Annotated in this window: 62 protein-coding genes (2 of these 62 only partly in view); 33 read left to right on the forward strand and 29 right to left on the reverse strand. The window is 61.1% G+C overall.

The window, feature by feature from the left end:
* From WH87_RS18255 to WH87_RS18265, 3 genes are all read right to left on the reverse strand, one after another.
* Window positions 1–161 carry the 5' portion of an EF-hand domain-containing protein gene (locus WH87_RS18255; protein ID WP_052726500.1) on the reverse strand. Its footprint begins 127 nt before the window's first position, so the window shows 161 of its 288 coding nt (coding positions 1–161); it begins with the start codon at window positions 159–161; its stop codon lies beyond the left edge, outside the window.
* Window positions 162–267: 106 nt separating this feature from the next.
* Window positions 268–507, reverse strand: coding sequence for an EF-hand domain-containing protein (locus WH87_RS18260; RefSeq protein ID WP_046139610.1), 240 nt, complete (start codon window positions 505–507; stop codon window positions 268–270).
* 385 nt (window positions 508–892) lie between these two features.
* Window positions 893–1,534: a carbonic anhydrase gene (locus WH87_RS18265; RefSeq protein ID WP_046139609.1), complete on the reverse strand. Its 642-nt coding sequence runs from the start codon at window positions 1,532–1,534 to the stop codon at window positions 893–895.
* A gap of 73 nt (window positions 1,535–1,607) precedes the next feature.
* Here WH87_RS18265 and WH87_RS18270 point away from each other — a divergent pair, with 73 nt between their 5' ends.
* Both WH87_RS18270 and WH87_RS18275 read left to right on the forward strand, forming a co-directional pair.
* Complete coding sequence (locus WH87_RS18270; protein ID WP_046139608.1) at window positions 1,608–1,814, forward strand: DUF1737 domain-containing protein; 207 nt, start codon at window positions 1,608–1,610, stop codon at window positions 1,812–1,814.
* 159 nt (window positions 1,815–1,973) lie between these two features.
* A complete protein-coding gene (locus WH87_RS18275) occupies window positions 1,974–2,378 on the forward strand; it encodes a DUF1761 domain-containing protein (RefSeq protein ID WP_046139607.1) in 405 nt (134 codons plus the stop codon).
* Window positions 2,379–2,458: 80 nt separating this feature from the next.
* On the opposite strand, the gene WH87_RS18280 is transcribed toward WH87_RS18275, so the two are convergent.
* From WH87_RS18280 to dapF, 4 genes are all read right to left on the reverse strand, one after another.
* Window positions 2,459–3,076 (reverse strand): septation protein A, encoded by a 618-nt coding sequence (locus tag WH87_RS18280; RefSeq protein WP_046139606.1) that lies wholly within the window; start codon window positions 3,074–3,076, stop codon window positions 2,459–2,461.
* 95 nt (window positions 3,077–3,171) lie between these two features.
* Entirely contained in the window at window positions 3,172–4,398 is a 1,227-nt protein-coding gene (gene ftsY / locus WH87_RS18285) for a signal recognition particle-docking protein FtsY (RefSeq protein ID WP_046139605.1), read from the reverse strand.
* 67 nt (window positions 4,399–4,465) lie between these two features.
* Complete coding sequence (gene mtaB, locus WH87_RS18290; RefSeq protein ID WP_046139604.1) at window positions 4,466–5,731, reverse strand: tRNA (N(6)-L-threonylcarbamoyladenosine(37)-C(2))-methylthiotransferase MtaB; 1,266 nt, start codon at window positions 5,729–5,731, stop codon at window positions 4,466–4,468.
* Complete coding sequence (dapF, locus tag WH87_RS18295; RefSeq protein ID WP_082092793.1) at window positions 5,731–6,582, reverse strand: diaminopimelate epimerase; 852 nt, start codon at window positions 6,580–6,582, stop codon at window positions 5,731–5,733. Before dapF ends, mtaB begins: the two co-directional genes overlap by 1 nt.
* A 215-nt stretch (window positions 6,583–6,797) precedes the next feature.
* Here dapF and WH87_RS18300 point away from each other — a divergent pair, with 215 nt between their 5' ends.
* Both WH87_RS18300 and WH87_RS18305 read left to right on the forward strand, forming a co-directional pair.
* Window positions 6,798–7,976, forward strand: a complete 1,179-nt coding sequence (locus WH87_RS18300) for a GNAT family N-acetyltransferase (protein ID WP_082092794.1) — start codon at window positions 6,798–6,800, stop codon at window positions 7,974–7,976.
* On the forward strand, window positions 7,973–8,926 hold the full coding sequence (locus tag WH87_RS18305; protein ID WP_046139601.1) for a cupin-like domain-containing protein: 954 nt from the start codon (window positions 7,973–7,975) through the stop codon (window positions 8,924–8,926). The genes WH87_RS18300 and WH87_RS18305 overlap by 4 nt, the downstream gene beginning before the upstream one ends.
* Before the next feature lie 69 nt (window positions 8,927–8,995).
* On the opposite strand, the gene WH87_RS18310 is transcribed toward WH87_RS18305, so the two are convergent.
* Entirely contained in the window at window positions 8,996–10,198 is a 1,203-nt protein-coding gene (locus WH87_RS18310) for a GNAT family N-acetyltransferase (RefSeq protein WP_046139600.1), read from the reverse strand.
* A gap of 327 nt (window positions 10,199–10,525) precedes the next feature.
* On the opposite strand from WH87_RS18310, the gene ffh reads away from it, so the two are divergent.
* Window positions 10,526–12,106 carry a signal recognition particle protein gene (gene ffh, locus WH87_RS18315; protein ID WP_046139599.1) on the forward strand — a complete coding sequence of 527 codons (1,581 nt, stop codon included), beginning with the start codon at window positions 10,526–10,528 and terminating at the stop codon, window positions 12,104–12,106.
* Window positions 12,107–12,136: 30 nt separating this feature from the next.
* Window positions 12,137–12,532, forward strand: a complete 396-nt coding sequence (gene rpsP, locus WH87_RS18320) for a 30S ribosomal protein S16 (protein WP_046139598.1) — start codon at window positions 12,137–12,139, stop codon at window positions 12,530–12,532.
* A 215-nt stretch (window positions 12,533–12,747) separates the two neighbouring features.
* On the opposite strand, the gene leuB is transcribed toward rpsP, so the two are convergent.
* Both leuB and WH87_RS18330 read right to left on the reverse strand, forming a co-directional pair.
* The gene (leuB, locus tag WH87_RS18325; RefSeq protein WP_046139597.1) at window positions 12,748–13,848 is read right to left on the reverse strand and encodes a 3-isopropylmalate dehydrogenase; all 1,101 of its coding nucleotides are present in this window, start codon (window positions 13,846–13,848) and stop codon (window positions 12,748–12,750) included.
* A 146-nt stretch (window positions 13,849–13,994) separates the two neighbouring features.
* Entirely contained in the window at window positions 13,995–15,260 is a 1,266-nt protein-coding gene (locus WH87_RS18330; RefSeq protein ID WP_046139596.1) for a Glu/Leu/Phe/Val family dehydrogenase, read from the reverse strand.
* Window positions 15,261–15,444: 184 nt separating this feature from the next.
* On the opposite strand from WH87_RS18330, the gene WH87_RS18335 reads away from it, so the two are divergent.
* Window positions 15,445–15,828: a hypothetical protein gene (locus WH87_RS18335; protein ID WP_052726499.1), complete on the forward strand. Its 384-nt coding sequence runs from the start codon at window positions 15,445–15,447 to the stop codon at window positions 15,826–15,828.
* On the opposite strand, the gene WH87_RS18340 is transcribed toward WH87_RS18335, so the two are convergent.
* The 5 genes from WH87_RS18340 to argC form a co-directional block, all read right to left on the reverse strand.
* Window positions 15,829–16,470: a CPBP family glutamic-type intramembrane protease gene (locus WH87_RS18340; protein WP_046139594.1), complete on the reverse strand. Its 642-nt coding sequence runs from the start codon at window positions 16,468–16,470 to the stop codon at window positions 15,829–15,831. It abuts the gene before it with no gap.
* A gap of 17 nt (window positions 16,471–16,487) precedes the next feature.
* The gene (locus WH87_RS18345) at window positions 16,488–16,877 is read right to left on the reverse strand and encodes a RidA family protein (protein ID WP_046139867.1); all 390 of its coding nucleotides are present in this window, start codon (window positions 16,875–16,877) and stop codon (window positions 16,488–16,490) included.
* Window positions 16,878–16,882: 5 nt separating this feature from the next.
* The gene (locus WH87_RS18350) at window positions 16,883–17,308 is read right to left on the reverse strand and encodes a GNAT family N-acetyltransferase (RefSeq protein WP_046139593.1); all 426 of its coding nucleotides are present in this window, start codon (window positions 17,306–17,308) and stop codon (window positions 16,883–16,885) included.
* 5 nt (window positions 17,309–17,313) lie between these two features.
* On the reverse strand, window positions 17,314–17,919 hold the full coding sequence (gene leuD / locus WH87_RS18355) for a 3-isopropylmalate dehydratase small subunit (RefSeq protein WP_046139592.1): 606 nt from the start codon (window positions 17,917–17,919) through the stop codon (window positions 17,314–17,316).
* Window positions 17,920–18,039: 120 nt separating this feature from the next.
* Window positions 18,040–18,990: an N-acetyl-gamma-glutamyl-phosphate reductase gene (gene argC / locus WH87_RS18360; protein WP_046139591.1), complete on the reverse strand. Its 951-nt coding sequence runs from the start codon at window positions 18,988–18,990 to the stop codon at window positions 18,040–18,042.
* A gap of 161 nt (window positions 18,991–19,151) precedes the next feature.
* Here argC and deoD point away from each other — a divergent pair, with 161 nt between their 5' ends.
* Window positions 19,152–19,862, forward strand: a complete 711-nt coding sequence (deoD, locus tag WH87_RS18365) for a purine-nucleoside phosphorylase (RefSeq protein ID WP_046139590.1) — start codon at window positions 19,152–19,154, stop codon at window positions 19,860–19,862.
* 63 nt (window positions 19,863–19,925) lie between these two features.
* Window positions 19,926–20,549, forward strand: a complete 624-nt coding sequence (locus WH87_RS18370; RefSeq protein WP_052726498.1) for a hypothetical protein — start codon at window positions 19,926–19,928, stop codon at window positions 20,547–20,549.
* Window positions 20,550–20,683: 134 nt separating this feature from the next.
* Here the strand turns inward: WH87_RS18370 and rlmN are convergent, their stop codons facing one another.
* The 4 genes from rlmN to thpR all read right to left on the reverse strand — a co-directional run bounded on the left by rlmN (window position 20,684) and on the right by thpR (window position 23,887).
* Window positions 20,684–21,889, reverse strand: a complete 1,206-nt coding sequence (gene rlmN / locus WH87_RS18375) for a 23S rRNA (adenine(2503)-C(2))-methyltransferase RlmN (protein WP_052726497.1) — start codon at window positions 21,887–21,889, stop codon at window positions 20,684–20,686.
* 117 nt (window positions 21,890–22,006) lie between these two features.
* A complete protein-coding gene (locus WH87_RS18380) occupies window positions 22,007–22,510 on the reverse strand; it encodes an invasion associated locus B family protein (RefSeq protein WP_046139589.1) in 504 nt (167 codons plus the stop codon).
* A gap of 93 nt (window positions 22,511–22,603) precedes the next feature.
* Window positions 22,604–23,125: an invasion associated locus B family protein gene (locus tag WH87_RS18385; protein WP_046139588.1), complete on the reverse strand. Its 522-nt coding sequence runs from the start codon at window positions 23,123–23,125 to the stop codon at window positions 22,604–22,606.
* 222 nt (window positions 23,126–23,347) lie between these two features.
* Window positions 23,348–23,887, reverse strand: coding sequence for an RNA 2',3'-cyclic phosphodiesterase (gene thpR, locus WH87_RS18390; protein ID WP_046139587.1), 540 nt, complete (start codon window positions 23,885–23,887; stop codon window positions 23,348–23,350).
* 196 nt (window positions 23,888–24,083) lie between these two features.
* Here thpR and WH87_RS18395 point away from each other — a divergent pair, with 196 nt between their 5' ends.
* Both WH87_RS18395 and WH87_RS18400 read left to right on the forward strand, forming a co-directional pair.
* Complete coding sequence (locus tag WH87_RS18395; protein WP_046139586.1) at window positions 24,084–24,854, forward strand: Bax inhibitor-1/YccA family protein; 771 nt, start codon at window positions 24,084–24,086, stop codon at window positions 24,852–24,854.
* 104 nt (window positions 24,855–24,958) lie between these two features.
* Window positions 24,959–25,456 (forward strand): GNAT family N-acetyltransferase, encoded by a 498-nt coding sequence (locus WH87_RS18400; RefSeq protein ID WP_046139585.1) that lies wholly within the window; start codon window positions 24,959–24,961, stop codon window positions 25,454–25,456.
* Here the strand turns inward: WH87_RS18400 and WH87_RS18405 are convergent.
* The 4 genes from WH87_RS18405 to acnA all read right to left on the reverse strand — a co-directional run bounded on the left by WH87_RS18405 (window position 25,453) and on the right by acnA (window position 30,237).
* A complete protein-coding gene (locus tag WH87_RS18405) occupies window positions 25,453–25,926 on the reverse strand; it encodes a GNAT family N-acetyltransferase (protein WP_046139584.1) in 474 nt (157 codons plus the stop codon). The genes WH87_RS18400 and WH87_RS18405 overlap by 4 nt on opposite strands.
* A 19-nt stretch (window positions 25,927–25,945) precedes the next feature.
* Window positions 25,946–26,296 carry a DUF2794 domain-containing protein gene (locus WH87_RS18410; RefSeq protein WP_046139864.1) on the reverse strand — a complete coding sequence of 117 codons (351 nt, stop codon included), beginning with the start codon at window positions 26,294–26,296 and terminating at the stop codon, window positions 25,946–25,948.
* 316 nt (window positions 26,297–26,612) lie between these two features.
* On the reverse strand, window positions 26,613–27,350 hold the full coding sequence (locus WH87_RS18415; RefSeq protein ID WP_052726496.1) for a DUF1223 domain-containing protein: 738 nt from the start codon (window positions 27,348–27,350) through the stop codon (window positions 26,613–26,615).
* 214 nt (window positions 27,351–27,564) lie between these two features.
* Window positions 27,565–30,237: an aconitate hydratase AcnA gene (acnA, locus tag WH87_RS18420; protein ID WP_046139583.1), complete on the reverse strand. Its 2,673-nt coding sequence runs from the start codon at window positions 30,235–30,237 to the stop codon at window positions 27,565–27,567.
* Window positions 30,238–30,410: 173 nt separating this feature from the next.
* Between acnA and ccmA the strand changes: the two genes are divergently transcribed.
* From ccmA to WH87_RS19710, 6 genes are all read left to right on the forward strand, one after another.
* Complete coding sequence (gene ccmA, locus WH87_RS18425; protein ID WP_046139582.1) at window positions 30,411–31,046, forward strand: heme ABC exporter ATP-binding protein CcmA; 636 nt, start codon at window positions 30,411–30,413, stop codon at window positions 31,044–31,046.
* Window positions 31,043–31,696: a heme exporter protein CcmB gene (ccmB, locus tag WH87_RS18430; RefSeq protein ID WP_046139581.1), complete on the forward strand. Its 654-nt coding sequence runs from the start codon at window positions 31,043–31,045 to the stop codon at window positions 31,694–31,696. The genes ccmA and ccmB overlap by 4 nt, the downstream gene beginning before the upstream one ends.
* 12 nt (window positions 31,697–31,708) lie before the next feature.
* Window positions 31,709–32,473, forward strand: a complete 765-nt coding sequence (gene ccmC / locus WH87_RS18435) for a heme ABC transporter permease CcmC (protein WP_046139580.1) — start codon at window positions 31,709–31,711, stop codon at window positions 32,471–32,473.
* Window positions 32,470–32,643: a heme exporter protein CcmD gene (gene ccmD / locus WH87_RS19450; protein WP_082092796.1), complete on the forward strand. Its 174-nt coding sequence runs from the start codon at window positions 32,470–32,472 to the stop codon at window positions 32,641–32,643. The genes ccmC and ccmD overlap by 4 nt, the downstream gene beginning before the upstream one ends.
* A complete protein-coding gene (locus WH87_RS18440) occupies window positions 32,643–33,176 on the forward strand; it encodes a DsbE family thiol:disulfide interchange protein (protein ID WP_046139579.1) in 534 nt (177 codons plus the stop codon). Before ccmD ends, WH87_RS18440 begins: the two co-directional genes overlap by 1 nt.
* Window positions 33,177–33,251: 75 nt before the next feature.
* Window positions 33,252–33,395, forward strand: coding sequence for a Flp family type IVb pilin (locus WH87_RS19710; RefSeq protein WP_197410855.1), 144 nt, complete (start codon window positions 33,252–33,254; stop codon window positions 33,393–33,395).
* 14 nt (window positions 33,396–33,409) lie between these two features.
* Here the strand turns inward: WH87_RS19710 and WH87_RS18445 are convergent, their stop codons facing one another.
* Entirely contained in the window at window positions 33,410–33,613 is a 204-nt protein-coding gene (locus WH87_RS18445) for a DUF1674 domain-containing protein (protein WP_046139578.1), read from the reverse strand.
* 93 nt (window positions 33,614–33,706) lie between these two features.
* On the opposite strand from WH87_RS18445, the gene htpX reads away from it, so the two are divergent.
* From htpX to WH87_RS18490, 9 genes are all read left to right on the forward strand, one after another.
* The gene (gene htpX, locus WH87_RS18450; protein ID WP_046139577.1) at window positions 33,707–34,690 is read left to right on the forward strand and encodes a zinc metalloprotease HtpX; all 984 of its coding nucleotides are present in this window, start codon (window positions 33,707–33,709) and stop codon (window positions 34,688–34,690) included.
* A gap of 8 nt (window positions 34,691–34,698) precedes the next feature.
* Entirely contained in the window at window positions 34,699–35,997 is a 1,299-nt protein-coding gene (locus tag WH87_RS18455) for an RsmB/NOP family class I SAM-dependent RNA methyltransferase (RefSeq protein WP_052726495.1), read from the forward strand.
* A gap of 119 nt (window positions 35,998–36,116) precedes the next feature.
* Window positions 36,117–37,721 carry a heparinase II/III family protein gene (locus WH87_RS18460; protein WP_046139576.1) on the forward strand — a complete coding sequence of 535 codons (1,605 nt, stop codon included), beginning with the start codon at window positions 36,117–36,119 and terminating at the stop codon, window positions 37,719–37,721.
* A gap of 79 nt (window positions 37,722–37,800) precedes the next feature.
* A complete protein-coding gene (gene purH / locus WH87_RS18465) occupies window positions 37,801–39,384 on the forward strand; it encodes a bifunctional phosphoribosylaminoimidazolecarboxamide formyltransferase/IMP cyclohydrolase (protein ID WP_046139575.1) in 1,584 nt (527 codons plus the stop codon).
* Window positions 39,385–39,468: 84 nt separating this feature from the next.
* Window positions 39,469–40,845, forward strand: coding sequence for a lipopolysaccharide biosynthesis protein (locus tag WH87_RS18470; RefSeq protein WP_046139574.1), 1,377 nt, complete (start codon window positions 39,469–39,471; stop codon window positions 40,843–40,845).
* 56 nt (window positions 40,846–40,901) lie between these two features.
* Window positions 40,902–42,137: a carboxylate--amine ligase gene (locus tag WH87_RS18475; protein WP_245622489.1), complete on the forward strand. Its 1,236-nt coding sequence runs from the start codon at window positions 40,902–40,904 to the stop codon at window positions 42,135–42,137.
* Between the two features lie 94 nt (window positions 42,138–42,231).
* Complete coding sequence (gene leuC, locus WH87_RS18480; protein WP_046139573.1) at window positions 42,232–43,638, forward strand: 3-isopropylmalate dehydratase large subunit; 1,407 nt, start codon at window positions 42,232–42,234, stop codon at window positions 43,636–43,638.
* Window positions 43,635–44,057, forward strand: coding sequence for a metallopeptidase family protein (locus WH87_RS18485; RefSeq protein ID WP_082092803.1), 423 nt, complete (start codon window positions 43,635–43,637; stop codon window positions 44,055–44,057). Before leuC ends, WH87_RS18485 begins: the two co-directional genes overlap by 4 nt.
* Window positions 44,058–44,306: 249 nt before the next feature.
* On the forward strand, window positions 44,307–44,546 hold the full coding sequence (locus tag WH87_RS18490) for a hypothetical protein (protein ID WP_156458294.1): 240 nt from the start codon (window positions 44,307–44,309) through the stop codon (window positions 44,544–44,546).
* A 29-nt stretch (window positions 44,547–44,575) separates the two neighbouring features.
* On the opposite strand, the gene WH87_RS18495 is transcribed toward WH87_RS18490, so the two are convergent.
* Window positions 44,576–44,875 carry a hypothetical protein gene (locus WH87_RS18495; protein ID WP_046139570.1) on the reverse strand — a complete coding sequence of 100 codons (300 nt, stop codon included), beginning with the start codon at window positions 44,873–44,875 and terminating at the stop codon, window positions 44,576–44,578.
* Window positions 44,876–45,001: 126 nt separating this feature from the next.
* Between WH87_RS18495 and rimM the strand changes: the two genes are divergently transcribed.
* From rimM to WH87_RS18515, 4 genes are all read left to right on the forward strand, one after another.
* The gene (gene rimM, locus WH87_RS18500; protein WP_046139569.1) at window positions 45,002–45,538 is read left to right on the forward strand and encodes a ribosome maturation factor RimM; all 537 of its coding nucleotides are present in this window, start codon (window positions 45,002–45,004) and stop codon (window positions 45,536–45,538) included.
* Window positions 45,535–46,245 carry a tRNA (guanosine(37)-N1)-methyltransferase TrmD gene (gene trmD / locus WH87_RS18505; protein WP_046139568.1) on the forward strand — a complete coding sequence of 237 codons (711 nt, stop codon included), beginning with the start codon at window positions 45,535–45,537 and terminating at the stop codon, window positions 46,243–46,245. The genes rimM and trmD overlap by 4 nt, the downstream gene beginning before the upstream one ends.
* A 176-nt stretch (window positions 46,246–46,421) precedes the next feature.
* Window positions 46,422–46,973, forward strand: a complete 552-nt coding sequence (gene rplS, locus WH87_RS18510) for a 50S ribosomal protein L19 (RefSeq protein ID WP_046139567.1) — start codon at window positions 46,422–46,424, stop codon at window positions 46,971–46,973.
* Between the two features lie 322 nt (window positions 46,974–47,295).
* Window positions 47,296–48,108, forward strand: a complete 813-nt coding sequence (locus WH87_RS18515) for an exodeoxyribonuclease III (RefSeq protein ID WP_046139566.1) — start codon at window positions 47,296–47,298, stop codon at window positions 48,106–48,108.
* A gap of 114 nt (window positions 48,109–48,222) precedes the next feature.
* Here WH87_RS18515 and WH87_RS18520 read toward each other — a convergent pair whose 3' ends face one another.
* The 3 genes from WH87_RS18520 to WH87_RS18530 all read right to left on the reverse strand — a co-directional run bounded on the left by WH87_RS18520 (window position 48,223) and on the right by WH87_RS18530 (window position 50,310).
* Window positions 48,223–48,672, reverse strand: a complete 450-nt coding sequence (locus tag WH87_RS18520) for a Crp/Fnr family transcriptional regulator (protein ID WP_046139565.1) — start codon at window positions 48,670–48,672, stop codon at window positions 48,223–48,225.
* A gap of 124 nt (window positions 48,673–48,796) precedes the next feature.
* Window positions 48,797–49,480, reverse strand: a complete 684-nt coding sequence (locus tag WH87_RS18525; protein ID WP_046139564.1) for a response regulator transcription factor — start codon at window positions 49,478–49,480, stop codon at window positions 48,797–48,799.
* Between the two features lie 149 nt (window positions 49,481–49,629).
* Window positions 49,630–50,310 (reverse strand): YggS family pyridoxal phosphate-dependent enzyme, encoded by a 681-nt coding sequence (locus tag WH87_RS18530; RefSeq protein WP_407060058.1) that lies wholly within the window; start codon window positions 50,308–50,310, stop codon window positions 49,630–49,632.
* A gap of 144 nt (window positions 50,311–50,454) precedes the next feature.
* Here WH87_RS18530 and leuS point away from each other — a divergent pair, with 144 nt between their 5' ends.
* Genes leuS through holA form a run of 3 tightly spaced genes read left to right on the forward strand, consistent with a single transcriptional unit; the run spans window position 50,455 to window position 54,588 of the window.
* A complete protein-coding gene (leuS, locus tag WH87_RS18535) occupies window positions 50,455–53,073 on the forward strand; it encodes a leucine--tRNA ligase (protein ID WP_046139860.1) in 2,619 nt (872 codons plus the stop codon).
* Window positions 53,060–53,566: a hypothetical protein gene (locus WH87_RS18540; RefSeq protein ID WP_197410856.1), complete on the forward strand. Its 507-nt coding sequence runs from the start codon at window positions 53,060–53,062 to the stop codon at window positions 53,564–53,566. Before leuS ends, WH87_RS18540 begins: the two co-directional genes overlap by 14 nt.
* On the forward strand, window positions 53,566–54,588 hold the full coding sequence (holA, locus tag WH87_RS18545; protein ID WP_046139561.1) for a DNA polymerase III subunit delta: 1,023 nt from the start codon (window positions 53,566–53,568) through the stop codon (window positions 54,586–54,588). The genes WH87_RS18540 and holA overlap by 1 nt, the downstream gene beginning before the upstream one ends.
* Before the next feature lie 24 nt (window positions 54,589–54,612).
* Here holA and WH87_RS18550 read toward each other — a convergent pair whose 3' ends face one another.
* A protein-coding gene (locus WH87_RS18550; RefSeq protein ID WP_046139560.1) for a ParB/RepB/Spo0J family partition protein crosses the window boundary here: on the reverse strand, window positions 54,613–55,242 show its 3' portion. 246 nt of this gene lie beyond the right edge of the window; only the last 630 of its 876 coding nucleotides appear in the window; the start codon falls outside the window, past its right edge — the gene reads right to left on this strand; it ends in the stop codon at window positions 54,613–54,615.

Genomic DNA, 55,242 nt, shown 5'->3' on the forward strand with positions numbered 1-55,242 from the left:
AACTCGTCTTGCGTCAGGTCCGGCCACACAGCCTGCAGTTCGGCAAAGCTCAACTCGCCATTCCCGTCCGTATCGACATCAGCAAAATTGGTTGGGGTCTGGGCAAAGGCAACGCCAGCAGACAAGCCGAGGACGGCAAGGCCTAGAGCAATCTTACGCATATGAAAAACTCCGCAATATGGGGCCGCATCTTGCGGCCGAAAAATAGGGAAGCCACCCCAGGAGGCGTGGGGTGGCTTCAAGTTCACCCTATGGGTGCGTGTGGCTTTAGCCGGCAGGCGTCGCAGTCAGGGCAGCGTACTCTTCGGCAGACAGCTCACCATTGCCGTCAGTGTCGGCAGCGGTAAACGCCTCCTGGGTCAGGTCGGGCCAGGCAGCCTGGGCTTCGGAGAAGGACACGCCGCCGCTGGCATCGGCATCAACCGTTGCAAAATCGGTGGCAGCCTGTGCAAAAGCGGCCGACGACAGGCCAAGCACGACGAGGGAGGACAAAAGGATCTTCTTCATGGGAGTTGAGCTCCAATGTTGGGGAGATACAAGCGGCGACCGGTTAGCCGATCCCCGACGGATCGCTCTCCTGCGGTCCGTGATTTGATAATGAAAGGGCAATGTGTCTCCCGGGGGCCCGAAATTTGGCTCGTAGCGGGACATTATCAGGCGAAAACGGGGCAATAAAACTCGCAGGTCCGGCGACAAAAATTGGCGCGCCGCAACGATATAGTACGAACCTGCTATCGTGTATTGATTTGGAAATTCATTCCAGGCCGTATCAATATCAAGATGAACTGGCCATTATGCTTGCGCCCGCAACGAAGATTTTCAGTCACGGCACCGTGAACGGGCATGCGGCGACCCAAAAGGGTCGCCGTGCCAAGTTCAAAGGTTTGTGAAGTCAGATGAGTGGGCGGACGAAATCGCCGCTCGCATTGTCCATAACCCACAATTCGCCGGTCGAAATGTCGAACCAGGCGCCATGTACCGCCAATTTGCCTGCTGCTTCGAGCTCGGCGACATAAGGGAAGGTGCGCAGATTGTGGATGGAGTTGCGAATCGAGATGCGTTCAAGCGCAGTCTGGCGTTCGGCAGCGGTCATCAGCGTGTTCTGGCCAAGCTGGTTGGGCAGGTCACCCAGCATGCTCATCCATTTGCCGATGAAATCGCCGGCGTCGAGCGGGTTGGATTCAGGGGCCAAGGCGGCCTTGATGCCACCGCAGCGGCCATGACCCATCACCACGATATTGGCAATGCCCAGCGCCTTGACGGCAAACTCGATGCCCGCCGAGGTGCCGTGCTGGCCGCCGTCGGGCTGATAGGTGGGGACGAGATTGGCGACGTTGCGCAGCACGAACAACTCGCCCGGCCCAGCGTCGAAAATCATCTCAGGCGCGGCGCGACTGTCGCAACACGCAATAATCATGGTGGACGGGGTTTGCCCCTCGGAAGCCAGATCGCGAATGCGATCCTTTTCCCTCATATATCGGCCCGCCATGAAGTTGGCGTGGCCCTTCAGCAGATGATCAGGAAATCCATGCATGGCATCTCGATTAGCGCTATGAAACGAGAATATCAACTGAGGTTGCGTTGCAGCCCCCGCTTTGAGGCTCTCTATGCTTATCTATCGCTTTCTGACTGGCGACGACGATTCCGCTTTTTGCCATAAGGTTACCAAGGCGCTCAGCGAAGGCTGGGCCCTACATGGTACGCCCACCTACGCCTATGATGGTTTCACCAAGAAAATGAAGTGCGGCCAGGCCGTCACCCGTATTGCCAAGGATCAACCCTACGATCCCGAAAAGAAGCTGGTGGATTTCTAAGCCTGTTTGCCGTTCACCGGACCGCTCTCGGGCGGTCCCTGCCGTCGCGACAATGATATTGCAGTCGCACGATATGCGGTGGAGCTCGCCGGCCCACCGCTTCTCAGCCCCAACATCTGTCGCTAAGCTCGCCCCGCGTACACTTTTTGGGGCTCCATCATGATTTCGCATTTCGCCGTCAACTGGCTGGCCGTCGTGCTGGCCACCGTCGCCAGCTTCGCCTTTGGCGCTGTCTGGTACATGAGCCTGTCGCGGCAATGGCTCGCGGCCCTTGGCAAGACGCGCGAGCAGCTCAATGTCGGCTATACGCCGTTCATCTGGTCTGTCGTTGTTGAACTGGTCATGGCCTATTTCCTGGCCCTGCTGACACCCGCACTGCTTGGGGAAATGAGTGTCATCAACGGCCTTATCGTGGCCGCCCATATGTGGTTCGGCTTCGTGCTCACATCGCTGATCATGAACCACCGCTATGAAGGCCTGAAATGGTCCCTCACCCTGATCGACGGCCTGCACCTGCTCGGGGTATTGCTGATTCAAGGCATCGTGCTCGGGCTGCTTGGCTAGCTCTTCGCCGGACCCACAAAACAAAATCCCCGCTTTCGCGGGGATTAACTCAGCTCAAGTTAGACATCAGAGCGACGTCATCAGCTCTCCACCACGATGGGTGGCACATGCTTGGGCTCAGCGGCGGGGGCGTATTTGTTGAGCAGGCTCACCTGGCTGATCGAGAACAGCACGGTCAGCGGCATCACGCCCCAAACCTTGAAGGCGACCCAGATATCGGTCGAAAAATTGCGCCACAGGATTTCGTTGATGATGGCGAGCACCACAAAGAACAGGCCCCAGTTCAGCGTCAGCTTGCTCCAACCCTCGGGCCGCAACTTATAGACATCGCCGAAGACATATTTCAGCAGCGACTGACCAAATAGCAGCCCGCCCAGCAGCACGGCGGCAAACAGGCCATTGGTGATGGTCGGCTTGATTTTGATGAACATGTCATCCTGCAGCCACAGCGTCAGCCCGCCGAACACCAGCACCACCGCGCCCGTCACCAGCGGCATCACGGCGATCTTTTTGAGGAGCAGCCAGCTTAGCAGTAGCGACACGACCATGGCGCCCATGAACCAGGCGGTGGCGGTGAAAATATCGGCGCGGGCATTGGCGATAAAGAAAATCACCAGCGGGCCCAACTCGAGTGCCATCTTGATCAGTTGCGGACGCAACTCATCCCAGTTGACTTCGGGTTCAGCTTTCTCGGTCATGGGCGGATATCTCGCTTCGGCATATTGTGCAATGTGAGCGCAGACGCCCCCACTTGCAAGGCAAGCGTTACGCGCCAAGCATGGTTAGATTTGGGCTAGTCGCGCCCGGCAATGGCCTTGGCAAAGTCCGAGGCGGTAAAAGCTTCGAGATCGCCAACGCTTTCACCAACGCCGATAAAGTGCACCGGCAGGCCAAACTTCCGGGCGATTGCAACAAGAATGCCGCCGCGCGCCGTGCCATCGAGCTTGGTCATGACCAGACCGGTCACGCCCGCCCGCTTGCCGAAAATCTCGACCTGGCGGAGCGCATTTTGCCCTGTCGTGGCGTCGAGCGTCAAAAGCGTGGCGTGCGGCGCGGATGGATCGACCTTCTTGATGACGCGGATGATCTTTTCGAGCTCGTTCATCAGCTCGTCGCGGTTCTGCAAGCGCCCTGCCGTGTCGATAATCAGCACATCGCGCCCTTCGGCGCGCGCCTGCGTCACCGCATCGAAGGCCAGACCGGACGCATCAGCCCCTGCCGGCCGCGAAACGACGGGCGCATTGGTGCGCTGGCCCCAGACCTGCAGCTGCTCGATGGCGGCGGCGCGGAACGTATCGCCCGCTGCCAGCATCACCGACTTGCCCTCCTGGGCGAATTTCTGCGCCAGCTTGCCGATGGTCGTGGTCTTGCCCGAGCCGTTCACGCCGATCATCAGGATGATGAAGGGCTTGTGCGACGGGTCGATCACCAGCGGCCGCGCCACGGGACCCAGCACCTTTTCGACTTCAGCGGCCAGAACGGCGCGGACGTCTTCGCCCGACACATCCTTGTCGAAGCGGTCGCGGCGTAGCGTTTCGGTGATGGCCGTCGCCGTCTCGATGCCGAGGTCGGCCTGGATCAGCACATCTTCCAGCTCATCGAGCGTTGCCCCATCGAGCTTGCGCTTGGTGAAGACCGAGGTGATCGAACCGCTGAGCTGGTCTGACGACCGCTTGAGGCCCGATGCCAGCCGCGCAAACCAGCCCTGACGGGGCGCCTCAACGGCAACCTCGACAACTGCAGCGGGCTCGACGGGCACCAGGAGAACGGGTTCTGGTTCAGGCTCGGCAACGCGATGGGCTGCGGCCTCAATCTCTTCGACATAATCAGGCGTGGTTTCCGGTGGGCCGGGCAGCGGCACCTCTTCGGGCTCCGGCGCAGGCGGCGGAATCGGGGTCGGTTCGACCGGCTGCGGCGCTGGAACGGGCTCGACCGGCAGCGTCTCGGGGGGCGCAGGGGGCGGCACTGGCGCCTCGCCACCGAACAGGCGCTTGAAAAATCCCGGCTTCTTGTCGGTCATAGATCGTCTTTCCGTTCCGGCGCTGTCGCGCTCTTATTGTAGGACGCGGTGGGGGTCCAACGCCAGATCACGCCGCTGCGCGCAGCGGTTCGCCAACGAGCCCATCGGCAGATATCTTGGTCACCTTAACGCTGAGCAATTCGCCGGGCTCCGTGCCCGCCACCGCAATCGGCACGAACTGCTCGGTGCGGCCCAGACCATCGCGCTCGATCAGCACGTTCTCGATCTGGCCCAGCCGTGTGGCGCAAAGCTTGGCAAATTGCTTGTCGCCCTCGGCCCGGAGGATGGCAGCACGATCGCGTGCAACGCGCTTGTTGACCTGCGGCATGCGCGCGGCCGGTGTGCCTTCACGCGGCGAATAGGGAAAAACGTGCAGATAGGTGAGATCGGCCTCCGCGACGATGGCGCGGGTATTCTCGAACATCGCATCATCTTCAGTGGGGAAACCGGCAATGATATCGGCGCCAAACACCATTCCTGGGCGGAGGCTGCGCAGCTTTCCGACAATCGCCAGCGCATCATCGCGGCTGTGGCGCCGCTTCATGCGCTTAAGGATCATGTCATCGCCCGACTGGAGCGACAGATGCAGGTGCGGCATCAGGCGGCGCTCGCTGGCAATGGCGTCATAGAGCGCCTCATCGGCCTCGATGGAATCGATCGATGAAATGCGCAGCCGCGGTAGATCCGGCACGTGGCGCAGGATCGATTGCGTCAGCTTGCCCAAGGTCGGGGTGCCCGGCAGATCGGGGCCGTAGGAGGTGATATCCACCCCGGTCAGCACCACTTCGCTATAGCCATTGGCCACGAGCTTTTTGATTTGGTCGACCACCAGCCCCATCGGCACCGAGCGCGAGGGACCACGACCAAACGGGATGATGCAGAAGGTGCAGCGATGATCGCAGCCATTCTGCACCTGAACGAAAGCCCGCGCCCGACCATCCATGCCCTCGATCAGATGACCGGCGGTTTCCCGCACGCTCATGATGTCGTTGACCTGTACCTTGTCGTTAAGCGGGGAGCCGAACACCATCGGGGTGTAGCTCTCGGCCTTCATCTTGTCGTTGTTGCCAATCACCAGATCGACTTCGGGCATATCACCAAAACTGCGCGCCTCGGTCTGCGCCGCACAACCCGTCACGATGATCCGCGCCGCCGGATTGTCACGCCGCGCCTTGCGCACGGCCTGCTTGGCCTGACGGACGGCCTCAGCCGTTACCGCGCAGGTATTGACGATGATGGCATTGTCGAGCCCGGCCTTTTCGGCCTCGGACTTCATCACCTCGGCTTCATAGGCGTTGAGGCGGCAACCAAATGTCAGCGTTTCGACCGCCATCAGGCCGCAACCTCATCGCGCGTCCATACGCCCGTGGCGGGATCAAGCGTGCCTGTCCATTCGAGCTCGGCAGGCCCCGTCAGCACGACATGGTCATCCTCGCGCCATTCGATTAAAAGGTCGCCACCGGGCAGGGTCACGGTCACCTTGCGATCGGTGCGACGCGTGCGCGCGCCATTGACCACAGCAGCGCAGGCCGCTGTGCCACAGGCCTCCGTCAGGCCCGCACCGCGCTCCCACGTGCGCAGGATCATCTTGTCGCGACCGATCACTTGGGCAATCGAGATATTGGCGCGCTCGGGGAAAATCGGATGGTTCTCAAGCATGGGCCCGAACCGGTCGAGCGCATAGCTCCACACATCCTGATTGACCCAGAATGTGGCATGCGGATTGCCCATCGAGGCAACGGATGGCGAATGCAGAACTGGCGCGTCAATCGGCCCGATCTGCAGCTCGATCTGGCGCGTATCCATGAACTCTTCGGCCAGCGGGATATCGTACCAGGCCAGCTTTGGCGTGCCCATATCCACGGTGACCATGCCGTCTTCAAGCTCTTCGCCAAACAGAATTCCGGCGACGGTCTCGAAGGTGAACGCCTGGCGCCCCTGCTCGGCTGTCAGAAACTGCACCACGCAGCGCATGCCATTGCCGCAGGCCTGCGCCCGCGTGCCGTCCGAATTGATGATCTCGATGTAATTGGCCGTGCCCGGCGTGCGCGGATCATGGATGGCCATGATCTGGTCGAATTTGGTCCCCGGCGTGTCATTGATCGCAATGGCTGCGGCAGGCGTGACGCGATCGGCGCGGCCGCGCATGTCGGCCACGATGATCTGGTTGCCCAGCCCGTTCATCTTGAGAAACGGTACGCCGCTCACGCTGTGCCTCATCTGAGGTTGAAAGGAATGGTCACTATATGGCCGATGCATTGCAAAATTGCCAGTGGCGCACGCCGATCAGCCGAATTGGATTGCAACGGTTTTATGGCGTTTTAACCAGCAGGGCAGGCATTTACCCCTTAGCCGATCATTCCCGTTATGGTTCGCCGCAAAGATAGGGTGGATTGCGCATGAATGGGACAGCGATGGACAGTGTAGGCGAATTGCCGACCCTGGCCCCGGCGTCGCCCGGCGTTCCGACCATGGTGCCGCTGCGACAGGTATCACGCCCCGCCTGGGATGATCTGGCCGCCAGCACCCTTGAACCCAATGCGTTTTTCGCCGCCAGTTACACTCTGCCCGCCTTTGGGCGTTGCGATCGTGGGGCTCAACCCAAGGCCCTGTTGGCCCATGCCGGATCGTCCCGCCAGCTGGTGGGCCTGTTGCCCGTCGTCTCCGCCTGGAAGGCGCTGCGCCTACCCTTGCCAGCCCTGGTGGCACACCAGCCCTATAGCCCGCTGACCGTGCCACTGCTATCGCGCGACCATGCCGAAACCGCCGCAGGCGCCTTGATCGATGCTGCCGCTGCGGGCGGCATGCGCGTGCTGTCCCTGCCCGCCATGGTGCTCGACGGCCCCGCTTTTGCCGCCATCAGCGCCGCCATGACCAGGCGCGGTATTGCGCCCACCATCCACAATCGTCATCTGCGCGCCGCACTCGACGCAACGCAGGATGCCGAGACCTATCTGCGTGCTGGCTTTGGAGCCAAGCGCCTCAAGGATTTGCGCCGCCTGCGCCACCGCCTCGATGAAGAGGGCCAGGTCGGCTTCACCTTTGCCAAGGATCAGGCAGCGGTCGCGGCTGCGCTCGAACGCTTCCTTGTTCTTGAAGCCAAGGGCTGGAAGGGCGCTGGCGGCACCGGGCTGGGTCAAAGCGAGGGCGACACGGCTTTTGTGCGCGAGGCCGCAGCCCAGAACTGCTTTGAAATCGCAGAGTTGACGCTCGATGATCGTTTGCTGGCCTCGGGCATTGTCATGCGCCAGGGTGACCGCGCGTTCTTTTTCAAAATTGCCTATGACGAGACCATGTCGCGCTTTTCGCCGGGTGTACAACTCACGGTGGAACTGACGCGCCTGTTTGCCGCCGACCCGACACTTGCGCTGGTCGATTCTACCGCCGATGCCGGCCACCCGATGATCGACCACGTGTGGCGCGAGCGTCTGGCCGTCGGGGATCTGCTGATCCCCACCAAACCCAATGATCCCATCGCCACAGCCATCATCGCCGTGATGGCAGCACGACGCGCCCTGCGCAGCCGCCTCAAGGCACTGGTGCACCGCGTCAAGACAGCCAAGGAGAACCGGACATGACGACCCATATGTTGACCGCCGACGATGCTGCCTTCAAGGCCCTGTTCCCGCTCAAGCCCTTCCGCATTCGGCACAATCTGGCCGGTGATCCGCGCCTGACGCTGCCCGCCATTCTCGAGCTGGTCAAAGCGCTGCCGCGTGACCGCATCGAATACAACTCGGGCAAGGCGGCCGTCAGCCAAGACCCGGACAGCACGCCTCTGGTCGACCTCGATCCGGAAGACGTGATCACCCAGATCGAAACCGCAGGCGCCTGGATGGTGCTGAAAAAGGTCGAGCATCACCCGACCTACAAGGCACTGCTCGAAGAGGCCTTGCTCTCGGTCGCGGCCGCGCAGGGTTTTGAAAGCGTCAAAGCCGCCAAGTTCACCGACATTCAGGGCTTCATGTTCGTCTCATCGCCGAACTCGACCACGCCCTTCCATCTCGACAGCGAAGACAACTTCTTCGTGCAGATCCATGGCGACAAGCAATTCGCCATCTACGACAACACCGACCGCTCGATCGCCAGCGAAGACCAGATCGAGCATGCGATCACCAAGCATCGCAACCTCAAGTTCGACGATGCCTTTGCACCGCGCGGCACGGTCAACGAGCTGCGCCCCGGTGAAGGTGTGTTTGTGCCTTATATCTGGCCGCACTGGGTCAAGACCAAGGATGCCTATTCCATCTCGCTGGCCATCACCTGGAAAACGCCGGAAGTGAAGCGCCGTAACGATCTCTACGTTGCCAATTCCATGCTGCGCGACCGTGGTTTCCCGCAAAAGGCACCCGGCGTCAGCCCCGGCTTCGACAAGGTCAAGATTGCAGCCGTGCAGACCCTGACCCTACTGGCAGCACCGCTGCGCAAGAGCGAAGGCCTGCGCAAGGTCATCCGCTCCATCGTGCTCGGCAAGAATGCGAACTACTATTATCGCGACAAGGCCAAGCCAAAACAGGTCGGCATGTAGGCTGTCTTGCGGCGGACATAAAAGGGCGGCTCGGGAAACCGGGCCGCCTTTTCATTTTGAGAAGATCGATCAGCGCTTGCGCAGCTTGAACACGCTGCGGCGCAGCCACTTGGCTGCATTCCAGAGGGATGGCGTCTGCTTGATCAACCGTTTCACCGCTGCCCGCTGGCGCAAAAGCGTTGACGCAAAGCGCCCCCTGCCCGTCAGCGCGATCACACTGTGATAGACGGGCTGAGGCTCGGTCCAATCGACCTTGTACTCAAAATCGCCCAGCCCCATGTCGAAGCTTGTAATGCCGACATGGATCAACTCATCCATCAGGTCGGCAACCAGAATGCCCATCAGACTGTAGCGCCCAGCGGGTCCCGAACTGGTTGAGTTGATGTATTGCGAATAGTGGTCGCCCGCCATGGTGCCCCAGCAGGTGGCGACAATTTCGTCTCCCGCAAACAAAGCATGGGCCGTCAACGTTGGACGCGCGACCTCGAAATTGTCTGCCGCCACGTCACGGAAGAACTGCATATAGGGCGGCTCGGCAAAAATGTTGGCGACACCCATGGCGTCAAACCGCGCACCGCGCTGCGCCAGAAACTCGGCATGCACGCGCTCCAGCATGGCCGGATCAGTGACCCTGGCCAGCCGCACTGGTCCCAGCATTTCTTCAAGCCGCCGCCGACCGCGATTGATATTGGCCCGGCGCTTAGCACTGAGACGATAATCCACATAAGGCGCAGGCGTCGCAGCAAGGCTGGTTGTGTAGAGATTGGACGCAGCCGGTGAGTGCGGCAGCGCCAGAACCGGATTGCTATGGCCCTGCCAGCTCTCTGGCTGATTCATCAACACCATAAGATCTATGCCGCCGACCGCACTGGCGATCTGTCGGAAAATGATCTGTAATTCGCTCGGCGAAGGTATGAAATCGGGGAGCGCCAGGAGCCAATCGCTATTGGACTGATGCGCCCCAATGAATCGGGCAAAGGCCGCGCCAAACTTACGCCGGATAATCAGCGGCAAGAGCCCGACCGGCACACCGGCACGGCGGATCACCGCGATCACCAGCTCCCCTTCGGGCTCGGCGTTGGCGGCCAGCATGCCACTGATCCAGTCAAAACGCTGGTAGGGCGTGAGAACAGCACGGGCCTCAAGGCCGCGCCACACGCATTCTGCATCCGCCATGCTCGAGTGCACCTGCACGTCGAGGCGCAGCTCGGCGCACGTGCTGCGCGCGCGTGGGAGCAAAGGTTCGGCCTGTAGAGCGGTGATCTCGGTCATCGTCAGGTCGGTTTCACATGGCAGATGAATGCTTGGCGCGCAGTGTACCGTCCAAATGCCCTGTCCGCCTCAGTTGAGCGAAAGGATGGTTACTGGAAAGGGATAAACACAGGATCTCTGGCCTTTCCTTGACTCCAACGCCCCTTTCCCCTACAGCAACCCCATTCATCAGGCCTTGCTCCTGACCAGCCGACCGGGACCCTTAGTGGTATAAACCGATCCCGGAGGCCACCATCCGCCAGCGCGTTGCGCCCGCGGGTGTGCTTGGCGTTTGGACTGATGGATCCTATGTCTCGCGGTACAATCCGCAGAGAAGGACCAAAAAGTATGTTCGAGAGCCTTTCAGACCGGCTTGGCAAAATCTTCGAAGGCCTGCGTGGCCGTGGTGCCCTCAACGCCACGGACGTCGACAACGCCATGCGCGAAATCCGCCGCGCGTTGATCGAGGCCGACGTTTCTCTCGAAGTCGTTCGGGCTTTTGTCGAGCAGGTCAAGGAGCGCGCTGTTGGCGCCGAAGTCACCCGTTCGGTGACGCCGGGGCAGCAGGTCGTCAAGATCGTCCATGACGAGCTGGTTGCCGTTCTCGGCGATACGGCCTCGCCTATCGATCTTAATGCCAGGGCCCCCGTTACCCTCCTGATGGTGGGTCTGCAGGGCTCGGGCAAGACCACCACCACTGCCAAAATCGCCAAGCGCCTCAGCGAAAAGAACAAGAAAAAGGTTCTGCTCGCCTCGCTCGATACCCGCCGCCCCGCTGCCATGGAGCAGCTGCGCGTATTGGGTGAGCAGGTTGGCGTTGACACGCTGCCGATCGTTTCGACGGAAACGCCAGTCGAGATCGCCCGCCGCGCCGAGCGCGAAGGCCGCCTCGGCGGCTATGACGTGCTGATCCTCGATACGGCAGGTCGCACCCATATCGACGAAGAATTGATGGCCGAAACGGTCGCCATCAAGGATATCGCCAATCCGCATGAAATCCTGCTCGTCGTCGACGCACTGACGGGTCAGGACGCGATCAATGTCGCCCGCTCGTTCGACGGTCGCCTTGATATCACCGGCATCGTGCTGACCCGTGTTGACGGCGACGGCCGTGGTGGCGCGGCGCTGTCGATGCGCGCGGCAACTGGCAAGCCGATCAAGCTGATTGGTGTCGGCGAAAAGATGGATGCACTGGAGGATTTCCATCCTTCGCGCATCGCCGACCGTATTCTGGGCATGGGCGACATTGTTTCGTTGGTCGAAAAGGCCGCCGAGCACGTCTCTGCCGAAGACGCTCAAAAGATGGCCAAGAAGCTCAAAAAGGGCTCCTTTGACCTCGACGATCTGCGCAATCAACTGCTGCAGATGAAGAAGATGGGTGGCATGGGCGGGCTGATGTCCATGATGCCCGGTGTCGGCCAGATGAAGAAGGCCATGGCCAATTCCAACATCGATGAGAAGATGTTCGATCGTCAGATCGCCATCATCAATTCGATGACCAAGAAGGAACGGGCCGAGCCCGAACTGCTCAATGCCAGCCGCCGCAAGCGTATTGCTGCCGGTGCGGGCGTGGAAGTCAGCGAGATCAACAAGCTGGCCAAGCAGCACCGCCAGATGGCCGACATGATGAAAAAGGTCGGCAAGGGTGGCATGGGCGCGCTTGGCGGCATGTTCGGCGGCAAGATGGGTCAGATGATGGGCGGCATGCCCGACATCTCCAAGATGGACCCGGCCCAGCTCGAACAGATGGCCCGCCAGGCCGGCATTGATCCTGCCGCGCTCAAGGGTCTGCCCGCTGCCCAGCCCCAGCTTGCCGAAAAGCTGCCGACAGATGTCGGCGCCTTGTTCAAATCCGCTGGATCGGGTCTGCCCGGTCTGGGCGGTGCTCCGCGTTTCCCCGGCCTTCCCGGCCTGGGCAAGAAGAAATAGTCGTTTCAACCTAAACTCAAGGATACCAATATGGCCCTCAAGCTCCGTCTCGCCCGTGGTGGCACCAAGAAGCGCCCATTCTACCACATCGTCGTTGCTGACGCTCGTTCGCCACGCGATGGCCGCTTCATCGAAAAGCTCGGCACCTTCAACCCACTGCTGGCCAAGGACAATGAAGGCCGCGTCGTGCTGAACACCGAACGCGCCAAGCACTGGCTCGAGGTCGGCGCCCAGCCAACCGACCGCGTCCTGCGTTTCCTGGACACCGCTGGCCTGACCAAGCGCGAAGCCCGCAACAACCCAGAAAAGGGCAAGCCAGGCGAAAAGGCCACCCAGCGCGCTGAAGACAAGGCCGCCAAGGTCGCCGCTGCTGAAGAAGCCAAGAACGCCCCAGCTCCAGCCGCTGAAGAAGCTGCTGCCGAGTAAGGTCTGGGCGCAAGCTCATAAGAAAAGCCCCGGTGCGCAAGCACCGGGGCTTTTTGTTTGGGCAAGGAGCGGTCTGGCCCCAGGCGTATGGGATCCGATCCTATCGTCATTGCCGGGCTTGTCCCGGCAATCCAGTGCCGGGGAACGCCGTAGACAATGGACCACCGGGACAAGCCCGGTGGTGACGTCGATGGAGATTCTGAGGCTGGGGACGATTAAGCCTTCAACTTCGCCAAAATCGCCGCGCCCATTTCCTGGGTGCCGACAGTCTTGCGGTTTTCCTGGGCGATGTCAGCGGAACGCAGGCCATCGGCCAGCACGCCGGCAATCGCGCCTTCGACGCGGTCGGCCAGCTCGGTCATGCCGAACGAGTAGCGCAACGCCATGGCGTAGGACGCGATCATGGCGATCGGGTTGGCAATGCCCTGACCGGCAATGTCTGGGGCCGAGCCGTGTACCGGCTCGTACATGGCCTTGCGCTTGCCGGTGACCGGATCGGGCGCACCAAGCGCTGCCGATGGCAGCATGCCGAGCGAACCGGTCAGCATGGCCGCAACGTCCGAGAGGATGTCGCCGAACAGGTTATCGGTGACGATGACGTCAAACTGCTTTGGATTGCGCACCAGCTGCATGGCGCAGTTGTCGGCGAGGATGTGATTGAAGCTCACGTCAGCATAGTCTTTGGCAACGCCACGGACCACTTCGTCCCACAACACGCCCGACTTCATGACGTTTTTCTTGTCGGCCGAATGCAGCTTCTTGCCGCGCGTCAGCGCGAGGTCAAAGGCGACGCGGGCGATGCGGTCGATTTCATAGGTGTCGTAAAGCTGCGTATCGATGCCACGCTTCTGGCCATCGCCAAGGTCGATGATTTCCTTGGGCTCGCCGAAATAGACGCCGCCAGTCAGCTCGCGCACGATCAGGATATCGAGGCCTTCGACCAGCTCACGCTTGAGCGCGGAGGCATCGGCCAGGGCTGGGTAGCAGATGGCGGGGCGCAGGTTCGCAAACAGGCCCAGATCCTTGCGCAGACGCAAGAGCGCCGCTTCTGGGCGCTTGTCATAGGGAACATTGTCCCACTTGGGGCCGCCAACAGCACCAAAGATCACGGCATCGGCCTTGAGAGCCTTTGCCATATCGTCTTCGGAGATGGCTTCGCCATGCGCGTCATAGGCGCAGCCGCCGGCAAGACCGCTATCGGTCGAGAAATCGGTGAGGCCTTCAGCATTGGACCAGTCGATGATCTTGACCACTTCGGCCATGATCTCGGTGCCAATCCCGTCGCCGGGAAGAAGGAAAAGGGAATTGGTGGCCATGATTGGTCCTTGCCGTACTGGTGGTTACGCCTGATGCGCACATAGAGGTATTTTGCGCCTCCGCGCAAGTCCATCGCGGCTCCCGCCGTCCGCCCAAACAAAAAGGCCGGGCATTGCCCGGCCTTTTCAAGGTGTTCGGCTAAGGATTAGCCGACGAAGTATGGCTGCGTGCCGTGCGCTTCAATGGCGGTCGACAGGCGACCAAGCGCGTGGATATAGGCCGCCGAACGGACCGAAACCTTGCGCTCCTGGGCGATGTCCCAGACGGCGCGGCCTTCGCGTTCCATCATCTTCTTGAGGCGGGCATGGATCTCTTCGAGGTCCCAATAGAAACCCTGACGGTTCTGCACCCACTCGAAGTAGGAGACGGTCACGCCGCCAGCGTTCGCCAGAATATCGGGCAGCACGACAACGCCCTTTTCGGTGAGGATCTTGTCGGCTTCTGCGGTGACCGGGCCATTGGCCAGCTCAACCACAACCTTGGCCTTGATCGACGCCGCGTTCTTGACGGTGATCATTTCCTCGAGGGCAGCTGGGACCAGTACGTCGGCTTCGACAGCGATCAGATCGTCTGCCGAGATCACGGTGGCGCCGAGTTCTGCAGCGAGATCAGCCACGCGCTTGCCAGAGTTCTTGCCAGCGATCAGCTTTGTGACGTCGAGGCCATCAGCCTTGTAGATCGCGCCAGCCGAATCCGACACCGCGACAACGGTGTTGCCGTCTGCAGCGGCCAGCTCAGCGAAATACTGACCGGCATTGCCAAAGCCCTGGATCGCAACAGTGCGCGAACCCGACAGGCCCAGCTCGGCCGCCAGATGCTGCACGAGGTAGAAACCACCGCGCGCAGTTGCGTCATTGCGGCCGAGCGAACCGCCCAGAGCAATTGGCTTGCCGGTGATGACAGCCGGGGTCACCGAGCCGGTGATCTGGTTGTACTCATCGGCCATCCAGCCCATGATCATGGCATTGGTGTAAACGTCTGGGGCGGGAATATCGCGATCGGGGCCAACAGTGCGGGCAAAAGCCTGCATATAGGCGCGCGACAGGCGCTCAAGCTCGCTCTTGGAGAGCGTGCGGGGATCGACGCGCACCGCGCCCTTGCCGCCACCATAAGGCAGGTTCATCACCGCGCACTTGAAGGTCATCCAGAACGCGAGCGTTTCAACTTCCTCGATGGTGCTGTCGGGGTGGAAACGGATGCCGCCCTTGGTTGGGCCACGGGTATCGTCATAGCGGCAGCGCCAGGCCAGGAACGACTTGCGCGAGCCATCATCCATACGGATCAGCAGGCTCGTCTTGGTTGTCTCTCGCGGGTATTTGAGCTTTTCGATGACATCCTGGTCGATCTGGAGGTGGCTGGCGGCCTCTTCAAGACGAATGAGCGCCCGGTCTAGCAGGTTGTCGTCGGTCATAGCGGGATCCTTTTTGCGCAAGATTTATGCGCAGTGCACAAGATTATGGCGTATATCTGCCACGCTGTTTCTGATAGGTCAATAAGGCTGACACATGATGCCCCCAAACGGTCAAACATGCCGCTTGACGCTCTGGGCATGAGGCGAGCAAATAGCGGCGGCCCCGCCTAGCCTCGAGATCAACGTGCTCCCTTCCGCCACACTCCCCGATATTCTGATCAATTCAGACGACTATAATCGCGTGTCGCTGCTGGCCGAGCGCGCCAGCGGCCAAATGCCCTATGTGTCGGCCTATCTGGAGCGCGAGCTCAACCGGGCCGAAGTCTGCGATCCGTGGCAACCGGCCGGCGTGTCGATGGGCCAGCGCGTCATGTTCAGACTCGATGATGAGCCGATGCAGCGCCTTGGCCGGCTGATCTATCCCAATCGCGCCTTTGGTGAAAAAGGCAGCGTGCCAATCCTGGGGCCCGTCGGTGCCGCACTGATTGGCATGCATCGTAATTCCAGCATTGAGTGGCTCGATGGCGGCCGTCTCCGCACACTGACCGTGCTGGATTACGGCTGGTAGTCAGGCCCAGCCGTTCTGCTCGAACAGCACCCAGAACGTCAGAATATTGGTCAGCACATGGGCAAGGCTCACCCAGAACACCGAGCCCGTGCGCCAGGCAATGGCACTCCACAACAACCCCAACGCCGCCGCACCACCGACAAGCGCCAACCCACCGCCATCAAACACCACGCCATCCGCGAGCAACAAGGGCGCGTGCCAGGCGGTAAACAGCACCCACCCGAGCCAGAACCCTAGCCTCGGCCGATCAGCAAATCGCGCCATGAACCCGCCACGCCAGGCAGTTTCCTCAAGCGGGGCATTGATCACGGAAACCAGCGCCGCCAGCATGGCGCCATGCGTCGTCAACAGCGCCGTATTGGGCACGAAAGCCACCACAACCACAGCGCAGACCTGCAGCAGAAGAATGGCGGGCACCCACCAATTGCGCCAGGCCAAACGCTCGGAAAACAACAGTGGACCGCGAAGGCGCCAGACATGCAGTGCGATTGCCGGCACACAAAAGCCGAGCCAATAGAGCACGAGGACAGAGAGAAAACCGGCCTGCGGCCCCAGACTTTCGGTCAGCACAGGCACGAGCACGACCATCGCCCCGATTAGGACGATGGCATGCAGGACAAGAGCGGATTGGGCGCGATTCATCAAACGCGCCGGGGCAATCAGTTCTGCGCCGCGCCGATGCGGGCGGTGACTTCGATCTCGATTTTCATGCCGGCCTCGATCATCTGCACGATCAGCATGGATGCGGCGGGACGGATGTCCTTGAACACCGGGCCGACGGCGGCAACCACCGCGTTCACATCATCACGGTCGCCGACATAGTAGACCACGCGGACGGTGTCCTGGATCGAAGAACCGGCTTCCTTGAGTGCCTTGTCGATAGTCGCCAGGGCATTGGCCGCCTGCTGGCCGACATCGTCGGGCATGGTCATGGTGGCATAGTCATAGCCGGTGGTCCCGGACACATAGACTGTGTCTTCATGCCGGACAGCGCGGGAATAACCAAAGGTAGCTTCGAACGGCGAACCGGTAGACACGCGCTGGACCATTGCCATCAACTCAAGTGCTTGTGGAGGAAAACCCGGCTGTGCCCGGGCGGATAATCGGCGATTGCGCCGAATTCAGTAAAGCCGAGCTTTTTGTAAAACCCCGGCGCCTGAAAGGTGAAGGTATCGAGCCAGATGCCCGCACAACCGCGCTCGCGCGCCAGCTTTTCTGCGCGTCCCATCAGCTCACGGCCAACGCCCTGCCCGCGCAAGCGCTCTGGCACGACGAGTAGCTCAACAAACAGCTGGTTGAAACTGATCCGGCCAGTCAACCCGCCATCGACTGAGCCGGTATCGGGGTCCTTCAGCACAAAGCCGATGGTGACAGGCGCCGGATAACCCGGCACCTGGCTGCGATTGAACTTGCCCAGGGCGACGTTGATTGCGGCTTCGCTCTGCGGGCTCAGACTGGCCTCGAAAGCGATTTCCACCATGGCGCTTAGAGCCAGGGGCGGTCGGCCGCCATCTTATTTTCGAAGGTCGTGATCGACGGATCGGACTTCAGCGTGCCTGCGATATCGTCAAGGCCTTCGAGCAGGATCTGCTTGCGGCTTGGATCGATGTCGAAATGCAGCTCACCACCATCAGGACCGCGAATGGTCTGGGCTTCGAGATCAACGGTCAGCGTGGCGTTCGAACCGCGCTCGGCGTCATCCAGCAGCAGCTTGAGCTGTTCGGGCGAAACCACCAGCGGCAGGATGCCGTTCTTGAAGCAGTTATTGTAGAAAATGTCGGCGAAGCTGGTCGAGATCACGCAACGGATACCGAAATCGAGCAGAGCCCATGGCGCGTGCTCGCGCGACGAACCGCAGCCGAAATTGTCGCCGGCAACGATGATCGAGGCATTGCGATAGCCCGACTTGTTCAGCACAAAGTCCGGATTTTCGGCGCCGTCTTCGTTGTAACGCATTTCCGAAAACAGTGCAGTTCCCAGACCCGTCCGCTTGATGGTCTTGAGGTACTGCTTGGGGATGATCATGTCGGTGTCGATATTGATGATCGGCAGCGGCGCCGCAACACCGGTCAGAGTGGTGAACTTGTCCATGACATACCTCGCTTTGACGCGGTTCATCGCGCGAAAGCGGCAGTTTGGTCAAGTCGCGAATGGGAAAATGCGTTCGGCTCGCTCCCCTTCTCCCTCAGGGAGAAGGGTTCGCGCTCAGCACTAGGCCGCTAGGCTCGCCTTGGCGCCGAGACCGAGCATCAGATTGAGGTTTTGCACGGCAGCACCCGAGGCGCCCTTGCCCAGATTGTCATAAACCGCCACCAGCAGGACCTGCGCGCGCGCGTCATTGGCGAACACGTGCAGCTTCATCTGGTTGGTATTGTTATAGAGCTCGGGATCGAGCTCCGGCGTCTTGGCGATCTCTTCATAGGGCGCGACGCTGACAAAGCTGTCCTTGATAGCAGCGAAGTGATCGGCAATCGCGGCATGGATTTCGCGACCGCTCGGCACCTTAGCCAGCCGGCCCAGCTGCAGCGGCACAAAGGTGACCATGCCCTGCGCATAGTCACCCACTGCTGGAACAAACAGCGGTGCATTGGCCAGCTTGGAATAGGTGGTCATCTCCGGCACGTGCTTGTGATTGAAGGTCAGCCCATAGGGCATGAACTCGCTCGCATCGGCACCTGCGGCCTCATATTCGCCGATCATCTGCTTGCCGCCGCCGGAATAGCCCGAGATGGCGTTAACCGACACGAGGAAATCAGCGGGCAGAATGCCAGCCTCGATCAGCGGACGCACGGTCGCGATCGGGCCCTGGGGATAGCAGCCGGGATTACAGACAAAACGCGCCTGGGCGATCTTGTCGGCCTGGGCCTTGTCCATTTCGGCAAAGCCATAAGTCCAGTTGGGGTCGACACGGAAGGCCGTCGAAGCATCGATCACCCGCGTGGTGTCGTTCTCGATCAGGCTGACGCTTTCCTTGGCTGCATCATCAGGCAGGCAGAGGATCGCCACATCGGCCGCATTGAGCAGGCGCTTGCGCTCCTCGAGGTCCTTGCGCTTTTCAGCTGCAATGGAAATCACCTCGATATCGCGACGGCCAGCCAGGCGCTCGCGGATCTGCAGACCCGTCGTTCCAGCTTCACCATCAATGAAAATCTTGGCAACCATTGCGCGCTTCTCCTTGTCTGCCTGCGTAAATGGACCTGTGTCATGACGAGGTCAAGACTGCGTGCACCGCCGGCCCGCCAGAGCGAGACAAACGGGGCTCAGTGCTTGCCGTTCCCCGGACCCGATGGCAATGTTTTGACCAAGTGGAAAAAGGAAAGCAAATGACACCACACAACCACGCCAAGGCCGGGGACTATGCCGAGGCCGTGCTGCTGCCGGGCGACCCACTGCGCGCCAAATGGATTGCCGAGACCTTTCTCGACGATGCCAAACTGGTCAATTCCGTGCGCAATTGCCTGGGTTATACCGGCACCTATAAGGGCAAGCCCGTCTCCGTGCAGGCCACCGGCATGGGCCAACCGTCCCTCGCGATCTACGTGCATGAACTGATCAACGTTTATGGGCTGAAAACCCTGATCCGCGTTGGCACCTGTGGCGGGCTCAACGCCAAGGTCAAAGTGCGCGATCTGATCCTGGCGCAGGGGGCCTCCACCGATAGCTCCATCGTGCGCGAGCGCTTTGGCGCCTACAATTTCGCCCCCATCGCCGATTTTGGCCTGTTGCGGGCAGCAGCTGACAAAGCTGAAGCCCGCGGCACGCGCTATCACGCCGGCAATATGGTGAGCTCCGACATTTTCTATCATGCCAATGGCATTGAGGGTTACGGCAGTCTGCCCGCGCATGGCGTCTTGGGCGTCGAAATGGAGGCGGCCGTGCTCTATACGCTCGCGGCCCGCTTTGGGGTCAAGGCGCTGGCCATCTGCACAATGACCGATTGTCTCGTGACCAAGGAAGAGATCGACGCCGAACAGCGCCAGAGCTCGTTGACCGATATGGTGACCCTGGCGCTTGAAGTTGCCATCGAGGCCTGATCAAGGGCTTGCGGCTGAACGGGGGCGCCCCATATTTGGGAGCCCCCTGGTTGGATAAAAGCCATGTCTGTCACCGATCACCTTGCCGGCGCATTGGACCGGCGTGACGAAGGCCCCAATGTTGCTCTCGCAGAAGACATCGCCGCCCGCGACGACAAGGCGGCGATTATTGAACTGGCTGAAGCCGTCCGCAATGGCACCAATCGCCAGCGCGCTGACGCTATCAAGGTCCTGTACGAAATCGGCGCGCGCCGTCCCGAACTGATCGGCGGCGAATGCCCGCTATTTTTCGAAGCCCTCGGCAGCGCCAATAATCGCCTCGTCTGGGGCGCCATGACCGCGCTCGATGAGGTGGCCGACCAGCGCGCCGATGAGCTGGTGGCGCAATTGCCCCGCATTATCGCCGCTGCCGACAAGGGGTCAGTGATCGCCAAGGATCGCTGCACCTCGCTGCTGGTGAAGCTGGCCAAAGCTGGTTACGCCGACAAGGCCGTGCCGCTTCTGGTCGAGCGGCTCCGCACCGCCGCGCCCAACCAGTTTCCCACCTATGCCGAAAAGACCGCCGAGGTTATCACGCCCGAAGCCAAGCCCGGCTTTATCGCCGTGCTGAAGGCCCGCTTCGCTGACATGGCCCAAAAATCCAAACGCGATCGGGTGACGAAGGTGTTGGAGAAAATGAACGGGTAAATGGCGTAGGCTGCTTCGGGACCAGCCCCATCCACAGCTCGTCACCCTCGGGCTTGACCCGAGGGTGTTAGGTTTCGCAGCAAGTGCAGGCCCCTCGGGTCAATCCGAGGGTGACGATCCGGGTTGGGAAACGACTACCCCGCCAGCGCTTCGCGGTCTTTCTTGCTCAGGCGTTCGCTTTCGCTCTTGAGCTGGCCGCAGGCGGCGTAGATGTCGCGACCGCGCGGGGTGCGCACGGGTGAGGCATAGCCGGCCTTGTTGACGATATCGGCAAAGCGCTCGATCCGGCTCGAAGGCGAGCAGCCATAATTCGTTCCGGGCCAGGGGTTGAACGGGATCAGGTTGATCTTGGCCGGAATCCCCGCCAGCAACCGCACCAGCTCGCGCGCATCGGCGTCACTGTCATTGATCCCATCGAGCATCACATATTCAAAGGTGATGCGGCGTGCATTGCTGAGGCCGGGATAGTTGCGGCAGGCTTCGAGCAATTCCTCGATCGGCCACTTTTTGTTGATCGGCACCAGAACGTCGCGCAGATCATTGTTCACCGCATGCAGCGAAATCGCCAGCATGACGTCGATCTCGCGGCCGGTCGGCTCGATGAACGGGACAACGCCCGAGGTCGACAGGGTAATCCGGCGCTTGGAGAGGCTCATGCCATCGCCAGCCGAGGCAATCAGCAGCGCCTGCTTGACGTTCTCATAGTTATAGAGCGGTTCGCCCATGCCCATCATCACGATATTGGTGATGGCGCGAGTATCGCCATGCGGCACGAGGCCCCCATCGTTGGGACGTACGCCGCCGGGGAAATCACCTAGACGCTCACGAGCCATCAGCACCTGACCCAGTACTTCGCCGGCGGTCAGGTTGCGCACCAGCTTTTGCGTGCCGGTGTGGCAGAAGGTGCAGGTCAACGTGCAGCCGACCTGGCTAGAGACGCAGAGCGTGCCGCGATCTTCCTCGGGAATATAGACGGTTTCGACCTCTACCGGCGGATAGTTGGGATTGGCCGGGTCGCGGAAGCGGAACAGCCACTTGCGGGTGCCATCGCTTGAGACCTGCTCGGAGACGATCTCCGGGCGATCAAGAATAAAGGTATCGGCCAGCTTTTGGCGCACCGGCTTGGCGACATTGGTCATCCGCTCAAAATCGGTGACGCCATTGACGTAGAGCCAGTTCCACAACTGGTTGGCGCGCATGCGCGCTTCCTTGTCGCTGGCAATGCCAGCGCCGCTCAGCGCATCAGCAAGCTGGGGCTTGGAAAGGCCGATCAGTGACGGCCGTGACGTCCCGGCAGGACGGACGGCAGACGAATGATCAAGGTTTAGCGCGATGCTCATGGGCGGGCTACACGGGTTCGGAAAATGCGGGATTGGCGCGGCCAATAGCATATGGGCGCGTTTTACGCAAAGTCACCACCCGGCGCAGCAGGAATGCGCCAAGCGCAGGCGAATAAGCTAGCAGCCCGAAGCGGCCGACTGTTGCGCAGCCGTGGCGCCAGACAGCGAATAGGTCTGCAAGACCTTGATGCCACCAGCCGTGGTGCCTTCAACCGACAGGCGCGAGCCGGCCCGGATGGCGCTGGCAAGGCTTGAGGCCTGGCTGGTGTCATCGAGCCAGGCAGCATCGTTCTGGGTGAAGAGATTGAAAGCACGACCATCGACGGTGACGGTGGCCATGCTGTCGGGCTGGAACTGGAAACCGGCCACGAGATTGAACTCGGTGGTCACGTTCTCGGCCGGGCGATTGGTGATGTAGATATAGGCCTGCGTATAGCCATCAGGCGTCGGCGCAACCGAAGTCGGCTTGGTCATGGCAAAGCACACCGCCCCGCCCGTATCGCTGGCCGCATAACTCGACCACGAGCGGTGTTCACCCAGAAGGCGCACGGACTGGGCCGAGGCCGCAGAGGTCAGAACGAGGGAGGCGGCAAGGGCGAGCGCCAGAGCAGACTTGGTCATCGGGGCCTCAAAACATACAAAAGGGCGAGGGGCCTTGCCGGCCCACCGCCCAGTTATGGCGGATCGCCCAAAAGGGGCAACCCGAATTTTCTGTTACTTGCACGCTGCGTCGATGGCGTTGACCGCAGCCGTAGCCCCGCTCAGCGAATAGGTATCAGTGGTATTGGTGCCGCGCTGGCTGGTGCCCTTGATCACAAGATTGCTACCGGCCTTAAACGCCTGCACAAACCCGCTCTCATCGCCGGTCGAGGCCAGCCATGCGGCTGAACCCTCGGTGACCATGGGATAGGCCTTGCCGTCAATAGCCGCGCTCGCGCCGGCATTGGTGGTGTTGTAGGGGTAGCCAATAATGGTCTGCACTTCATTTTTGGTGCCCATCCCCTTGCGGTGGATGATCATGAAGTGGATCGGGTCGCGATTGGCGCCGGCAGGTTCGCTCTTGGTTGGGGTCGCCGACACATAGCAGATCACACCGCTCGCGTCGGTTGCGCGCCACGCCGTCCATGCGTTGAAGGTTCCAAGCTCGGTCGCCTGCTGCGCCTGCGCGGCTGGGGCCAGCGCCATGATCGCGCCGACCGCGAGCCCGAGAACAAGGCCACCGGTTTTCGTCGTCATCGCAAATTCTTCCTCATCTTGTCGGTCCCCCGCTCGGGAGAGTTGCCACCGAACTCTGCCCCAAACTGGGTTACCAAGCTGTCAAAAGCCGCCGCATTTGACCGTATTTGCTTCAAATGGAGACCAATCGCGGCGGTAATTTGGCAACACCTATGCCACTCCTTCCGGTTTGCGCCGTCGGGGTTAACATTCGGCTAACACATGCGTGACTGAGACCGCCGATTATGCGGCGAGTGGGTAGCTCTGTTCGATCACATAGGGGCCACCGCCCACCGAATCCTTGCTGGAAAACAGGACGAACCGACCAACCGGAAAACTGAGGGGCTCGAACCGGCCAGCTTCGGAAATAAAGCGGGCAACATCTTCGGGGCCGACGCCGCGCAATCGTGCCAGCGATACATGCGGCACAAACTTGCGCCCCTCGGCGGGCAGGCCCGCACGCTGAAGCACCCGTTCCTGCGCCGATTGCAGCCGCGTCAGAGCCTCGCTGGGCTCAACCCCGGCATAAAGCGCCCGCGGCTTGTCGCCGCCAAAGGTGCCCAGATGGGTCAGCCGCACGTCAAAGCGCATCGAATTGGACAGTCGATCCAGGCTATCGGCCACCTCGTCGGCGGTCTGGTGATCGACGTCGCCGATAAACCGCAATGTGATGTGATAGTTCTCGGCATCTATCCAGCGGGCGCCAGTCAGACCTCCTCGCTTCAGCGAGAGGAGAAATCCAACATCGGCCGGAATTTCGAGGCCGGTGAAGAGACGGGGCATAGGGCCCTCCTCTGTTCAGGATCAGCGCGATTCGCTTCTAGACCGTAGCATACGCGCCCTGCCCGGCCAGTCGATTCGTCGCATGCCCGGATGAAGTCTTGAAAACACTGGATGGTCCATCCATATTGTTGAGCAAGTGGCAACCAATGCCCACCGGCGGCGAGAAGCCGCACTTTAATTGGGAAAGGAACCGACAATGGCTGAATTTGACCGTCAGACCCTCGGCACGCGGGCCGGCTCGGCCGTGGCCATCGACGAGGGCCTGCGCAGCTACATGCTTCGCGTCTACAATTACATGGGCGTCGGCCTGATCGTGACCGGTCTGGCAGCCTATTTCGCCGCTGCTGCTGCCATCACGACCAATCCAGATGCTGCCGTCGGCCAGCTGGCCAATGGTCAGTATGTGACCCAGTGGGGCGCTCTGCTTTATGCAAGCCCGCTGCAGTGGGTTGTGATGCTTGCACCGCTCGCCTTCGTGCTCGTCCTGAGCTTCGGCATCAACAAGCTCTCCGTTCCAGCCGCACAGGCTGTGTTCTGGGCTTTCGCAGCGATCATGGGCGTTTCGCTCAGCTCGATTTTCCTGGTCTACACTGACGCGTCGATCGCCAAGGTGTTCTTCATCACAGCCGCAACCTTCGGTTCGATGAGCCTTTACGGCTACACCACCAAGCGCGACCTGACCCAGATGGGCAGCTTCCTGTTCATGGGTCTGATCGGCCTGATCATCGCATCGTTGGTCAACATCTTCATGCAGTCCTCGATGCTCGAGTTCGCCATCTCGGCTGTTGGTGTGCTGATCTTTGTGGGCCTGACCGCCTACGATACCCAGAAGATCAAGGAAGGCTATTCGGAGTCGCACGGCGCTGACGTGCTGGCCAAGGGTGCCATCATGGGCGCGCTGAGCCTCTACCTCGACTTCATCAACCTGTTCATGATGCTGCTCCGCCTGTTCGGCAACCGCGAGTAAGCAACGGACTCCTTGATTACAAAATCAAGGAATTTGGTTGGACGACAAATTGGACCGCAGCCTACAAAGGCTGCGGTCCTTTCTTTTTGCCGAGTAGTCTTTCTGTGTCCCAAGTGATCCTGCGCCCCTTCCGCTGGGCCGACGTGCCCGCCATCACCGCCATCTACAAGCACTATGTAGATGCCACCGCGATCACCTTTGACACCGAGGCCCCAGGCGAGCCGGCCATGGCTGAAAAGTTCAGCCACCTGGTACAGTTGGGGCACCCGCTGATCGTTGCCGAACAGGACGGTAAGGTTTTGGGCTATGCCTATGCCTCGACCTATCGCCCGCGCCCCGCCTACCGCTTCACCTGCGAGGATTCGATCTATCTCGATCCAGCCGCAACTGGCATGGGTCTGGGCAAGCAGATGCTGACCGAACTGTTGGCGCAGTCACGCGCCTTCGGCTTCAAGCAGATGATCGCCGTCATCACCGCCGACACGGCCAACTCGATCGCGATCCACGAGAAGTTCGGCTTCCGCCATGTCGGCCGCTACGACGCCGTCGGATACAAGTTCGACCGCTGGCACGACATCGTGCATCTGCAGCTGGCGCTCTAGGGCGCCAGAATCTTGCGCATCGGGTAGCCGTTGACCACGCGACCGGTGGCTTGCGGACCATCGGCGTGCCAGCCACGCCTCTCGTAGAAGCTTCGTGCCGTTGAGGTACTTTCGAGCTGCCCCTCGCTGTAGCCCAGCGCAATCAGCGCCGCTTCGAGGTGGGCAAGCAGGGCGGTGCTGACGCCGCCAAAACGGGCACTGGGTGCCACATAATTCAGGCTGATCATGCCATCGGAGGTCACCGCGCCAACGGCAACCACAGCGCCGTCTCGCTCGCCGACGAAGACTTGCGCCTCCGGATTGGCCAGCATTGCAGTAACGCCGGCGTGGTCCTTGTTGCGCGTCCAAGCTGAGAGCGCGTGGGGGTCGCCGTGATGGTCGGCGGCGCAAAGCTCGGTAATGGAGGCGGTGAGCACAGTGCTCATTGCGGGAACGTCCTGGGACGTCGCCCGGCGAATCACGAGGGTCATGCGAACCTCTGTAGCGATCTTATTCGACCACAGCCAAGTCCGGATCGAGCACCCGCAGCACCTGGCGCAGGTCATGGCCGCGCTTGAGAATGCGCCCCTGCTGATTGATCACCGAATATTGGCCCTGCTTGTTGCGCAGCTTGGGCGCCTTTTCGACCACATAAAGAGGCCGCTCGGAAACGCGCGCATAGATCGAGAACAGCGCCCGTTCGCGCAAGAAATCCATGGCATAGTCGCGCCACTCGCCCTGCCCGACTTTGCGGCCATAGACGCTGAGAATCAGCGTCAGTTCCATGCGGTCAAACGGAACGACGGGAAGCGGCGTTGGACTCGATTGCGCCACACCGGTTTGCACCAGCGTCAAGTTCACAGTCTTGTCTGTCGTGCGGCTCTGCACTCTTGGCTCAGGCTCCCGTCAACGAACTGTCATGATCGCGACATTTAGCGGAACTGGCAAGGCCGTCCTTGCTCAGGCACTGGCCGTAAATACCTAAATTTGGTCACATTTTTTCCCTTAACGCGCCCGATTGGACAGCCAGTCTCCAACCATTGCCTCCAGTGGCTGGCAACCGGACCGACCGAGCCCCCAAACCTTGAGGTTTGGTTGCCAGCCTCCTACTTCAGTTGACCAAAGTCAGCCTTCGCTCCCGCCCTTGCCCCCAGGGACGGGAGTTTTTTCTTGGGCCCTAGCGCTCGTAGGCAGCTGCCCCCAGAATGGGGCCCGGCATGCCCTTGTTTTCCTGCTGCACGATAACCGCGATACCGGTGCTGGATTCGCGCAGCACTTCGGGCAGTGGCAGCTTGAGATCCGCGCCGGCTTTGGCCTCCCACATGCCCAGCACCTGCCGCCCGGTTACCACCTGGGTGTACACCATGGCCTTGCCGGCATTGTCGCCCTTCTCGATGGCGACATCAGCACGGTCGAGATAGGTGACCATCCACACCACCGCATCGCCAAGGCTGGCATTGGCCGGAATTGCGATCTTGAGCATGTCACCGTCAGCCCGGATATCCACCGCCAGCGGCAGGCTGGCCGTATCAAGTGCGCCGTGGACCTCATTGCGCCGTGACCCGACGACGCCCTTGGTGCCATTGACCACCATTTGCGGCGTGTAAATGCGCGAGGACCCCCAGCTCTTCGCATAGGCGCGCTGACGGTCGGAATATTCTGCGCTGCCGAAGGTATCGGCCCAGCCCACATAGTCCCAATAGTCGACGTGATAGGCCAGCGCGATGACATCCTGCTGATCAGCCAGGCTAGTCAGCAGGGCATCGGCAGGCGGGCAGGATGCGCAGCCCTGGCTGGTGAACAGCTCGACAACGGCCTTGGGCCGCGGCCGTGAACCGTCAGCACCGGCCGGAACCACAACAAGAGCGGTGACGGCCATGCCAAACAGCAGGCCAAGTATGGGTCTATGCGTCATGGGCAAACTTGTAAGCCGGGCTCAGACGCCCCCGCCAGTCAAAAGCGGGTGAGAATCACCGCGCCGGGTCGCAAAATCTCGAGCGTGACTTTGCTGCCGCATTCATCATGCTGATGCGCCTCGATATTATCAAGCCACCGGCAGGTTGGCGTACCCGCCAAAAAGAAATGGCGGCCCGAGGGCCGCCATTCCGAATGCAGGAAGAGAGTGCTGCTTACGCGGCGACGAGGCTGCGCAGCACGTAATGCAGGATGCCGCCGTTTTTGTAGTAGTCGAGTTCGTTGGCAGTATCGATGCGGCAGCGGGTTTCGACATTGAGCACCGTGCCGTCAGCACGAGTGATCTTGACATTGACCTGAGCGCGCGGTGCGATCTCGGTGACGCCGTCGATATCGACGGTTTCGGTGCCATCAAGACCCAGTGTCTGCCAGCTCTCGCCATCCTTGAACTGCAGTGGGATCACGCCCATGCCGACCAGGTTCGAGCGGTGGATACGCTCGAAGGACTGCGCCACAACGGCGCGCACGCCGAGCAGATTGGTGCCCTTGGCAGCCCAGTCACGGCTGGAGCCCGTGCCGTATTCCTTGCCAGCAAAGATCACCAGCGGAGTGCCCTGCTTCTCATAGGCCATGGCGGCATCGTAGATCGCCATCTGGCTGCCATCGGGACCCTTGGTGTAGCCACCTTCAACGCCGGGCAGCATCTGGTTCTTGATGCGGATATTGGCAAAGGTGCCGCGCATCATCACTTCATGGTTGCCGCGACGGGCGCCGTAGGAGTTGAAATCGCGGGGCGCGACCTGATGCTCTTCCAGATACTTGCCGGCGGGGGTCGTTGCCTTGAACGAGCCTGCAGGCGAGATGTGGTCGGTGGTGATGGAGTCAAGGAACAGCGCCAGCACCTTGGCCTTCTCGATATTGGTGACCGGCTTTGGCTCCATGGTGAGACCCTCAAAATAGGGAGGGTTCTGCACATAGGTCGACGACGAATTCCAACGGTAGGTCTCGCCACCATCGACGGCGATGCCCTGCCAATTGGTATCGCCCTTGAAAACGTCCGAGTAACGACCCTGGAACATTTCCTTGGTCACGTGCTTGCGCACGATCTCGGCGACCTCGTGATTGGTTGGCCAGATGTCCTTGAGATAAACCGGCTTGCCATCCTTGGAAGTGCCGATGGCATCCTTGGTGATGTCGATCTTCATCGAGCCAGCAATGGCATAGGCCACGACCAGCGGTGGGGAGGCGAGGAAGTTCGCCTTCACGTCCGGGTTCACGCGGCCTTCAAAGTTGCGGTTGCCCGACAGCACCGAGGCGGCAACCAGATCACCAGCCTGCACTGCCTTGGAAATCTCGACCGGCAGCGGACCGGAATTGCCGATGCAGGTGGTGCAGCCATAGCCAACAAGGTTGAAGCCGATGGCATCGAGATCGTCCGACAGGCCAGCGCTATCGAGATAGTCCGTCACAACCTGCGAGCCGGGGGCCAGCGAAGTCTTGACCCAAGGCTTGGAATCAAGACCCAGGGCGCGGGCCTTGCGGGCCACGAGACCAGCAGCAACCAGCACCGATGGGTTGGACGTATTGGTGCACGAGGTGATTGCAGCGATCACCACGTCGCCATGGGTCAGGGTGTATTCAGCGCCATCGACGGCAATGGCTGGCTCGTCGGTCTTGCCGAATTCCTTGGGCAGGGCGGCGGCGAAGGCGTCCTTGGCATTGTCGAGCGCGATACGATCCTGCGGGCGCTTTGGACCCGAGATCGATGGTACGACGGTGGTGAGATCAAGCTCGAGGGTCGAGGTGAACACGGGATCGGGCGAAGAGGTTTCGCGGAACATACCCTGCGCCTTGGAATAGGCCTCAACCAGCGCCACGCGATCGGCAGCGCGACCCGAAGTCGTCAGATACTTCAGCGTATCGGCGTCGACCGGGAAATAACCGCAGGTGGCGCCGTATTCAGGAGCCATGTTGGCGATGGTCGCCTGATCTTCCAGGCTCAGATAGTCGAGGCCGGGGCCGTAGAATTCGACGAACTTGCCGACCACGCCCTTCTTGCGCAGCATTTCAGTGACGGTCAGCACCAGATCGGTCGCGGTGATGCCTTCATTGATCTTGCCGGTGAGCTTGAAGCCAACAACTTCGGGGATCAGCATGGTGATTGGCTGGCCGAGCATGGCCGCTTCGGCCTCGATCCCGCCCACGCCCCAGCCCAGAACGGCCATGCCGTTGACCATGGTGGTGTGCGAATCCGTGCCAACCAGCGTGTCGGGGTAAGCAACGGTCTCGCCGTTCTCATCCTTGGTCCACACGGTCTGAGCCAGATATTCCAGGTTCACCTGGTGGCAGATGCCGGTGCCGGGCGGCACAACTCGGAAATTGTCGAACGCCGACTGACCCCAGCGCAGGAATTCATAGCGCTCGCCATTACGCTCATATTCGAGCTCAACGTTTTCGGCGAAGGCCAGAGGCGTGCCGAAATTGTCGACCATCACCGAGTGGTCGATGACCAGATCGACGGGGACCAGCGGATTGATCTTCTGCGGATCGGCGCCGAGCTTCGCGGTCGCGTCGCGCATGGCGGCCAGATCCACGACGGCGGGAACGCCGGTGAAGTCCTGCATCAGCACGCGCGCCGGGCGGTAGGAAATTTCGTGTTCGGAGGTGCGGGTGGTGAGCCAGGTCGCCACGGCTTCGATATCGGCCTTGGTCACCGTGCGGTTGTCTTCAAAACGCAGCAGGTTTTCCAGCACCACCTTCATCGAATGGGGCAGGCTCGACACGCCCTTGAGACCGTTCTTTTCGGCTTCGGCGATGGAATAATAGGTGTAGGTCTTGCCGCCGACCGTGAGGGTCGCTTTAGACTTGAAGCTGTTTACCGAGGTCATGGTTCCCGCCCTACTCTTAATGGTTACGCGGCAGGCGCGCCGGCTCGGGCGAAACCGCCCACAAACCGCTCAACAGCGCTGCCCTTCCTGGAATGACTCCAATCTGCAAGGGGTTATAGAGAAAGACGATTGGGCTTGCCAGCCTTGCCTGTCGTTCAATACGAGATGGGGCCATGACAGAACGGCAAGTCTATCCAGAGCTGACCCTGCGCGCCACTGCCTTTAGCTGCGGTCGCGGCGGCATGGTGCTGGCCGATGCACTTTCATTCGCTGTGACGGGCGGCAACTGCCTGTTGCTGCGCGGTCCAAACGGCACCGGCAAGTCGACCCTATTGCTGACTCTGGCGGGAATCGTCGCGCCGATGTCGGGGCATTTTGCGCTGGAAGGGGCAGATGCAGACGACGGCCCGCACCTGCACTATTGCGGTCACCGCAACGCCATCAAGGCGCGCCTCAGCGTGTTAGAAAACCTGCAACTGTGGGCGACGCTGAATGGCGCGACCGGCATCACCCCGAGCGAAGCGCTGGAAACCGTCGGTCTGGGCGATCTGTCCATGCTCGACGCCGGCTATCTGTCCGCTGGTCAATCCCGCCGCCTGGCGCTGGCGCGTCTGCTGGTCAGCGAGCGCCCGCTCTGGCTGCTCGATGAACCCACTGCCGCGCTCGACACCGAAGGGCACGCTCTGGTGACGCGCCTGATCGACGGGCATCTGCAGCGCGGTGGCCTCGTCATTGCGGCAACCCACGATGACATCACCTTGCCCCATCCCAACCGTGTCCAGACCCTGACGCTGGTGCGCAAGTCATGAAACCGTTCTCCACCATTATCGCCCACGAATTGCGGCTCGCCCTGCGCGGCGGCGGCGACATGCTGACGCTGGTGCTGTTCTTCGTCATCGTCGGCGCCATCGTGCCTTTTGCTGTAGGGCCAGATAAGGCGCTGCTGGCACGCATTGCCCCGGGCATTGTCTGGATCTCAGCGTTTCTCGCCATGCTACTTGGCCTTGATCGCCTGTTTCACGCTGACCACGAAGACGGCACACTGATCCTGCTGCGGCAATCCGAGCTGCCACTCAGCGCCATCGTTGCGGCAAAAGTGATGGCGCATTGGCTGGTGACAGCCCTGCCACTGATCCTGGCGAGCCCGGTGCTGGCCATGCTCTTGGCAATGGACCTCGAGACCTTCCTGCGGACGCTGATGTCCCTGTTGCTGGGTACCCCGGCCCTGGCCGCTTTTGGCGCCATCGGCGCCGCTGTGACCGTGGCAATCCGGCGTGGCGGCCTGATTGCGCCGATCCTGATTGCACCACTCTCCATTCCGGTTCTGATCTTTGGCGTCGGCACCATCACCGCCACCCAATCCAACGCCGCCATGCTGTTTCTTGCGGCATTGAGCCTCATGGCCGTAGCACTGGCTCCCTTCGCGGCTGCCCTTGCGATAAGCTCGGCCGAAGACTAGAGCGATGACCCTATGAGCATTGAGACAACACCCAAACAAAGCTGGTGGAACCGGATCGCCAATCCGGGCCAATTCGTGGCCTGGACCGGGCGACTGCTGTGGCCACTGACCATTCTGACGGCAGCTTTGTTCGTGATCGGACTGTGGCTGGTGTTTTTCCAGTCCCCTGGCTCAACCCCCAACGTCGGCACCACGCTGCGCATTTTGTACATTCACGTGCCCAATGCTTGGCTCAGCCAGTTCGTTTACGGGATTATGGCGGTGTCTGCGCTCGGTACCCTGGTCTGGCGCCACCCGATGGCCGACGTCTCGATGAAGGCTGCGGCGCCTCTGGGCGCGCTCTTTACCCTGCTCGCCCTGTTCACCGGCTCGCTCTGGGGCCGCCCCGCCTGGGGCACGTTCTGGGAATGGGATGGCCGCATGACCTCGACCCTGGTCCTGCTGTTCATCTATCTCGGCATTGTTGCTTTGTGGCGCGCCTTTGACGATCAGCTGCGGGCGGCTCGCGTCATCGCGGTATTTACCCTCGTCGGTGCGATCAACATTCCCATCATCAAGTTCTCCGTCGACTGGTGGAGCACCCTGCACCAGCCTGCCAGCGTCTTGCGCGCCGATGGTCCACGCATGCCGCCCGAAATCCTGACGCCGCTGCTGGTAATGTTCTTCGCGTTTACATTTCTGTTTCTGACGCTGCATCTCAAGGCCATGCACACCGAAATCAAGCGCCGCCGCGTCATGACAATGCAGCGCCGCGCCGCGCAGGGAGCCGAGTCATGATCGAACTTGGACCCCACGCCGTATTCATCGTCTGGGCCTATATCGGCGTCATCATCGGCGTTGGCGGGCTGATCGGCTGGACGCTCTACGATGCGCGCCGCACCGACAAGAAGCTGGCGGACCTTGAGGCACGCGGCATTCGCCGTCGCTCGGCGGGGCCAGCGGCGTGATGCGCTATGTGCTGTTTGGCCTGCCGCTGCTGTTACTGGTCGGGCTGGTCGCCATCTTTGCCACTTCGATGAATCGCGACCCCACGCTGGTCCGCTCCGTGCTGATCGACAAGCCTGCGCCTGTCTTTGCCATGGATGCCGTGCCCGACCTGGGCGTTCCGGGTTTTGATACGGCCGCGCTCAAGGGCGAGGTGACTGTGGTCAACGTGTTCGCCAGCTGGTGCGTGCCCTGCCGCGCCGAGCATCCCCTGCTGGTGGCGCTCAAGGAAGTCTCCGGCGTACGCCTGTTCGGCATTAATCAGGCCGATGCGCCGGAAAATGCCCGCGCCTTCCTGCGCGAATTGGGCAATCCCTATGATGCGGTCGGCGCAGACCGCAATCGCCGCGTCTCGATTGACTGGGGTGTTTACGGGGTACCCGAGACGTTTGTGGTGGATGCCGATGGGGTCATTACCTTCAAGCATGTCGGACCGCTCACCGCCCAGGCGATCGACGACGAATTGCTTCCCGCCATCGCGAATGCGCGCCGGTAACCATATTCGTTCAGATTAGGTTCAGTAAAATCCTGCAATTGTCTCTTAACGATCCCTCGTGCCGGAAGAGATGTCATGTTGCAAATTGTACTGCGTTTTATCCGCGATGACGCCGGTGTTACCCCGATCGAATACGGCCTGATTGCCGCAATCCTGACCATTGCGACCACCGTCGCCGTCTCCGCCGCTGGTTATAGCCTCGCCGATCTGGTCAACTAATCTGCCCGGGCGGCCTAGAAGTCGCTCGTCAGGCCTTTGATTTCCCAATCACCATAGCGACCGGGTTCCAGCCCACCGCGACCGCCATTTTCCTTGGGGGCAAAAGCGCCCTTGGAATCGATAGCGTGGCGCCGGGCTTCGGCTTCCGCCAGTGCGCGCTTAGCAGCCTCGCTGAGGGGTGGGCGTGGGGCTGGGTCCGGCGTTTCGTCGTCGCTCATGGTTTGATCCGCATTACGTTTTGGTCATGCCGCTTGCATGCACCCGTTCTGTGCACAACATAATCGCCCAGGAACTCGAACCCAAGGGCTCAAATGTTCAACACGTTTCGCACCACTGTCCTGCTCGCCGCGCTGACCGCGCTGTTCATGGTCGTCGGCTATTTCATCGGCGGCACCAGCGGAATGATCCTGGCCCTCGGCTTTGCGGTGGTGACCAACCTTGTCGGCTACTGGAACTCCGACAAGCTGGTGTTGCGCATGCAAAACGCGGTGCCCGTCGAGCGCAGCCGTGTGCCCGAACTCTATGATATGGTCGATATTCTCTCGCGCAAGGCCGGGATTCCGACGCCGGCGGTCTATGTCATCCAGACCGACCAGCCCAATGCCTTTGCGACCGGCCGCAATCCGCAAAATGCCGCCGTGGCCGTATCGACCGGCCTGCTGCAGCAGCTGGAAACCCGCGAGGTCGCAGCTGTTATTGCCCACGAACTCGCCCATATCCGCCATCGCGACACGCTGACCATGACCATCACCGCAACCTTTGCCGGTGCCATTTCGGCGCTGGCGCAGTTCGGTCTGTTCTTTGGCGGCGGCAATAATCGCAACAATCCGCTGGGCGGTGTTGGCACGCTGCTGATGGTGTTCCTTGCCCCGATGGCCGCCATGGTGGTGCAGATGGCCGTGAGCCGTACCCGCGAATATGAAGCCGATAAGGGCGGCGCCGAAATCTCCGGCGATCCACTGGCACTGGCCTCTGCCTTGCAGAAAATCGCCGGTGGCGCGGCCCGTCAGGTCAATGAAGGCGCCGAGCGCAATCCGGCCATGGCCCACATGTACATCATCAATCCCCTCTCGGGTCAGCGCATGGATAACCTCTTTTCCACGCATCCTGACACGGCAAACCGCATTGAAGCGCTGCGCAAGCTTGCAGCCAGCATGCAGGTGGACGATAAGGGCCGTAGGCCTCAGCCTCGCCCAGCCCCGGTTTCGACCGGTCGGGAGATTGGCGGCGGCTGGCGTGTGCCGACCGTCGGACGGACCGACGAGGATGGCGGACAACGCGGTCCCTGGGGATAGAATTTAGCGTGAAACCAAAGATCGAACCGGCGGGGCTCAAGCTCCGCCTTGTCGCAGCCCAACGCCTCAAGGCGGTGCTGGCGGGCGAAAATTTCTCGGCGCTGACTGCTGCTGACCTGGCGGATGGGCGCGACCGCGCATTGGCCAATCGGCTGATTACCACGGCGCTGCGCCGTCAGGGCCAACTCAATTTCATCATTCACGCCCTGCTCGACAAGGGCATGCCGGGCAAGTCTGGCACCTTTGAAGCCGTGCTGCGCCTGTCGCTGGCGCAATTGGTATTCCTGCCCGATCTGGGCGCCCACAGCGCCCTGTTCCTGGCGGTTGAGGCGGTCAAGCGCGACCCCAAGGCGCGCCATCTGGCCGGTCTCACCAATGCGGTCCTACGCTCTGCACAGGCCAATTCGGCCAAGTTCAGCATGTTGAGCGACGACCTTTTGATCCCCGAAACCTTTGGCGATACCTGGCTCGAAGCCTATGGCGAAGAGGCAATTGCTGGTTTCTCGGGCGCCCTGCTCGCCGGTGCACCGCTGGATCTGACGCTCAAGGACACTGATTCGGATCTGATTGATTCGCTGGGTGCTGAGCCGGTGATTGCCGACACGGTGCGCATCGAGCAGCGTGATCGGCCTGTCGAAGCCCTGCCCGGCTATAGCGAAGGCCGCTGGTGGGTGCAGGACACGGCCTCGGCCATTCCAGCGCGCCTGCTTGGCCTTGCAGCAGGTTCGCGCGTGCTCGATCTGTGCGCCGCCCCCGGCGGCAAGACGGCGCAGTTGATCAAGGCTGGCTATCAGGTCACCGCGCTCGACAGCGATGCGCGTCGCATGGAACGCCTCAAGGAAAACCTGACGCGTCTCGACTATTCCGCCGAGCTGGTGACCGCTGACGCGGGCACCTATGCACCAACCTCGCCCTATAAGGGCGTGCTGCTCGATGCCCCCTGCTCGGCCACGGGCACGTTCCGTCGCCATCCCGAAGTCGTCTGGCACCGCTCGGTCGCCGACGTGGCCGGCCGCGTTCGCCTGCAACGTGCCCTGTTGAGCAATGCCTTCCGCTGCCTTGATGCAGGCGGAGTCCTGATCTATTGCGTCTGTTCACTTGAACCGGCCGAGGGCGAAAGCCAGGTTGAGTGGGCGCTGCAAAACCTGCCCGGGCTTGAGCTCTGGCCGGTAGAAAAAACCGAGTTGGCTGGCTTGGAAAGCGCCGTGACCGACAAGGGCCTGGTGCGGACGCATCCGGGAATGGCCCCTGGCGGGCGCGATGGTGGCATGGACGGATTCTTTGTAGCCCGCTTCCGCCGCCGCTAGAATTTGAAACGACGATCGGACGCCGTTCGGGGAAGGCGGCGTCAGATGAGGAATGGGTCTTTGACGGGCAATTTGAGCACGACGCCGACATCTGTCGGCCGTCGCATGGAAACGGCGTAATGGCCGGACGCATTGGATTCGCGGCGCGTCGAGCAGCGCTGCGTTTCGCCGACACAGTCGTGACGCTACCCATTCTGCGCTGGACCTGGCGCGGGCTGGCTGACGACGCCTTTGCGCGTGAATTGCCCGAATACCGCCCGGCCGACCGCGATGCCGTGCGAGAAATGATGGCTGGCCGCTACTTGCTCGCCAGCAAGCTTATCGAAACTGGCGGCGCCTCGCCCTTCGGCATCGATGTCGACCATCAGGATTGGTGGCTGAACCTGCATGGCTTTGCCTGGCTGCGCCATTTCCGCGACGTGCGCGACAATGGCGAGCGACGCTTTGCCCGCACATTGGTGCTCGACTGGATTGGGCGCGAAGGCCGCTTCTCCCGCGACACCTGGGCGCCAGCCATCACCGCGCAGCGTGTGTTGAACTGGCTGCGCCACTGGCCGCTGCTGCTCGAAGGGGCGACGCCCGAACAGGCCAAGACCATCCAACGCGTGCTTGGCACACAGGTCCAGAGCCTCAAGCTGCGTGGTCGCCTCGCCAGCGATCCCATTGACGCGCTCTACGCCGCCATTGCGCTGCTTGGCGCCGAGTATTGCGATCAGGACGACAAGGCCGACGTGGCCCTGCGCGTCGAGCGCCTCAATGCCGAACTGGTTCGCCAGGTTGACGCTGACGGGCTCCATCTGTCGCGCAACCCCAAGCTGCAGTTGCAGCTTCTGGCCGATCTCGTCACCGTGCGTCGCGTCGCCGCCACCGTGAAATCCGAAGCCTCCAATGAGCTTGGGGCCCAGATCGACCGCATGCATGAGAGCCTTGATGCCCTGACGCTGTCGAGCGGCGAACCCGTCTATTTCAATGGCTGCGGCCAGCTACCCCACGACGTGCTGATTGCCATCCAGTCCAACGGTCCTGCCCGCAAGCGCCGCTCGATGCTGCTGGGCGGCTACGGTATTCTCCGTGATGGCGATGCCGTAGTTGTGGCCGATTCAGGCCTCGCGCCGCCACCGGGCTATGATGGCGAGCTGCATGCCAGCGGTTTGGCATTCGAATTCTCCCACGGGAGCGAGCTGATCCTGGGCAGTTGCGGCCCTGCCCCGGCCGATCTGCCCGAGAGCAAGGCGCTGTTCAGTCAGGGCGTTGCCCATTCGGGTCCGACGATCGACGCCGAGGACATGTCCGCCAGCGGCAGTGGTGGCATGACGCTCAACGCGCCCGACCACATGCTGACCCTGACCAGCGATGGCTATGCCAAGCGCTTTGGCGTCGAAATCGAGCGGCAATTGACCCTGATCTGGGGCGGCATGACCCTGGTCGGTCAGGACCGCATCATCCGCAAGGGCAATGCCTCTGGCACGCTATCGGTTCGCTTTCACCTTGCCCCCGGAGTGATGGTGCGGCGCAATCGTGATGATGGCATCGTTCGCTTGGTGCTGCCCGATGGCGCGGTTTGGAGTTTCCTCTGGGAAGGCGCGAGCCTACGCGAGGAAGAAAGTGTGCGCCAGTCGGCCTATATTGGCCTTCACAAGACACGCCAGCTTATTCTGGACACCGACGCCGGCAGCGGCACAGACGCGGAAGTTTCCTGGATCCTGACACGCGAACAGGACTGACCTGCTGATTCGGCGGTTGGCTCGCCCACCGCTTCGTGCTAGCGAGCGCGCAAACCACAGCACAGGACGAGATTTCCTCATGAGCAAGACGGTCAAGGTCGGGCGGGCGCTGCTTTCAGTATTCGACAAGTCGGGAATGGCCGAGTTTGCGGCAGGGCTGAGCGCTGCGGGGGCCGAGCTTGTCTCGACTGGCGGCACCCATAAGCTGATCAAGGACGCCGGCCTGCCCGTGCGCGAGATCGCTGACCTCACCGGCTTTCCAGAAATGATGGACGGCCGCGTCAAAACCCTCCACCCCAAGGTGCATGGTGGCCTGCTCGCGGTCCGCGACAAGGCCGACCACGCCGCCTCGATGGCCGAGCACGACATCGGCGCCATCGACCTCGTTGCTGTCAATCTCTATCCCTTTGAAAAGACGGTGGCTTCTGGTGCGAACTACGACGAGATCATCGAGAATATCGACATTGGCGGCCCCGCCATGGTCCGCTCGGCCGCCAAGAACCACGCCTATGTGACCGTGGTCGTTGACCCCGCCGACTATCCGGCGATCCTCGCAGCCATCGCAGCCGGCGGCATTCCTTATGAAATGCGCCAGAAACTTGCAGCCAAGGCCTATGCCCGCACGGCGGCCTATGACAGCGCCATTTCGGCCTGGTTCGCCCGCGAAATCGACTATCCCGAGATCCCCTATCGCAGCTTTGCCGGGACCCTGCGCGAAGTCATGCGCTATGGCGAAAACCCCCACCAATGGGCAGCGTTTTATGCCAATGGCGAAGACCGTCGGGGCGTGGCCACCGCCACCCAGGTTCAGGGCAAGACCCTGAGCTACAACAATATTAATGACACGGACGCTGCCTTCGAGCTGGTCTCCGAGTTCGATCCCGCCGAAGTCGCAGCCGTCGCCATCATCAAGCACGCCAATCCATGCGGCGTGGCCGTGGCCGATGATCTGCTGACGGCCTATGCCAATGCCCTTCGCACCGATCCAGTCAGTGCTTTTGGTGGCATCGTCGCGACCAACCGCGAGATCGATGCCGCCACCGCGACCGAGATCGTCAAGGTGTTCACCGAGGTGATCGTGGCCCCTTCGGCGACCGAAGAAGCACAGCAACTCATTGCAGCCAAAAAGAATTTGCGCCTGCTGCTGACCGGCGGACTGGCCGATGCCAAGGCCGAAGGTCTGGTCGTCAAGTCCGTGGCCGGTGGGCTTTTGGTGCAGTCTCGTGACAACCGCAATGTCGACGATACTGATATCAAAGTGGTCACCAAAAAGGCTCCAACCGCTACGGAACTGCGAGACCTCAAATTGGCGGCCAAGGTTGCCAAGCACGTCAAGTCCAACGCCATCGTTTACGTCAAAGACGGCGCGACGGTTGGCATTGGCGCAGGCCAGATGAGCCGTGTCGACTCGGCCCTAACGGCCCACCGTAAATCGATCGATGCGGCGAAAGCCGCTGGCGTCGAGGGCGCGTTGACCGCGGGTTCGGTGGCGGCATCAGACGCCTTCTTCCCCTTCGCCGATGGCCTTGAAGCGCTGGTCGCGGCTGGCGCTACTGCCGTGATCCAGCCGGGTGGCTCGATGCGCGACGACGAAGTCATCGCCGCAGCCGATGCCGCTGGCATCGCCATGGTCATGACCGGCATGCGCCACTTCCGCCACTAGGCGCACCTATAGCCTCGCACGGTAAGGTCTTCTTGATCTCGCCGTGCGAGATTAGGTCTGTGTGCCATCGGGCACGAGGCCATAATGATCAAAATACCCAAAGACCTCCGCTCGCTTATCTTTACCGGCATGACGCGCTCGATTGCCTCAATGCTGATCAAGGTCGCGACGGCCGGTCTGACTTATGTCGGCTTTGTCGTTCTCGCCCGCACGATGACCGGCGTCGAATATGGCCAGTTTGCCTTTGGGCTGGCGCTTGCTGCCATGCTGGCAATCGGCGCGAGCTTGGGCCAGCAAGTGTCCGTGCTGCGTTTCTGGTCGGAGGATACGGCCAAAAGCAATCGGCAACAGGCCGTGGAATCGCTCCGCGCGGGCGGGACGCTCGTCATCGGCGCCGGCCTTGCCGTCGGACTACTGACCGCGTTGGCCGGAATAGGCGTGGCGTTGCTGGTTCCTGATGCCGGCCCAACAAGTCACATCATTGCCACCGCAGCTTTGGTGCTGCCCATGGCGCTGGCCGAGTTCAATTCGTCCGCCCTGCGCGCACAGGGATCCGTGTTTACCGCGTTGCTGCCCCGCGACATCGTTTGGCGTCTGGCCCTGCCCGTCGTCGCGGCGCTGATCTATTTCGGCTTGGGGCTCACGCTGAGTGGCTGGGCGGCGCTGCTACTTGCCGCCACCTTGCTGATGCTGAGCCTCGTGCTGCAATACGCCTGGGCCCATAGGCGGCACTACGAATTACTGCCCGCGACGAGTGGTGTTGCCCAATATTGGCGCAACCGCGGGTCAATCAGCCGGTGGTTTCTGCTCGGCGCTGTTGTGGACGCTGTCGCGCTCAATGCCGATACCATTCTTGTCGGCCTTCTGGTCGATACGGAAAGCGCAGGTATTTACTTCAACGCCTTCCGCACCGCCGGACTGATGACACTGTTCTCATTTGCGGTGACACTGGTGGTGGCCCCAATGCTGGCCCAGCATTTCCACGCCGGCGACCTGCGCAAGGCCCAGGCCATCACTGCCGCTGGCAGCTGGGCCGGCTTTGCCTTTGCCCTCGTCGCCTTTGTCACATTCGCGCTCTTCGGCAGCCAGGTGATGTCCCTGTTCGGCGACGGCTATGATGCGGCCTACCCGATCCTGATGCTGTTGAGCTTTGGCCTATTGGTCGATGCTGCGGCGGGACCGACGCGCACCGTCATGATGATGACCGGGCATGAACGTACCTTCGTTTATGCCTTCGGACTGGTCACCGCGATCGGCATCGCCGCGCAGATCGCTGTCTTGCCGTTCTATGGTCTGCTGGGCGCCGCACTGGTCAACATGATCACCCGAATTGTTGCCCAACTGGTGCTCGGATGGTGGTGCTACACCCGCGTCGGCATCGATCCGACAATCCTCGGCGTTCTCAAAATTAACCGCCACGCAGAAGTTAATGTTCCGCAACGGGAACAACCTCTGACTTGAGCGCGTAATGTGTCAGTAATGCTTGACCTAGACTAATCGATGAAAGCGTCCGCTCCATGACTATTCTGCCCCCGCCAGTGGAGCGCCCCATATCAGCGCTGCAACCGGCGCCCTTTGCCGTAAGGCCTCGTGGTGCGGTTATTCTCGGTGGTGCCCATGGCGCCATTGCCTTGGCGCGTTCGCTGAAACGACGCGGCCTGCGGGTGGTTCTGGTGACGGACGATACCCCGCTCCCCGGATTTTCATCGGCCATTGATCGCAAGATTACCTGGCCAGGCTCGGCATCGGACGAGGCACTTGGCCGACTGGAGCAAATTGCGCAGGATCACGACCTGCATGGCTATCTGCTGGTGCCGGCGGCCGATGCGGATGTGCGCTTCGCGGCCATGGCACACGACCGGCTGTCGTCCACATTCTCGGTATTGCTGCCGGACTGGGATAGTCTGCAATGGGCCTGTGACAAGGGACTGGCCTATGATCGGGCCGAAGAGCTCGGGCTGAGCGTCCCCCGCATCTACAGGATCGCTTCGCTGGACGACGCCCGCCACGCTGACCTGCAGTTCCCGGTGGTGCTCAAGCCCACGATGCGCGTGAGCCGCAATCGCTTCACCAGCGAAAAGGCCTGGCGCGTTGACGATTGGGGACAGTTCCAGACGCTGTATCAGGAAGCCGTGTCGCTGGTCGGTGCGAAGAATATCGTGGTGCAGGAAATGGTTGTCGGCGATGGCCGCAGCCAGCTCTCCTATGCGGGCCTTTGGCACAAGGGGGAACCCGTGATCGGCTTCACCGCAACCCGATTGCGCCAGTACCCTGTGGAGTTCAGCTATACCTCGACCTATGTCGAGACCAGCGTCGAGCCCGAAGTGGTAGCGGCATCGGAGAAATTCCTAAGGTCCATCGGGCACCATGGTCTGGTGGAAATTGAATACAAGCGCGACAGCCGCGACGGCCGCCTCAAGCTGCTCGATATCAACCCTCGCCCCTGGTCGTGGTTTGCCCTGGCCGATGCAGCCGGTATCGATTTTGGAGCTGCCATCCTAGCTTTGGCCTGCGGCGAAGCCGTGCCAGTAATGACGGCCATGCCGAGCATCGGCTGGATGTTCCTGGTGCGCGATATCGTTGCCTCGGCACAAACCTGGCGGCATGGCACGCTGCGCCCGCGCGATTATTTCGCCAGCTGGCTCCGCACCCGCAGCTTTGCCACCTTTTCCTGGCGCGATCCCCTGCCCGCTTTGATTGAAATGCCGCTGACTGTCTGGCGTGTGATTGGCCGCCGGCTCAAGGCGCACTGAGGTCAATCAACCGTACCCAAGAGTACGGTTATGCTTGACCCCCATGCCCCTGCTGGCTTAGAACCACTCCAAACTTCCCTTGCCGGATTATGCTATGACCAAGGCTCGCACGCTCTACGACAAGATCTGGGACGACCATCTGGTTCAGAACAACGAGGACGGAACCTCGCTGCTCTATATTGACCGCCACCTCGTTCACGAAGTCACGAGCCCGCAGGCGTTCGAAGGTCTGCGCATGAACGGTCGCAAGGTGCGCCATCCAGAGCGCACGCTGGCCGTGGTGGACCACAACGTCCCCACCACCGACCGGTCGCTGCCCAATCCTGATCCCGAAAGCGCCGTGCAGATCGCCGCTCTGGCCGAGAACACCAGCGAATTCGGCATCGAATATTTTGACCCGTTCGACAAGCGTCAGGGCATTGTGCACATCGTTGGGCCCGAGCAGGGTTTCACCCTGCCCGGCATGACCATCGTTTGTGGCGACAGCCATACCTCGACGCATGGCGCGTTTGGTGCGCTGGCACACGGTATCGGCACCTCTGAGGTGGAACACGTTCTGGCGACCCAGACGCTGATCCAGCAGAAGGCCAAGAACATGCTGGTGCGCGTGGATGGCAAACTGCCGCCCCACGTCACTGCCAAGGACATCATCCTCGCTATCATCGGCGAAATCGGCACTGCCGGCGGCAATGGCCACGTCATCGAATTTGCTGGCGAAGCCATCCAGTCGCTGTCGATGGAAGGCCGCATGACGGTCTGCAATATGACCATTGAAGGCGGCGCCCGCGCGGGCCTGATCGCCCCCGACCAGACCACGTTCGACTATGTCGAAGGCCGCAACCGCGCGCCCAAGGGCAAGGCCTGGGATATGGCCGTCGAATACTGGAAGACCCTTTATACCGACGAGGGCGCGGTTTACGACAAGGTGGTGATCCTCGATGCCGCCAAGTTGCCTCCAATCGTCAGCTGGGGATCTTCGCCGGAAGACGTCATCTCGGTCACCGGCGTCGTGCCGAACCCCGATGACATCGAAGACGAGAACAAGCGGGCCTCCAAGTGGCGTGCGCTCGACTATATGGGCCTGAAACCCGGCACCAACATCACCGACATCACGGTAGAACGCGTGTTTATCGGTTCGTGCACCAATGGCCGTATCGAAGATCTGCGCGCCGCCGCTGCCGTCATCGGTGACCGCAAGGTCGCTGTCGGCGTTGACGCCATGGTCGTGCCCGGCTCGGGTTTGGTCAAGGATCAGGCCGAGGCTGAAGGCCTGCACAAGATCTTCCTCGACGCCGGCTTTGAATGGCGCGAACCCGGCTGCTCGATGTGCCTGGCAATGAACCCGGACAAGCTCAAGCCGCAGGAACGCTGCGCCTCGACGTCCAACCGCAACTTCGAAGGCCGCCAGGGCTTCAAGGGTCGCACCCATCTGGTGTCGCCTGCCATGGCCGCCGCTGCAGCGATTGCTGGCCACTTCGTCGACATCCGCGAGTGGCAATAAGCCCGACCGATTGGGGGACGCGTTACGCGCCCACCCTTGACGATATTGAGGGTCTGGCCAGCCAGGCCCTCAAAGATCTGCCGGAGCCGTTTCGCTCCCTCGCCGCTGACGTGACCTGCTCAGTGGCCGACTATGCCGAAGAAGACATCCTTGCCAGTTTTGGCATGGAAAGCCCCTTTGAACTGATGGGTTTGTTTTCTGGAATTGGCATGACCGAAGACGGCGCCATGCCGCAGACAGGTCAACTCCCCAATACTGTTTATCTCTATCGCCGCGCCATCCTCGACTACTGGGCGGAGCATGATGACAACACGCTCGGCGAAGTCGTCACGCACGTGCTGATTCATGAGCTAGGCCATCACTTTGGCTTTTCTGACGAGGACATGGAAGCCATCGAATCCTCGGCAGACGAGAGCTAGTTTTCGCGCGCTTTTTGCACGTCACAACTAGTTCCAATTTGAATCGAGACTTCCGGCGTTAAGGTAAACAACAAGTAAAGCTTTGGACAAACGCGCCGTTGGCATTAAGTCAAATCATTTATCGAACTGCGGAACCTGCTTTCGCGTTGTTCTGCAGTAGCCCCCCCTACTGAAGTGAGCGAAATGACCACCAGACCGAAGACTACTTTAAAAATTGTCCAACCTGAAATTGAACAGATGGAAGCCGTGATGCAGGAAGCTGCAAAGCAGGCGGCGCCCATGGTGCAACGTCTTGCCGCCCACCGTGATCGCATCGATCTTGCGCTCAAGGAACTCGAAAGCGAACGCTTCGACCTGATCTCGCGCCGCGATCTGCTGCGCCGCCAGGCCGAAGCTGTCGAAGCCGGCCTCACCATGCACATCGATGACATCGAGGCTACCATGCGCCTCTATGAGGGCGGCCTCAACGCGCTTCCCGCGCAGAACTGATGTCGCCGAGGCTTTGATCGGGCGGGGGACTAGTCCCGCCCGACAAACTCGAACTCGGCTTCATTGCCACCGGCCGGATCATCCGACACGCGCAGCGCCAGCTTGTTGGCCTCGAGCGCGGTGAACCAGTCGTCCCAGCTGACCAGCTGAAATCCACCCAGCCGATCTGGGCCCTCATTGCCGTCAGTATTAAGCGCATGCTGGCCAAAGGTCAGCTGCAGCAGGGTGCGACTGCCCGTACCATCCGGCGTCTCCATCAACATGGGGCTGCCGGCGCGGGCGCTGGCCCATTCGCGGATTTCGGTGCGGTCGGTGAGAATCTTGGCCATCTTTGGCTCCTGTTTTGCCCTGCTCTGTTAATCGCGGGCGGCCCGCTTGGTTCCGTTCTGTGCAACGGGTCAATTCCCAAGCCGGGCGCGCCCTGCTAGGAACGAGCAAAGACAGACGGAGCCAGCATGACCCCAGATAAAAGCCGTATCCTTTTGGGCCAGATCGGGGCCGCACATGGCATCCGTGGCCAGGTGCGCATCGCCACCCATACCCAGGATCCCGAGGCCATCGGCTCCTACGGCCCCCTCGAGACCGACCGGCCCGGTCTGACCGTGACCATCACCAAGCTGCGCCTGCAGAAAAATGTGGTCATCGCTCACATCAAGGGCATTACCGATCGCACCGAGGCCGAAAAGCTCAACGGCGTGAACCTCTTTGTCGATCGCAGCAAGCTGCCCGATCCCGACGATGAGGATGATTTCTACCACGCCGATCTTCTCGGTCTCGAAGCACGGCTGGAATCGGGTGTCGTCATCGGCACGGTTTCGGCCCTGCCGAACTTTGGTGCGGGCGACCTGATCGAAGTCCGTGATCCGCAATCGGGCGATACCTATCTCTACCCCTTCACCAAAGCCGTGGTGCCGAACATTCACGTCGCCGATGGCTATCTGGTGATCGTGGCACCAACCGAGGCCGATGCCGGCGAGGAAGAGCCCGATTGAGCTTCTCGGCTGATATCATAACCCTGTTCCCGGACCTCTTTCCGGGGCCACTGGGCGCATCTGTCTTGGGACGCGGGCTCTCTGATGATCTCTGGTCGCTGCGGGCCACCAATCTGCGCGACTTTGCCACCGACAAGCACCGCACCGTGGACGACAGTCCATCGGGCGGCGGCGCCGGCATGGTGCTCAAACCCGATATTCTGGCCGCGGCCATCGACACCATCGCGCCCCAGGGCGATCCTCGCCCTCGCATTCTGATGTCACCTCGCGGCAAGCCGCTGACTCAGAAGCGCGCACGCGAACTGGCACTGGGGCCGGGCGCGGTGATCGTCTGTGGGCGTTTCGAGGGCATCGACCAGCGCGTCATAGACGGCCGCCAGCTCGAGGAAATCTCGATTGGCGACTATGTGCTCGCCGGTGGCGAAGTTGCCGCCATGGTGCTGTTGGAGGCCGTTGTGCGGCTCATTCCTGGTGTATTGGGTGGCGTCGATAGCCATGCCGATGAAAGCTTTGAAAATGGGCTTCTGGAATATCCGCAATATACGCGGCCACAGAGCTTTGAGGGCGTCGACATCCCAGCGGTGCTGACTTCGGGCGATCATGGCAAGATTGCCAAGTGGCGGGGCGAGCAGAGCCTTGCGATCACCGCGGCGCGCCGACCGGACCTGATGGCGGCCTATTCGTCACCAAAACGTCCAAAAGCCTAGACTCCGGACTGCTTTTCGCCTAAGGAGCCGCCACTACCGTGTGTGGGGCTTATCGGACCTCGCACGCACCAAGAATAAAAAGACCAAAAAACCTCCGTTACCAACCAAGACCGGGCGATCGGGCCAGCCTATCGGCACCGAACAATCGCTCCATTGAAAAGATCAGGACGGATCGAATGAATATCATCCAGCAGCTCAATGCCGAGCACGTTGCTGAACTGGCCGCCAAGCGCGAGCTTCCCGACTTTACCCATGGCGATACCGTCAAGGTTTGGGTGAAGATCCGCGAAGGCGACAAGGAACGTCTGCAGGCTTATGAAGGCGTCGTGATCGCCCTCAACGGCGGCGGCATCACCGCCAGCTTCACCGTGCGCAAGATTTCCTATGGTGAAGGCGTGGAACGCGTGTTCCCACTCTATTCGCCAAACGTGGCTTCGGTTGAAGTCCTCAAGCGCGGTAAGGTTCGTCGCGCCAAGCTGTACTACCTGCGCGACCGTCGCGGTAAATCGGCTCGTATTTTCGAATCGACGAATTCGCGTACCAAGAAGATCGAAGCATCCGAGCGCACCGCAGCTCTGGAAGCCAAGAACGCTCGCGAAGCCGAGAAGATTGCAGCCGCAGAGGCTTTCGCAGCCGAGCAGGCAGCCAAGGACGCAGAAGCCGCAGCAGCGGCTGCAGCAGCCGCCGCTGAGGCCGCTGCCGCAGAAGAAGCGCCAAAGGCTGAATAAGTCCCACGCTCTGCCAAATTTGAAGAACCCGGTCGCAAGGCCGGGTTTTTTGTTTGTTGGGATGCAGGTGGAGCGGCCTGTTAGGCGGCACCCAGATCACTTCCTCCAGGAAGGTGGATCACCCGGACAAGCCGGGTGATGACGCTTGGGATGGGGATGAGTTGGACGGGGACTTGCCTTCCCGCCGCATTGCACAACCCTGCCCGTCATTGCCCGGCTTGTCCGGGCAATCCACCTTGCCGCCCGTCCCTTGCCATTTCCGGCTTTACCTCGCGCGACGGCTTGGCGATAAGGAGGCCCCGCCCGCCTCGCAGAGCCAATCATGACCACCGCCGTCGTCACCTGGAACATCAATTCTGTTCGCCTGCGCCTGCCCATGGTGCTCGATTTTCTGGCGCAGTATCAGCCAGACGTGCTGATGTTGCAGGAAATCAAATGCACCAATGACCAGTTTCCGGCCAATGCCTTTGCCGAGGCGGGCTACCCGCATCAGGCCGTGCATGGGCAAAAAGGCTATCATGGCGTTGCGATCGTCTCGAAGTTCCCGCTGACCGATGTGTCGAGCCGCGTGTTCTGCGAAATCCCCGAATCACGCCACGTCTCGGCGCTGGTTAATCTTGGGCATGGGCCAATCACGCTGCATAATTTCTACATCCCGGCAGGCGGCGACGAGGCCGATCCCGAGATCAACCCCAAGTTCAAGCACAAGTTGGGGTTCCTCAGCGAATTGACCAGCTGGTTCAACGAACCCATTTTCCAGCGCGGCCATCTGATTGCCGGCGATTTCAATATCGCACCGCACGAAAACGACGTCTGGAGCCACAAGCAGCTGCTTAAGGTAGTGAGCCACACGCCCATCGAGACCGAGGCCCTTAACGCCATTCTCAATGGTGGCCATGGTTGGACCGATCTCGTCCGCAAGCATGTGCCCTATGACCAGAAGCTCTATTCTTGGTGGAGCTATCGCAGCGCCGACTGGGACAATGCCGACAAGGGTCGTCGTCTCGACCACATCTGGTCCACGGCGGATATCGCCGCCCACTCGATCGGCGCAGAAATCATCCGCCCCGCCCGCGGCTGGACCGAGAAGCCAAGTGACCACGTGCCGGTGATCGCGCGGTTCGCTGGGATCTAACGGGGCGACATAGCAGCGGGAGCTGAGGGGCCTTCACCCCTCACCCCAGCTCTCTCCCCTGACGGGCGAGGGGACGCTGGAGCGGTTAGCCTTCTCTATGCGGACGAAAAGAACCTATTCGCCCTTCATCTTGCGGCGCGATGGCTCCAATGCGCCGAGATAATTGCCCAAATCGGTCTGGATACGCTCCATGGCGCGGTGCGCCAGATCAGGCGATTGTTGCACGAGTTTGAGGAATGCCTGACGCGGCACGAACAGCACGGTGCAATCGGTGACAGCAGTGATGGTGATGGGGCGTGGCTTGGCCAGGATAAGCGCCATGGCCGAAACCACGCTGCCGGTCTCGGAAATGGCGTAGGGCTTGCCGCTCTGCGGCTTGGCCTTGAGGGTACCATTGAGCAGAACGAAGGCGCCCTGTGGCACGTCGCCTTCCTGATACAGCACCTCATCGGGGTCAACATGGCGCGTCTCACCAGCGAATGCCAGCATCCGCCGCTGTTCGTCGTCGCAGATATCGAAGAATTCGGCCTGCGCCAGAGCCGCGGCCGCATCGTCCCTGATCATATGCCCAATCCGGATGCGCTGTGATCCCACAGAAGCGGGATCACATCATCCTATAGGGCAATTTGCGTCGCTTTGTACTGGATTTTGCGTCCACCAGCCTGTCTGGCACCGCACTCCACCACTTTTACGGCACAAGACGATAGCCGCCCTCTTCCGTGACCAGCAGACGGGCATTGGATGGATCACGTTCGATCTTCTGGCGAAGGCGGTAGATGTGCGTTTCCAGCGTGTGCGTGGTGACCCGGTTGTTATAGCCCCAGACTTCTTTGAGCAGCACGTCGCGCGTGATGGTCTTGGGGCCCTGCCGGTAGAGATATTTGAGAATCGAGGTTTCCTTGTCGGTCAGGCGAACCTTGTTGCCGTCATTGGCTTCGAGGATCTTGGCCGAGGGCTGGAAACTGTAGTGACCGATGGTGAAGACCACATCTTCGCTCTGATCATGCTGGCGCAGCGCCGCATTGATGCGGGCCAGCAGCACCGGATAGCGGAACGGCTTGGTCAGATAGTCATTGGCCCCAGATTCGAGACCACGGATCTGGTCGGCATCACTGTCATGGCCGGTCAGCATCAGGATCGGGCTTTTGTAGCCCTCCGAGCGCAGCACCTTGACCGCTTCGCGACCATCCATGTCGGGCAGACCGACATCGAGGATCATCAGATCGATATTGTGTTCGCGGGTCGCCTTTAGGGCGTCATTGGCTGTGCCGGCCTGATAAATGTCGAACTCATTTTCCGCCTCGAGCTGTTCGACCAGGGTCTGGCGCAGGTCTGCATCATCATCGACCAGCAAGATGCGTCGCTTAATCATTGTTTTCTCCGGGTCTTTTGCGTTTGGCCCGCCCACTGCTCACAATATTGCGACTGCCTTTTGGTCAACTAATCACAACACCGTTATTCTCAACAGCAACGAGATATCCCCCCTCTAGGTTGCAGTGGCAAAAGACTATTCCGAAAATTCTATGCTGGCTGTTCCAATGGGGGGCGCGCGCCAAACAGCGCCGAGCCAACACGCACATGGGTGGCGCCCATGCCGATGGCGGTTTCAAAGTCCCCGCTCATGCCCATGGATAGGTTCGCAACGCCTGCCGCACGGCCAAGCGTGGCCAGGTGGGCGAAATAGGGACCAGCTGGCTGCCCATCGGGCGGAATGCACATCAGACCAACGATCTCGAGCTTGAATTCATTCCGGCAGCGGGCAACGAAATCAACGGTTTCTTCCGGAGAAATGCCGCTTTTCTGGGCCTCTCCGCCGATATTGACCTGCACGAAGCACGTCAGGTGCCGGCCGCTGGCTGCCATCTCTTCACCCAGCGCCGCCGCGAGCTTGTCGCGATCCACCGTCTCGATAACATCGAACAGGGCGACGGCCTCGCGCACCTTGTTGGTCTGCAGCGGACCGATCAGATGGACCTGTACATCAGGATACTCCCGCCGCAACTCGGGCCACTTGTCCTTGGCCTCCTGCACGCGATTTTCGCCGAACACGCGCTGGCCCGCCGCAAGATAGGGCGCAATGGCGTCTGCCGGGACGGTCTTGGACACGGCCACCAGCTGCACACTGTCTGCTGGTGGGCCGAATCGGGCCTTGGCAGCGGCCATGCGCGCACCGATATCGGCAAGGCTGGCCGCGGCGTCGATCGTGGTCTTGTCCATGCTTTGGGCCCGTTCCTGTTGACCTAGGGGGGGATTTCTGATGATGGTCCGGTAGCCAAAATCCCTAGGAAACGCAAGCTGCGCCGGTCTTTGCTGCGCCTTGCCAATCAAATCTTCGAGGACGATCAAGTGAGCGTCGAACGCTACAATCCGCGCGAAATGGAACCCAAATGGCAGCAGGTGTGGGATGATGCCCGCAGCTTCGTTGCCTCCAATGACGACAAGCGCGAGAAATACTACGTCCTTGAGATGTTCCCCTATCCATCGGGCCGCATCCATATGGGCCATGTGCGCAATTACGCCATGGGCGATGTGGTGGCCCGCTACCACCGTGCCCGCGGCAAAAATGTACTGCACCCCATGGGCTGGGACGCCTTTGGTCTGCCGGCGGAAAACGCGGCGATCGAACGCAAAACCCATCCCGGCACCTGGACCCGCGCCAATATTGCGGCAATGCGCACCCAGTTGAAGTCGATGGGACTGTCGCTGGACTGGTCGCGTGAAATCGCCACCTGCGAACCCGAATACTACCAGCACCAGCAGGCCATGTTCATCGACATGATGGCGGCGGGCCTGGTGACCCGCAAGCAGTCCAAGGTCAACTGGGATCCGGTCGACATGACCGTTCTGGCCAATGAGCAGGTCATTGACGGCAAGGGCTGGCGCTCGGGCGCACCGGTGGAGCAGCGCGAGCTGACCCAGTGGTTCTTCAAGATTTCCGACTATGCCGAAGATCTGCTGTCAGCGCTGGACGGGCTGACCGATTGGCCCGAAAAAGTGCGCACCATGCAGCGCAACTGGATTGGCAAGTCCGAGGGCCTGCGCCTGCAGTTCGAGCTGGTGGCATCAGACGCCACGGCCGTGCAGAGCCTTGAGGTGTTTACCACCCGCCCCGACACCATTTTCGGCGCCTCGTTCCTGGCGCTGTCGGCAGATCATCCGCTGACCACCGAGCTGGCCAAGACCAATGCAGTGCTGAGCGAGTTCGTCGCCGAATGCCATCGTCAGGGCACCGCGACCGAAGCGCTGGAAAAGGCCGAGAAAAAGGGCGTGTTCACCGGCCTTTACGTCAAGCATCCGGTGCTTGAGGGCCAGACCCTACCCGTCTATGTCGCCAATTTCGTGCTGATGGATTACGGCACCGGCGCCATTTTTGGTTGCCCGGCCCATGATCAGCGCGACCTGGACTTCGCCCGCAAATATGACCTGCCCGTCATCCCGGTCGTGCTGCCCAATGGCGCCGACGCGGCAAGCTTTGTCATTGGCGATGAAGCCAATGTTGACGCTGGTCACATCTACAATTCCGGTTTCCTCGATGGCCTGACGGTCGACGAGGCCAAGAAGGCTGTAGCCGAGCATTTCGCTGGCCGCACCGTCGACGGCAAGCCGCAGGGCAAGGTCGAGGTTAACTACCGCCTGCGCGACTGGGGCGTCTCGCGCCAGCGCTATTGGGGCTGCCCGATCCCGGTGATCCATTGCGAGGTCTGTGGCACCCTGCCCGTGCCGAAAAAGGACCTGCCGGTGGTGCTGCCCGAGGATGTCAGCTTCGACAAGCCCGGCAATGCGCTGGACCATCACCCGACCTGGAAGCACGTCAACTGCCCGCAATGCGGTGGCGCAGCGCGTCGTGAAACCGACACCATGGACACATTCGTCGACTCGTCCTGGTATTTCGCCCGCTTTACCGCACCTCAGGCTGAAACCCCAACGATCCCGGCCGTGGCCGATCACTGGCTGCCTGTGGATCAGTATATCGGTGGCGTTGAGCACGCGATCCTGCACCTGCTGTATTCGCGCTATTTCACCCGGGCCATGAAGGCGACCGGCCATGTGGGGCTCGACGAGCCGTTCAAGGGCCTGTTTACCCAGGGAATGGTGACCCACGAGACCTACAAGTCCGAGACCGGCGAATGGGTGAACCCGACCGAAGTTCTGTTCGACACCAATGGTGAGCAGCGCACCGGCCGTCACATCGATTCAGGCGCACCGATCACCATCGGTTCGGTCGAAAAGATGAGCAAGTCCAAGAAGAACGTGGTGGACCCCGACGAGATCGTTGCCACCTATGGCGCCGATACCGCGCGCTGGTTCATGCTGTCGGATTCGCCTCCGGAACGTGACTTCCAGTGGACCGAGGCCGGTGTTGAAGGCGCCAGCCGCTTCCAGCAGCGTGTCTGGCGTCTGGTAGGTGAAACGATCAGCCTGATCAAACAGTCTTCGGATATTGTTCGTACAGCCGACGATGAAGAAGGCAAGACCCTCCGCAAGATCGCCCATCGCGCCGTCCATTCCGTGGCGGACGATATCGAGGGCCTGCGCTTCAACCGCGCTGTGGCCCAGATCTATGAGCTGACCAACGCCCTTGTGCGGTCGGCAGGCATTGCCAGCGCCGCCCCTGCAAGCCGTCTGGATGCCCTTGCTGACGGTGTGGAACGCCTGATCCAGTTGTTGGCACCAATGATGCCACATCTGGCGGAAACCTGCTGGGCCGAGCTCGGCAAGGCCGGTCTGGTGGCTGATGCGCCGTGGCCAGAGGTCGACCCAGCTTTGCTGGTTGATGACAGCGTCACCATGCCGATCCAGATCAATGGCAAACGCCGCGGCGAAGTCGTGGTTGCTAAGGGCACTGCCGCAGCCGATGTCGAAAAACTGGTCTTGTCTATGGACGAGATTGTCCGCATTCTGGACGGCAAGGCACCCAAGAAGATCGTCATCGTCCCAGACAGGATCGTCAATGTCGTTATCTAAAGCCGTGCGCCCTATGGCCTTTGCCGGACTACTGCTCGGTATGGGCCTGGCGCTGGGCGCCTGCAGCTTCAGCCCGGTCTATAGTGGAGCATTGGCCGACCAGCCAATGCTGAACCTGGCCTACGCCAAGCCAAATAGTCGGCTCGAGCAGGTGATCTATCAGGAACTGTCCCTGCGCTTTGCCGCGTCCAGCGCAGAGACGGCGCCTCTGGCAAAAGTGAGTGCCAGCCGGAGCGTGACGACGGAGGCGCGGTCGGTGACCGCCAACCCCGGCAAGCCACGCGCCGTGACAGTCACCGCGACGCTGACCATCACCAAGCGTGACGGCACGCAATCTGCCCCGGTGACGATCACGCGATCGGCGACGGCAGAATACACGCACAGCGATCAGATCATGGCGAACAATGCCGCCGTGAGCGACGCCGAGGAACGCGCGGCCAAGGCTGCTGCTGAATCGCTCCGTCTGGGCGTTCTGGCCGCACTCAGCCGCTGATGACCGCACTGAAAGCCCATGAGGTCGCGCGGTTTCTCGCGCGACCTGACCTGACGGAAGGCATTTTCCTTGCCTATGGCCCCGATACCGGTCTAGTGCGCGAGACGGCCCAGCGCCTGATCCGCCAGTTGACAGGCAATGATCCGGAATCCGCGAGCCTGGTGACCCTGGAAGCCGCCGAGATCGACAGCGACCCGTCGATCCTGGCCGTTGAGGCCAAAACCGTCTCTTTGTTTGGCGGTAAACGAATCATCCGGGTGCGGGGCGCCACCAAATCCATCGTCATGACTCTGACCGAGCTGCGCGACGATCCCGGTGGCGCAGCTATCGTGCTCGAGGCAGGGAATTTGACGCCCAAGGATGCCTTGCGGGCCCTTGTGGAGGCCTCAAAGCTTGGCCGGGCCCTACCCTGCTACCCAGACAGCGATGAGACGCTGGTGACCCTTATTCGCGAGACTTTCAACCAGCACGGGATCAGGGTTGACGGCGATGTCGTGACCACGCTGCGCGAAATACTGGGCAATGACCGCGAGATTACCCGACGCGAGCTGGAGAAGCTGACGCTCTATGCGGCGGCCAGCAAAACGCTGACGCGCGAGGATGTGCTGCTGCTCTGTGCCGACAATGGCGCGCTGGTAATCGATGCCATTCTCGATGCCACGGGCGGCGGACACGCCGAAAAACTTGAGTTGGCGCTCAATCGCGCCCTCTCCTCAGCCGTTGATCCACAACGCCTTTTGGCAATGTGCACCATCCACTTCGCCAATCTGCGCCGCTGGCGGGTCGAGGTGGACAATGGCAAGAGCCCGCGCATGGTGCTCGATGGACTCCGCCCCAAGCCGCATTTTTCGCGCGCTTCGGCTTTGGAACAACAATTGCGGTTGTGGAATGATAGCGCGCTGGCGATCGCTTGCGAGCGTATCCTGCAGACCACGGCCGATAGCCGCCGTCGCCCCGCGCTTGCGGAGACAACGCTCCGCCGGACGCTCTTGGCGCTGTGCATGATGGCTGCTGCCCACTAAGGGCAGCAGCGTTTCACGTGAAACTTAGTTCTGGTAGCCGGTGAGCTTGAGGCAGATGCCGTCGAGCTGTTCCAGCGTCTTGTAGCGAATCTCGAGCTTGCCGCCCCGTTCGCCATGCGAGAGTGCAACCGAAAGACCCAGGGCGTCCGACAGACGGCGCTCTAGGGCAACGGTGTCGGGATCACGCGCTGGCGCAACATCCACAGGCCTGCGTTTGCCGCTATCGTCGCGCTGCTGGCTCAGGGCTTCGGCTTCACGCACGGAAAGACCACCAGACACGATCTGCTTGGCCAAGGCTGCGGGATCTTCGGCGGTAATCAGTGTACGGGCATGACCAGCCGTCAGCGCACCGCTCGATACCATGCCACGAACATCTTCTGGCAGCTTGAGCAGGCGCAGGGTGTTTGCGACATGCGAACGGCTTTTGCCGATCACCTGCGCCAGATCCTGCTGGGTGTACTCGAACTGCTCGATCAGCTGCCCGTAACCCATGGCTTCTTCAAGCGGATTGAGGTCGGCGCGCTGAACGTTTTCGATAATGGCAAGCTCAAGGGCTTCCTTATCGTCGACATCGCGTACGATGACCGGCACGTCGTGCAGGCCCGCCTTCTGTGCGGCGCGCCAACGACGCTCGCCAGCAATCAGCTCGAAAAT

The sequence above is a fragment of the Devosia epidermidihirudinis genome (assembly GCF_000971295.1).
Taxonomy (GTDB): Bacteria; Pseudomonadota; Alphaproteobacteria; order Rhizobiales; family Devosiaceae; genus Devosia; species Devosia epidermidihirudinis.

Coding starts and splice junctions, on each gene's coding strand:
- WH87_RS18260 (WP_046139610.1), bottom strand. CDS start 507: ATGAAGAAGATCCTTTTGTCCTCCCTCGTCGTGCTTGGCCTGTCGTCG.
- WH87_RS18265 (WP_046139609.1), bottom strand. CDS start 1,534: ATGCATGGATTTCCTGATCATCTGCTGAAGGGCCACGCCAACTTCATG.
- WH87_RS18270 (WP_046139608.1), top strand. CDS start 1,608: ATGCTTATCTATCGCTTTCTGACTGGCGACGACGATTCCGCTTTTTGC.
- WH87_RS18275 (WP_046139607.1), top strand. CDS start 1,974: ATGATTTCGCATTTCGCCGTCAACTGGCTGGCCGTCGTGCTGGCCACC.
- WH87_RS18280 (WP_046139606.1), bottom strand. CDS start 3,076: ATGACCGAGAAAGCTGAACCCGAAGTCAACTGGGATGAGTTGCGTCCG.
- ftsY (WP_046139605.1), bottom strand. CDS start 4,398: ATGACCGACAAGAAGCCGGGATTTTTCAAGCGCCTGTTCGGTGGCGAG.
- mtaB (WP_046139604.1), bottom strand. CDS start 5,731: ATGGCGGTCGAAACGCTGACATTTGGTTGCCGCCTCAACGCCTATGAA.
- dapF (WP_082092793.1), bottom strand. CDS start 6,582: ATGAACGGGCTGGGCAACCAGATCATCGTGGCCGACATGCGCGGCCGC.
- WH87_RS18300 (WP_082092794.1), top strand. CDS start 6,798: ATGAATGGGACAGCGATGGACAGTGTAGGCGAATTGCCGACCCTGGCC.
- WH87_RS18305 (WP_046139601.1), top strand. CDS start 7,973: ATGACGACCCATATGTTGACCGCCGACGATGCTGCCTTCAAGGCCCTG.
- WH87_RS18310 (WP_046139600.1), bottom strand. CDS start 10,198: ATGACCGAGATCACCGCTCTACAGGCCGAACCTTTGCTCCCACGCGCG.
- ffh (WP_046139599.1), top strand. CDS start 10,526: ATGTTCGAGAGCCTTTCAGACCGGCTTGGCAAAATCTTCGAAGGCCTG.
- rpsP (WP_046139598.1), top strand. CDS start 12,137: ATGGCCCTCAAGCTCCGTCTCGCCCGTGGTGGCACCAAGAAGCGCCCA.
- leuB (WP_046139597.1), bottom strand. CDS start 13,848: ATGGCCACCAATTCCCTTTTCCTTCTTCCCGGCGACGGGATTGGCACC.
- WH87_RS18330 (WP_046139596.1), bottom strand. CDS start 15,260: ATGACCGACGACAACCTGCTAGACCGGGCGCTCATTCGTCTTGAAGAG.
- WH87_RS18340 (WP_046139594.1), bottom strand. CDS start 16,470: ATGAATCGCGCCCAATCCGCTCTTGTCCTGCATGCCATCGTCCTAATC.
- WH87_RS18345 (WP_046139867.1), bottom strand. CDS start 16,877: ATGGTCCAGCGCGTGTCTACCGGTTCGCCGTTCGAAGCTACCTTTGGT.
- WH87_RS18350 (WP_046139593.1), bottom strand. CDS start 17,308: ATGGTGGAAATCGCTTTCGAGGCCAGTCTGAGCCCGCAGAGCGAAGCC.
- leuD (WP_046139592.1), bottom strand. CDS start 17,919: ATGGACAAGTTCACCACTCTGACCGGTGTTGCGGCGCCGCTGCCGATC.
- argC (WP_046139591.1), bottom strand. CDS start 18,990: ATGGTTGCCAAGATTTTCATTGATGGTGAAGCTGGAACGACGGGTCTG.
- deoD (WP_046139590.1), top strand. CDS start 19,152: ATGACACCACACAACCACGCCAAGGCCGGGGACTATGCCGAGGCCGTG.
- WH87_RS18370 (WP_052726498.1), top strand. CDS start 19,926: ATGTCTGTCACCGATCACCTTGCCGGCGCATTGGACCGGCGTGACGAA.
- rlmN (WP_052726497.1), bottom strand. CDS start 21,889: ATGAGCATCGCGCTAAACCTTGATCATTCGTCTGCCGTCCGTCCTGCC.
- WH87_RS18380 (WP_046139589.1), bottom strand. CDS start 22,510: ATGACCAAGTCTGCTCTGGCGCTCGCCCTTGCCGCCTCCCTCGTTCTG.
- WH87_RS18385 (WP_046139588.1), bottom strand. CDS start 23,125: ATGACGACGAAAACCGGTGGCCTTGTTCTCGGGCTCGCGGTCGGCGCG.
- thpR (WP_046139587.1), bottom strand. CDS start 23,887: ATGCCCCGTCTCTTCACCGGCCTCGAAATTCCGGCCGATGTTGGATTT.
- WH87_RS18395 (WP_046139586.1), top strand. CDS start 24,084: ATGGCTGAATTTGACCGTCAGACCCTCGGCACGCGGGCCGGCTCGGCC.
- WH87_RS18405 (WP_046139584.1), bottom strand. CDS start 25,926: ATGACCCTCGTGATTCGCCGGGCGACGTCCCAGGACGTTCCCGCAATG.
- WH87_RS18415 (WP_052726496.1), bottom strand. CDS start 27,350: ATGACGCATAGACCCATACTTGGCCTGCTGTTTGGCATGGCCGTCACC.
- acnA (WP_046139583.1), bottom strand. CDS start 30,237: ATGACCTCGGTAAACAGCTTCAAGTCTAAAGCGACCCTCACGGTCGGC.
- ccmA (WP_046139582.1), top strand. CDS start 30,411: ATGACAGAACGGCAAGTCTATCCAGAGCTGACCCTGCGCGCCACTGCC.
- ccmB (WP_046139581.1), top strand. CDS start 31,043: ATGAAACCGTTCTCCACCATTATCGCCCACGAATTGCGGCTCGCCCTG.
- ccmC (WP_046139580.1), top strand. CDS start 31,709: ATGAGCATTGAGACAACACCCAAACAAAGCTGGTGGAACCGGATCGCC.
- ccmD (WP_082092796.1), top strand. CDS start 32,470: ATGATCGAACTTGGACCCCACGCCGTATTCATCGTCTGGGCCTATATC.
- WH87_RS18440 (WP_046139579.1), top strand. CDS start 32,643: ATGCGCTATGTGCTGTTTGGCCTGCCGCTGCTGTTACTGGTCGGGCTG.
- WH87_RS19710 (WP_197410855.1), top strand. CDS start 33,252: ATGTTGCAAATTGTACTGCGTTTTATCCGCGATGACGCCGGTGTTACC.
- WH87_RS18445 (WP_046139578.1), bottom strand. CDS start 33,613: ATGAGCGACGACGAAACGCCGGACCCAGCCCCACGCCCACCCCTCAGC.
- htpX (WP_046139577.1), top strand. CDS start 33,707: ATGTTCAACACGTTTCGCACCACTGTCCTGCTCGCCGCGCTGACCGCG.
- WH87_RS18460 (WP_046139576.1), top strand. CDS start 36,117: ATGGCCGGACGCATTGGATTCGCGGCGCGTCGAGCAGCGCTGCGTTTC.
- purH (WP_046139575.1), top strand. CDS start 37,801: ATGAGCAAGACGGTCAAGGTCGGGCGGGCGCTGCTTTCAGTATTCGAC.
- WH87_RS18470 (WP_046139574.1), top strand. CDS start 39,469: ATGATCAAAATACCCAAAGACCTCCGCTCGCTTATCTTTACCGGCATG.
- WH87_RS18475 (WP_245622489.1), top strand. CDS start 40,902: ATGACTATTCTGCCCCCGCCAGTGGAGCGCCCCATATCAGCGCTGCAA.
- leuC (WP_046139573.1), top strand. CDS start 42,232: ATGACCAAGGCTCGCACGCTCTACGACAAGATCTGGGACGACCATCTG.
- WH87_RS18490 (WP_156458294.1), top strand. CDS start 44,307: ATGCAGGAAGCTGCAAAGCAGGCGGCGCCCATGGTGCAACGTCTTGCC.
- WH87_RS18495 (WP_046139570.1), bottom strand. CDS start 44,875: ATGGCCAAGATTCTCACCGACCGCACCGAAATCCGCGAATGGGCCAGC.
- rimM (WP_046139569.1), top strand. CDS start 45,002: ATGACCCCAGATAAAAGCCGTATCCTTTTGGGCCAGATCGGGGCCGCA.
- rplS (WP_046139567.1), top strand. CDS start 46,422: ATGAATATCATCCAGCAGCTCAATGCCGAGCACGTTGCTGAACTGGCC.
- WH87_RS18515 (WP_046139566.1), top strand. CDS start 47,296: ATGACCACCGCCGTCGTCACCTGGAACATCAATTCTGTTCGCCTGCGC.
- WH87_RS18520 (WP_046139565.1), bottom strand. CDS start 48,672: ATGATCAGGGACGATGCGGCCGCGGCTCTGGCGCAGGCCGAATTCTTC.
- WH87_RS18525 (WP_046139564.1), bottom strand. CDS start 49,480: ATGATTAAGCGACGCATCTTGCTGGTCGATGATGATGCAGACCTGCGC.
- WH87_RS18540 (WP_197410856.1), top strand. CDS start 53,060: ATGTCGTTATCTAAAGCCGTGCGCCCTATGGCCTTTGCCGGACTACTG.
- holA (WP_046139561.1), top strand. CDS start 53,566: ATGACCGCACTGAAAGCCCATGAGGTCGCGCGGTTTCTCGCGCGACCT.